The sequence below is a fragment of the Bacillus sp. DHT2 genome, assembly GCF_026241455.1.
Classification (GTDB): domain Bacteria; phylum Bacillota; class Bacilli; order Bacillales; family Bacillaceae_G; genus Bacillus_A; species Bacillus_A pseudomycoides.
The window spans coordinates 230,686-276,538 of record NZ_JAPHWH010000006.1; the positions used below are offsets into that span (position 1 = coordinate 230,686).

The 45,853-nt window shown below is 35.1% G+C and carries 44 protein-coding genes and 7 pseudogenes; 42 read left to right on the top strand and 9 right to left on the bottom strand.

Going from position 1 to position 45,853, the window contains the following annotated elements; all coding sequences use genetic code 11:
- Positions 1-38 precede the first annotated feature (38 nt).
- The 15 genes from ORL93_RS16965 (at position 39) to alr (ending at position 14,043) form a co-directional block, all read left to right on the top strand.
- Complete coding sequence (locus ORL93_RS16965; protein WP_097795598.1) at positions 39-1,517, top strand: 4-hydroxyphenylacetate 3-hydroxylase family protein; 1,479 nt, start codon at positions 39-41, stop codon at positions 1,515-1,517.
- A gap of 146 nt (positions 1,518-1,663) precedes the next feature.
- The gene (locus tag ORL93_RS16970) at positions 1,664-2,410 is read left to right on the top strand and encodes an IclR family transcriptional regulator (protein WP_018781317.1); all 747 of its coding nucleotides are present in this window, start codon (positions 1,664-1,666) and stop codon (positions 2,408-2,410) included.
- A gap of 19 nt (positions 2,411-2,429) precedes the next feature.
- On the top strand, positions 2,430-2,978 hold the full coding sequence (locus tag ORL93_RS16975; RefSeq protein ID WP_097795599.1) for an FAD synthetase family protein: 549 nt from the start codon (positions 2,430-2,432) through the stop codon (positions 2,976-2,978).
- A 27-nt stretch (positions 2,979-3,005) separates the two neighbouring features.
- On the top strand, positions 3,006-3,545 hold the full coding sequence (gene nbaC, locus ORL93_RS16980) for a 3-hydroxyanthranilate 3,4-dioxygenase (RefSeq protein ID WP_006094629.1): 540 nt from the start codon (positions 3,006-3,008) through the stop codon (positions 3,543-3,545).
- Entirely contained in the window at positions 3,530-4,573 is a 1,044-nt protein-coding gene (locus ORL93_RS16985) for an amidohydrolase family protein (protein WP_097795600.1), read from the top strand. The genes nbaC and ORL93_RS16985 overlap by 16 nt, the downstream gene beginning before the upstream one ends.
- Complete coding sequence (locus ORL93_RS16990; RefSeq protein ID WP_097795601.1) at positions 4,545-5,003, top strand: RidA family protein; 459 nt, start codon at positions 4,545-4,547, stop codon at positions 5,001-5,003. The genes ORL93_RS16985 and ORL93_RS16990 overlap by 29 nt, the downstream gene beginning before the upstream one ends.
- Before the next feature lie 12 nt (positions 5,004-5,015).
- The gene (locus ORL93_RS16995) at positions 5,016-6,485 is read left to right on the top strand and encodes an aldehyde dehydrogenase (RefSeq protein ID WP_097786792.1); all 1,470 of its coding nucleotides are present in this window, start codon (positions 5,016-5,018) and stop codon (positions 6,483-6,485) included.
- Positions 6,486-6,688: 203 nt separating this feature from the next.
- The gene (locus ORL93_RS17000; RefSeq protein ID WP_003197188.1) at positions 6,689-7,468 is read left to right on the top strand and encodes a 2-keto-4-pentenoate hydratase; all 780 of its coding nucleotides are present in this window, start codon (positions 6,689-6,691) and stop codon (positions 7,466-7,468) included.
- Positions 7,469-7,500: 32 nt separating this feature from the next.
- Complete coding sequence (locus tag ORL93_RS17005; protein ID WP_018765494.1) at positions 7,501-8,400, top strand: acetaldehyde dehydrogenase (acetylating); 900 nt, start codon at positions 7,501-7,503, stop codon at positions 8,398-8,400.
- Positions 8,387-9,412: a 4-hydroxy-2-oxovalerate aldolase gene (gene dmpG, locus ORL93_RS17010; RefSeq protein WP_097795602.1), complete on the top strand. Its 1,026-nt coding sequence runs from the start codon at positions 8,387-8,389 to the stop codon at positions 9,410-9,412. The genes ORL93_RS17005 and dmpG overlap by 14 nt, the downstream gene beginning before the upstream one ends.
- A gap of 3 nt (positions 9,413-9,415) precedes the next feature.
- Complete coding sequence (locus ORL93_RS17015) at positions 9,416-10,204, top strand: 2-keto-4-pentenoate hydratase (protein WP_097795603.1); 789 nt, start codon at positions 9,416-9,418, stop codon at positions 10,202-10,204.
- Between the two features lie 15 nt (positions 10,205-10,219).
- Positions 10,220-10,420: a 4-oxalocrotonate tautomerase gene (locus tag ORL93_RS17020; RefSeq protein ID WP_006094637.1), complete on the top strand. Its 201-nt coding sequence runs from the start codon at positions 10,220-10,222 to the stop codon at positions 10,418-10,420.
- 238 nt (positions 10,421-10,658) lie between these two features.
- Positions 10,659-11,204, top strand: a complete 546-nt coding sequence (locus ORL93_RS17025; RefSeq protein ID WP_097795604.1) for a MarR family winged helix-turn-helix transcriptional regulator — start codon at positions 10,659-10,661, stop codon at positions 11,202-11,204.
- Positions 11,205-11,466: 262 nt separating this feature from the next.
- Positions 11,467-12,666, top strand: a complete 1,200-nt coding sequence (locus ORL93_RS17030) for an MFS transporter (RefSeq protein ID WP_097795605.1) — start codon at positions 11,467-11,469, stop codon at positions 12,664-12,666.
- A gap of 201 nt (positions 12,667-12,867) precedes the next feature.
- Entirely contained in the window at positions 12,868-14,043 is a 1,176-nt protein-coding gene (gene alr, locus ORL93_RS17035; protein WP_006094640.1) for an alanine racemase, read from the top strand.
- Positions 14,044-14,137: 94 nt separating this feature from the next.
- On the opposite strand, the gene ORL93_RS17040 is transcribed toward alr, so the two are convergent.
- Together ORL93_RS17040 and ORL93_RS17045 are read right to left on the bottom strand one after the other, a co-directional pair.
- The gene (locus ORL93_RS17040; RefSeq protein ID WP_265959285.1) at positions 14,138-15,007 is read right to left on the bottom strand and encodes a GNAT family N-acetyltransferase; all 870 of its coding nucleotides are present in this window, start codon (positions 15,005-15,007) and stop codon (positions 14,138-14,140) included.
- Positions 15,008-15,030: 23 nt separating this feature from the next.
- Positions 15,031-15,228, bottom strand: a complete 198-nt coding sequence (locus tag ORL93_RS17045; protein WP_097795607.1) for a hypothetical protein — start codon at positions 15,226-15,228, stop codon at positions 15,031-15,033.
- 177 nt (positions 15,229-15,405) lie between these two features.
- Here ORL93_RS17045 and ORL93_RS17050 point away from each other — a divergent pair, with 177 nt between their 5' ends.
- Entirely contained in the window at positions 15,406-16,263 is an 858-nt protein-coding gene (locus ORL93_RS17050; protein ID WP_003197206.1) for a YitT family protein, read from the top strand.
- A gap of 26 nt (positions 16,264-16,289) precedes the next feature.
- Here the strand turns inward: ORL93_RS17050 and pdxR are convergent, their stop codons facing one another.
- A complete protein-coding gene (gene pdxR, locus ORL93_RS17055; RefSeq protein ID WP_006094643.1) occupies positions 16,290-17,711 on the bottom strand; it encodes a MocR-like pyridoxine biosynthesis transcription factor PdxR in 1,422 nt (473 codons plus the stop codon).
- A 130-nt stretch (positions 17,712-17,841) separates the two neighbouring features.
- Between pdxR and ORL93_RS17060 the strand changes: the two genes are divergently transcribed.
- Positions 17,842-18,267, top strand: coding sequence for a GNAT family N-acetyltransferase (locus tag ORL93_RS17060; protein WP_006094644.1), 426 nt, complete (start codon positions 17,842-17,844; stop codon positions 18,265-18,267).
- A gap of 79 nt (positions 18,268-18,346) precedes the next feature.
- Here ORL93_RS17060 and ORL93_RS17065 read toward each other — a convergent pair whose 3' ends face one another.
- A complete protein-coding gene (locus ORL93_RS17065) occupies positions 18,347-19,387 on the bottom strand; it encodes an ABC transporter permease (RefSeq protein WP_018765500.1) in 1,041 nt (346 codons plus the stop codon).
- On the bottom strand, positions 19,384-20,286 hold the full coding sequence (locus tag ORL93_RS17070) for an ABC transporter permease subunit (RefSeq protein WP_006094646.1): 903 nt from the start codon (positions 20,284-20,286) through the stop codon (positions 19,384-19,386). The genes ORL93_RS17065 and ORL93_RS17070 overlap by 4 nt, the downstream gene beginning before the upstream one ends.
- Positions 20,287-20,425: 139 nt before the next feature.
- Here ORL93_RS17070 and ORL93_RS17075 point away from each other — a divergent pair, with 139 nt between their 5' ends.
- The 23 genes and pseudogenes from ORL93_RS17075 (at position 20,426) to ORL93_RS17180 (ending at position 42,111) form a co-directional block, all read left to right on the top strand.
- Positions 20,426-20,992 (top strand): GNAT family N-acetyltransferase, encoded by a 567-nt coding sequence (locus tag ORL93_RS17075; RefSeq protein WP_097795610.1) that lies wholly within the window; start codon positions 20,426-20,428, stop codon positions 20,990-20,992.
- Between the two features lie 51 nt (positions 20,993-21,043).
- Complete coding sequence (locus tag ORL93_RS17080; RefSeq protein WP_265959286.1) at positions 21,044-21,547, top strand: 2'-5' RNA ligase family protein; 504 nt, start codon at positions 21,044-21,046, stop codon at positions 21,545-21,547.
- The gene (locus tag ORL93_RS17085) at positions 21,544-22,029 is read left to right on the top strand and encodes a GNAT family N-acetyltransferase (RefSeq protein ID WP_018765504.1); all 486 of its coding nucleotides are present in this window, start codon (positions 21,544-21,546) and stop codon (positions 22,027-22,029) included. The genes ORL93_RS17080 and ORL93_RS17085 overlap by 4 nt, the downstream gene beginning before the upstream one ends.
- Positions 22,030-22,052: 23 nt before the next feature.
- Positions 22,053-22,433 (top strand): annotated as a pseudogene (locus ORL93_RS17090) (cupin).
- A gap of 4 nt (positions 22,434-22,437) precedes the next feature.
- Entirely contained in the window at positions 22,438-22,875 is a 438-nt protein-coding gene (locus ORL93_RS17095) for a GNAT family N-acetyltransferase (RefSeq protein ID WP_098160668.1), read from the top strand.
- A gap of 168 nt (positions 22,876-23,043) precedes the next feature.
- The gene (locus ORL93_RS17100) at positions 23,044-23,340 is read left to right on the top strand and encodes a WXG100 family type VII secretion target (protein ID WP_003197226.1); all 297 of its coding nucleotides are present in this window, start codon (positions 23,044-23,046) and stop codon (positions 23,338-23,340) included.
- A 154-nt stretch (positions 23,341-23,494) separates the two neighbouring features.
- Positions 23,495-27,148 (top strand): type VII secretion protein EsaA, encoded by a 3,654-nt coding sequence (esaA, locus tag ORL93_RS17105; protein WP_265959287.1) that lies wholly within the window; start codon positions 23,495-23,497, stop codon positions 27,146-27,148.
- Complete coding sequence (essA, locus tag ORL93_RS17110; RefSeq protein ID WP_018765509.1) at positions 27,120-27,623, top strand: type VII secretion protein EssA; 504 nt, start codon at positions 27,120-27,122, stop codon at positions 27,621-27,623. The genes esaA and essA overlap by 29 nt, the downstream gene beginning before the upstream one ends.
- 12 nt (positions 27,624-27,635) lie before the next feature.
- Complete coding sequence (locus ORL93_RS17115; protein WP_018765510.1) at positions 27,636-27,887, top strand: EsaB/YukD family protein; 252 nt, start codon at positions 27,636-27,638, stop codon at positions 27,885-27,887.
- Positions 27,888-27,977: 90 nt separating this feature from the next.
- Positions 27,978-29,177 (top strand): type VII secretion protein EssB, encoded by a 1,200-nt coding sequence (gene essB / locus ORL93_RS17120; protein WP_003197233.1) that lies wholly within the window; start codon positions 27,978-27,980, stop codon positions 29,175-29,177.
- Positions 29,178-29,481: 304 nt separating this feature from the next.
- A pseudogene (locus tag ORL93_RS31540) lies at positions 29,482-29,760 on the top strand (FtsK/SpoIIIE N-terminal domain-containing protein); the annotation flags it as partial.
- A pseudogene (gene essC, locus ORL93_RS17125) lies at positions 29,758-33,987 on the top strand (type VII secretion protein EssC); the annotation flags it as partial. The pseudogenes ORL93_RS31540 and essC, both read left to right, overlap by 3 nt.
- On the top strand, positions 33,984-34,808 hold the full coding sequence (locus ORL93_RS17130) for a DUF3952 domain-containing protein (protein WP_098161430.1): 825 nt from the start codon (positions 33,984-33,986) through the stop codon (positions 34,806-34,808). The pseudogene essC and the gene ORL93_RS17130, both read left to right, overlap by 4 nt.
- Positions 34,809-34,831: 23 nt before the next feature.
- Positions 34,832-36,301 carry a lipase family protein gene (locus tag ORL93_RS17135; protein ID WP_098161429.1) on the top strand — a complete coding sequence of 490 codons (1,470 nt, stop codon included), beginning with the start codon at positions 34,832-34,834 and terminating at the stop codon, positions 36,299-36,301.
- 72 nt (positions 36,302-36,373) lie between these two features.
- Positions 36,374-36,634, top strand: coding sequence for a hypothetical protein (locus tag ORL93_RS17140; protein WP_018783501.1), 261 nt, complete (start codon positions 36,374-36,376; stop codon positions 36,632-36,634).
- 1 nt (position 36,635) lies between these two features.
- Positions 36,636-36,986, top strand: coding sequence for a DUF4176 domain-containing protein (locus ORL93_RS17145; RefSeq protein WP_098161428.1), 351 nt, complete (start codon positions 36,636-36,638; stop codon positions 36,984-36,986).
- A 135-nt stretch (positions 36,987-37,121) separates the two neighbouring features.
- Positions 37,122-38,099: a hypothetical protein gene (locus ORL93_RS17150; protein WP_265959290.1), complete on the top strand. Its 978-nt coding sequence runs from the start codon at positions 37,122-37,124 to the stop codon at positions 38,097-38,099.
- A 220-nt stretch (positions 38,100-38,319) separates the two neighbouring features.
- Positions 38,320-38,501, top strand: a pseudogene (locus ORL93_RS17155) (hypothetical protein); the annotation flags it as partial.
- Complete coding sequence (locus tag ORL93_RS17160) at positions 38,498-39,304, top strand: DUF3952 domain-containing protein (RefSeq protein ID WP_265959292.1); 807 nt, start codon at positions 38,498-38,500, stop codon at positions 39,302-39,304. The pseudogene ORL93_RS17155 and the gene ORL93_RS17160, both read left to right, overlap by 4 nt.
- 29 nt (positions 39,305-39,333) lie before the next feature.
- Positions 39,334-39,579, top strand: coding sequence for a hypothetical protein (locus ORL93_RS17165; RefSeq protein WP_265959293.1), 246 nt, complete (start codon positions 39,334-39,336; stop codon positions 39,577-39,579).
- Positions 39,576-40,403 carry a DUF3952 domain-containing protein gene (locus ORL93_RS17170; protein ID WP_265959294.1) on the top strand — a complete coding sequence of 276 codons (828 nt, stop codon included), beginning with the start codon at positions 39,576-39,578 and terminating at the stop codon, positions 40,401-40,403. The genes ORL93_RS17165 and ORL93_RS17170 overlap by 4 nt, the downstream gene beginning before the upstream one ends.
- Positions 40,404-40,428: 25 nt before the next feature.
- Positions 40,429-41,228 (top strand): annotated as a pseudogene (locus ORL93_RS17175) (DUF3952 domain-containing protein).
- A gap of 427 nt (positions 41,229-41,655) precedes the next feature.
- Positions 41,656-42,111 (top strand): GNAT family N-acetyltransferase, encoded by a 456-nt coding sequence (locus ORL93_RS17180; protein WP_006097545.1) that lies wholly within the window; start codon positions 41,656-41,658, stop codon positions 42,109-42,111.
- Between the two features lie 408 nt (positions 42,112-42,519).
- Here ORL93_RS17180 and ORL93_RS17185 read toward each other — a convergent pair whose 3' ends face one another.
- Complete coding sequence (locus ORL93_RS17185) at positions 42,520-43,104, bottom strand: HAD-IA family hydrolase (RefSeq protein WP_006097544.1); 585 nt, start codon at positions 43,102-43,104, stop codon at positions 42,520-42,522.
- 311 nt (positions 43,105-43,415) lie between these two features.
- Here ORL93_RS17185 and ORL93_RS17190 point away from each other — a divergent pair, with 311 nt between their 5' ends.
- Positions 43,416-43,997, top strand: coding sequence for a DUF4256 domain-containing protein (locus tag ORL93_RS17190; RefSeq protein WP_018765517.1), 582 nt, complete (start codon positions 43,416-43,418; stop codon positions 43,995-43,997).
- A gap of 258 nt (positions 43,998-44,255) precedes the next feature.
- Positions 44,256-44,666, top strand: a pseudogene (locus ORL93_RS17195) (restriction endonuclease); the annotation flags it as partial.
- Positions 44,667-44,881: 215 nt separating this feature from the next.
- On the opposite strand, the pseudogene ORL93_RS31545 reads toward ORL93_RS17195, so the two are convergent.
- From ORL93_RS31545 to ORL93_RS17205, 3 genes and pseudogenes are all read right to left on the bottom strand, one after another.
- A pseudogene (locus ORL93_RS31545) lies at positions 44,882-44,971 on the bottom strand (ribbon-helix-helix domain-containing protein); the annotation flags it as partial.
- The gene (locus ORL93_RS17200; protein WP_003197259.1) at positions 44,965-45,135 is read right to left on the bottom strand and encodes a hypothetical protein; all 171 of its coding nucleotides are present in this window, start codon (positions 45,133-45,135) and stop codon (positions 44,965-44,967) included. The pseudogene ORL93_RS31545 and the gene ORL93_RS17200, both read right to left, overlap by 7 nt.
- A gap of 375 nt (positions 45,136-45,510) precedes the next feature.
- Positions 45,511-45,853 (bottom strand): transposase (locus tag ORL93_RS17205; protein WP_265959296.1); only part of this gene is annotated, 343 nt, incomplete at its 5' end.

Below are 45,853 nucleotides of genomic sequence, written 5' to 3' on the forward strand. Positions count from 1 at the left end.
ATAGTAAACTTCAAAATGTATATATTGGAGGGGTAAAAATGGCGATTCGAACAGGAGCTCAGTATATTGAAGGATTAAAGGCAAGAAATCCTGAAATTTGGATTGGTGGAAGAAGAATAACCGATGTTGTGAATGAAGATGTTTTTCGGGAACCGATTTTACAAATTGCTAAATTATATGATATGCAGCACGATCCAGAGTATCAGGACAAGATTACCCATATATGCGAAGAGACAGGAGAGCGGGTTTCGAATGCATTTTTAGTGCCAAAAAATTATGAGGACTTAAAAGCACGCCGCGAATTGTTTGAAGTATGGGCAAAGGCTACATTTGGTTTAATGGGCAGAACACCAGATTTTTTAAATGTTACAGTTACTTCAATGGCGAGCAATGCATGGTTTTTTGAAAAATTTGATTCCTCATGGGGGACTAATATAAAAAATTATTATAAACATATACGTGATCAAGATTTGTTTTTAACACATGCGATTATCAATCCACAAAATGATCGAAGTAAAGCCTCACATCAGCAAGAAGATGCAACGATGCATTTAGGTGTAGTGAACGAAACAGAAGAGGGAATGTATGTAAGCGGAGCTAAGATGTTAGCGACACTTGCACCAATTACAGATGAGGTAATCATTTATTCTTATCCAAGTTTTAAGCCGGGTGATGAACGTCATGCAATTTCTTTTGCAGTTCCTATTGATGCACCGGGTTTAAGGATCCTTTGTCGCGAGCCAATGCAAGATGGAAAACGATCCTTGTTTGATCATCCACTTGCATCAAGGTTTGAAGAAATGGATGCACTACTTGTATTTCATAATGTGTTTATTCCGTGGGATAAAGTGTTTATCTATCAAAGTGTAGAGGCTGGAAATCAGCTGTATCCAAAAACAGGAATTGGTCATCAACCAGCACATCAATCAGGAGTAAGAGGATTAGTGAAACTTTCTTTTGCAGCAGAAGTGGCTATAAAACTAGCAGATTCAATTGGAGTAGACGGCTTTTTAAATGTACAAAATCAGTTAGCAGAATTAATACAAGATGTAGAAACAATCCGTGCACTCTTGCAAGTAGCAGAATATGAGTATGAAACGAATGCATATGGTGAAGCTGTTCCTGCGAGACTACCGCTTGATACAATACGTAGCTTATTACCTAAAATGTATCCACGTGCTATTGAAATTATTCAAACCATTGGGGCTGGTGGCCTACTAATGTCGCCAACAGGTGCTGACTTTATGAATCCAGAGATTCAAGAGGATATGTATAAATATTATATCGGGCGTGAAGGAGTATCTTCTGAGGAACGCGTTCGATTATTTAAATTAGCTTGGGACTTATGCGGTGAAGCGTTTGGACAACGCCTATTACAATATGAGCGTTATTATTCTGGTGATCCAGTGAGAAAAATGGGCATGTTTTATAATGCGTACAAAAAACAACAATCGCTGTCACTTGTGGATAGTGCCTTGCGAACGGAATTATCTGGAAATTCATTAGGGTGGCAATAAAATGATCGCGCTTACATTTTAAAATAAAAAAGGAAGGAGTGGCAAATAGATAACAAGAATTTTACTGTTAGGATGTAAATCTTCTTACATGTTTTAGCTATATATGAACCGGAAATATGTAACTAGAATAGAGGAGGTAAGTTATTGTGATAGCATCTATCGGTAAAATTTGTAAAATTCTAAATTGTTTTACGAGTGGTGAGCCGGTGTTAGGAAATTCTGAAATTGCTGCAAAATTAAATATGAACCCGAGTACAGTTCACCATCTTGTCCGTACATTGTGTGAAGAAGGAATGTTAATTCGAGATGAGCAGAGAAAATATCGACTGGGATGGAAATTGTTGGAGTGGGGCAATCAAGTGATGTTTCAACAAGAGATTTATAGCGGGGCGATTCCAATCGTTGAAGAACTTGTAAGGAAATTTAATGGGACGGTGCATATCGGTATGTTTGACCGTGGAGATGTTGTATTTATTTTGAAAATTTCATCAAAGGATTCTGTTCAAATATCAACTCATGTCGGATCAAGAAAACCTGCATACTGCACAAGTACAGGAAAAGTTCTTCTTTCATTTAACCCTTCTTCTTTAGAGTATACTTCAGAAAATGGGCTGCTGCCTCGAGCACCAAATACAATTACTTGTATGAAGAGATTTCAAGAAGAGTTACAGACAATTCGTAAGCAAGGTTATTCCATAAGTGATAACGAAAATGAACATGGATTATATGGCATTGCGGCTCCTATTCGTTCTTACACCGGGAGAACCATTGCTGCTCTTAATATTGTTGGTCCGAAAACGTATATGCAAGGAAGCAATCGTCAAGTCATGATTCGAAGTGTGATGAATACTGCAAATTTAATTTCAAAGGAATTTGGTTATTTAGACATTTAATCATAACTGTAAAAGAGAGGTGAGAATCATTTATATACATGATTATAGTGTACCTGAATTGGAAAAATCGATTGTTTCTATTGGTGTTTTTGATGGTGTGCATAAAGGACATCAGACCGTTATTAGAAACGCGGTGGAGAAAGGGAAAGAGCTACAGATTCCAAATGTCGTGTATACATTTGATCCATCACCACGTTCTTATTTTCAGGGAGCACAAGTGCTAACGCCAATTAATGAGAAGTTAAATCGATTTCAGGAGCTCGGTGTTGAACATGTAATTGTTATTCGTTTTGATGAGTTGTATGTAACGAGAAGGGCTAGTTACTTTATTCAAGAATTACAAAGGTTATGCCCAATTGAAATTTATGTCGGAGAAGATTTTCGATTTGGAAAAAATCGCGAGGGTGATATAGAGCTACTGATGAAATACTTTGATGTTTCTATCGTCGAAGAGGTTTGCTGCGAAGAAGTTGAACGAATTTCATCAACGAGGATACGGAATCACTTATTTCAAGGAGAATTACAAAGGTCTCAATCCTTATTAGGATGGCCTCTTAAAACAATATAAGCGAATGAATTATAAGGAGGAAAAAACATGTCAAAAACATTACAATCTTTTAATTTACTAAAATGGATTGATGAAAATAAAGAGTTATTGAAACCACCGGTAAATAACAAGGTAATTTGGCAAGACTCAGAGTTTATTGCCATGATTTTAGGAGGGCCAAATAGAAGACGTGATTTTCATGTTGATCCTTCAGATGAATTCTTTTATCAAATAAAAGGCGAATGTTATGTGGAATGTATTACGGAAGAAGGGAAACGTGAAGTTGTTACAGTGAAAGAAGGAGATGTGTTTATGTTACCAGCCATGGTGCCACATTCACCGCACCGCGTTGCAAACACATATGGATTAGTAATTGAAAGGAAACGTAACCAAGGAGAACTTGAAGATTTTGTTTGGTTCTGTGATGAGTGTAATCATGAAATGCATCGCGTACGGGTTCAATTAACCGATATTGAAAAACAAGTGAAAGAAGCGATTCATAGTTTTAATTCAAATAAAGAAATTCGTGCGTGTAAAAACTGCGGACATATTATGCCAGAGGAAGTGGAGGAATGGAAGTGCGAATAGATTTTCATACACATATTATTCCTGAAACATTTCCGGATTTTGAGGAGAAGTTTGGTGGTGGACGTTGGCCGATATTAAATCGCACTTGTACATGTGGTGCTGCGATTATGGTTGGTGGGAAAAACTTTCGCGATGTGACAGATCAAGTATGGTGCCCGGAGAAAAGAATTGAAGATATGAACCGTGAAGGTGTTGATATACAAGTATTATCACCAATTCCTGTTACATTTTCCTATTGGGCAAAACCAGAAGAAGCTGAAGCAATGGCGCGTATTCAAAATGATTTTATTGCGGAAACCGTCTTGGCATATCCAGATCGTTTTGTTGGATTAGGAACAGTGCCAATGCAAGATGGAGAAACGGCAGTTCGTGAGATGGAGCGATGCATAACAGAATTAAACTTACATGGAATCGAAATTGGAACGAATGTAAATGGGAAAAATTTAGATGACCCTTCATTTATTGAGTTTTTCCGGATGGCTGAAAAATGGCAGGTTCCAATTTTTATTCATCCGTGGGAAACATTAGGGCGAGATAGAATGCCGCATCATAATTTTATGTATACAGTTGGGATGCCAAGTGAAACGGCTCTTGCCGCAGCTACACTTATATGGGGCGGGATAATGGAGAAGTTTCCTAGGTTAAAAATTTGCTTTGCTCATGGTGGAGGTTCTTTTCCATATATTTTGCCGCGATTAGATCAAGGGTGGCAAGTATGGCCACATCTGAGATTAACTACATATCCTCCGAGCCATTACGCAAAGAAATTTTACTTCGATTCTTTAAACTATGATCCTATCAACCTTAAATATATGATAGAGCGATTTGGACATGAAAAGATTTTTATGGGGTCGGATTATCCGTTTTTACTACGAGAAATTCAGCCAGGTAAAGTAATTGACGAGACACTTGATTTATCAGAGGAGCAAAAGGAAGCTATGCTTGGCGGAAATGCAGCGAGTTTCTTAAATATTGATATGAAAAAAAGAGGTGTAGTATATGCAGAAAACACAAACACCAGAGAGTAAATTAAATGAAATGGGACTCACACTACCAGCTATTCGTCCAGCGGTAGGTAATTATGTAAGTTGTGTAAGGGTCGGAAACTTATTGTTTACTGCTGGACAAGGTGTTGACCAGTACCATGGGAAATTAGGTAAAGATGTATCAATAGAAGATGGATATAAGGCAGCTAGGCAGTCTATGTTGAACTTATTAAGCGTTGTAAAGAATGAACTCGGTGATTTAAATAAGGTGAAACGAGTTGTGAAGTTACTTGGATTTGTAAATAGTACAGAAGATTTTATTGATCAGCCAAAAGTGATGAACGGTGCATCCGATTTATTAGTAGATGTTTTTGGTGAAAAGGGAAAGCATGCTCGTTCCGCTGTTGGAATGGCTCAACTACCGAATAATACAACAATTGAAATCGAGATGGTTTTAGAAATTGTAGAGTAGGAGGTAAAGAGTGTGAATAAAGAACTATTAGCTGAAAAAATGAAAGTAAAAGATGCGAAGTTATTTATTGATGGTCAATATGTCGATGCGATGTCCGGCGAAACGTTCGATACGTTCAATCCATCGACAAATAGAAAACTTGCCTCTGTTGCACAAGCAAATGAAGAGGATACTAAGCGAGCAATAGACGTAGCGGGGCGTACATTCACAAGTGGTATCTGGAGTAAAATGCCTGTGGAAGAGCGCTCAGCTATTTTATGCAAAATGTCCGATTTGATTATGCAAAAAGTAGATGAATTAGCGTATATAGAGACACTTGATGTCGGAAAGCCAATAAAAGAAAGTCGTGGTTTTGATATTCCGCGTTCTGCACATAATTTTCGTTTCTTTGCCGAGATGGCAAAGTATATAGTACATGAACATTATGATAAGCATAACTTTATGTCATATGCAAAATACGCACCAGCAGGAGTAACGAGCTTAATTATTCCTTGGAATTTGCCATTTATGCAGATGACGTGGAAGGCGTCAGCTGCACTAGCCGCTGGTAATACAGTAGTTGTGAAACCAGCATCTTACACGCCGCTAAGTGCAGTCATGCTTGGTGAAATTGCAAATGAGGCCGGGCTACCTCCAGGTGTACTGAATATTATTACAGGGCCAGGCAGTACGGTAGGAACGAAAATGACGACGCACCCGTCTGTAAGACGTATTTCATTTGTGGGGGAAAGTAATACAGGGAAAACAATTATGCGGAATGCTTCAGAAAACTTAATACCAGTTTCATTAGAATTAGGCGGAAAATCAGCAAACATTGTATTTGAAGATGCTGACTTAGATGAAGCGGTACAAGGATCGATTGAAGCAATTTATCGGAATCAAGGAGAAATTTGTTTAGCTGGTTCAAGATTACTTGTACAGGAAAGCGTATATGAACAGTTTCTAGAGAAATTTGTAAAAGCGGTGAAAAACATAAAAGTGGGAGACCCTCTTGATGAAGATACAGATATGGGAGCGCTTGTTTCGAAATCACATCTAGAAACAGTTGATCAGTACGTGGAAATAGGTCTTTCAGAAGGAGCAAAATTAGCCCACGGCGGAAAAAGAATCGAGAGTTTAGCACAAGGGAACTTTTATGAACCGACTATATTATATGATGTCGATAATCGTATGCGTGTAGCTCAAGAAGAGATTTTTGGTCCAGTTTTAGTTGTTATACCATTTAAAACAGAAGAAGATGCAATTCGTATTGCAAATGATTCTATTTATGGTTTAGCGGGAGTTGTTTGGACAAATGATCTTAGAAGAGCACAACGAGTTGTTTCGCAAATTGATTCGGGATTATTATGGATTAATTGTTGGTATGTGCGAGATTTACGTACCCCATTTGGTGGTTCTAAGGCAAGTGGTATTGGCCGAGAAGGTGGACGCCATAGTTTTGAATTTTATACAGAAGCAAAGACAGTTACGATGAAATTATAAAGTGAAACTTCCATCAGTGGGGGCTTCACCAATCGGGCTTTTACGGGCAGTTATCCCCCGCCTATCTTTTTTGCTTCTCTCTGAAACCTGAGGTGGGGGGTCTTACTGCCTGCGAATAGCTGGGTAAAATGAATGTTCCATCAGTGGAATGGTATTTCCACTGATGTGTTCTAAATATAGATTTTAAAAATGAGGTGAGATAAATGCAAGTGTTAATAAAGGAATTAGCAGATGAACTTATACAGGCAGAACAAACGTGTAGACCAATTTCGCCTTTCACGGAAAGGTATTCAAATCTATCAGTTTTAGATTCGTATAACATTCAGCTCGAAGTAGTGGGACGAAAGTTAAGACAAGGCCGCACAGTGATTGGGAAGAAAGTTGGACTTACGAGTAGTGCAATGCAGCAAATGCTTGGGGTAGATGAACCAGATTACGGACATTTACTAGATGATATGAAAGTAGAAAGTGGAAGTGTAATCTCGGTAGATTCGTTTGTATCTCCAAAAGTAGAAGCGGAAATTGGATTTGTTTTAGCTGAGGATTTAAGTGGACCTAATATTACATATGTAGATGTGCTAATGGCAACGAAATATATTGTACCTACACTTGAAATTATTGATAGTCGTATTGCAGATTGGAAGATTAAGCTTGTCGATACAGTAGCAGATAATGGTTCTTCTGCAAAAGTAGTTGTTGGTGAAAAGATGTCCAATGTATCTGAAGTAGATTTGCGTACGGCTGGAATGGCGCTCTATAAAAATAATAGTTTAATTGCTACTGGAGCAGGAGCAGCGGCATTAGGACATCCTGCACAAGCGGTTGCTTGGCTAGCGAATAAACTTAGTGAATTTCATATTTCATTGAAGGCAGGAGAATTAATTTTGCCAGGTGCATTATCGGGCGCTGTTTCAGTTCAATGTAATGATGTAATTCAAGCCGATTTCGGATCTCTTGGTTCGGTTTCTATTAAATTTGTATAGTTTTATAGTTGTGTGAAAAGGAGGGGATATATGTGGGGAAAGTGAAGGCGGCTATTATAGGATCCGGAAATATCGGTACGGATTTAATGTATAAATTAAGAAGAAGTGAAGTAATTGAAATGACTGCCATGATAGGGATAGATTCTGAATCAGATGGATTAAGGCGAGCGAAGGAAGAAGGATATGAGATTTTTGATAATGGTATACAAGCAATTATTGAGAATCCTAGCATAGCGGATATTATATTTGATGCAACTTCAGCCAAAGCTCATATTCGTCACGCGGAAGTCTTAAGAGAGTTAGGGAAGCTAGTGATTGACTTGACCCCTGCAGCATGTGGCCCATTTGTTTGTCCAGCTATACAAGATGCTACTCATGTAGAAATGCGAAATGTCAATATGATTACATGTGGTGGGCAGGCAACAATTCCAATTGTTCATGCAATCAATGAAGTAGCGGACGTTGCGTATGCGGAGATAGTTGCTACGATTTCTAGTTTAAGTGCAGGTCCAGGTACACGGGCAAATATTGATGAATTTACGATTACAACAAAGCGTGGGATTGAAGAGGTTGGGGGAGCAGACTGTGGGAAAGCACTTATTATATTAAATCCTGCGGATCCTCCTATTTTAATGAGAGATACAGTATATTGCGAAGTTAAGCATATGGATGAATTCATTATTGGGCAAGCAATTTGTAAGATGGTTGAAGTAGTTAGGTCATACGTTCCAGGATATTCTTTGAAACAGGAACCGATGTTTGATGGGAACCGTGTGACTGTATTTTTAGAGGTAGAAGGAGCTGGAGATTACTTTCCGCCGTATGCTGGTAATTTAGATATTATGACAGCAGCGGCATTAAAAATTGGTGAAGGATTTGCATCTCGAATAATTGGAGAGCAGAAGCGAGGTGTGATGAGTGAAAAGAAATAGTGATATGTCAATCAAAATAACTGAGGTTTGTTTGCGTGATGGAAGTCATGTAATGAGGCATCAATTTACAGAGGAACAAGTTCGGTCTGTAACTAGGTCGTTAGATGAGGCTGGTATGCATTATGTTGAGGTTAGTCATGGGGATGGATTAGGTGGTTCCACTTTGCAATATGGAAAATCGTTAGTAGATGAAATGAAACTCATTGAAGCGGCAGTGGAAGAATGTAGACAGTCAAAGGTAGCTGTGTTACTTATTCCTGGTATTGGCACTGTCCATGAATTAAAACAAGCAGAAAGCATTGGAGCAAGACTTGTTCGTGTAGCAACCCACGTAACGGAAGCGGATGTTTCCGCTCAACATATTCATTTTGCACGAGAATTGGGTATGGAAGTGTGTGGTTTTTTAATGATGGCACATTCGGCACCGATACAGAAATTGGTAGAACAAGCAAAACTTATGGAAAGTTATGGGGCACAAGCTGTCTATGTAACAGATTCAGCTGGAGCTTTATTGCCTCATGAAGTACGTGAACGTATCCAGGCATTACGTCAATCTCTAAATATCGAAATCGGCTTTCATGGCCACAATAACCTTTCTGTTGCAGTAGCGAATACGATTACTGCAATTGAAGAAGGAGCAACCCGAATTGATGGAAGCGCCCGCTGCCTTGGAGCTGGAGCTGGGAACGCGCAAACAGAGGTATTGTTAGCTGTATTGGATCGGATGGGATATACGCTAGATGTAGATTTGTATAAAATGATGGATTTGGCAGAGGATATTGTTGCACCGCTGTTACCAGGGCCACAAGAAATTCAAAAAGGTAGTCTTGTCATGGGATACGCTGGTGTATATTCAAGCTTTTTACTACATGCTGAGAGAGCTGCTCATAGATTTGGTGTAGATGCTCGTGATATTTTAATAGAACTTGGCAAGAGAAAAGTAGTTGGTGGGCAAGAAGATATGATTTTAGATGTAGCAGCTGAATTAGCAAAGATAAAAACGGGGGTGTAAAATATGGCTTTAGTTAAAGGAGCGGATTCAGAGATTATTGAATATTTACTTCAGGCGGAGAGGGAACGAAAAGAAGTAGTAAAGGTAACAGATCAGCATCCGGATTTAACGGTAGAAGATGCTTACATATTGCAAAAACAATTAGTTGAACAAAAGATGAAAGAAGGATCCAAACGAGTTGGTGTAAAGCTTGGGTTAACGAGTAAAGCGAAACAACAAATGATGGGGATTGAGGAAGCAATTTACGGTTATTTATTACATGATATGTTAGCGTTTGAATGGGAACCTGTGCAGTATGAAACGTTGATTCATCCAAAAGTAGAACCAGAGATTGCCTTTTTAATGGGAGATGATTTACAAGGTACTAGCGTTACAGCGGATGATGTATTAAAGGCAACGAAATATGTTACGCCAGCTTTGGAAATTATTGATAGTCGTTATTTGAATTTTAAATTTACATTGCCTGATGTAATTGCAGATAATTGTTCATCCTCAAAATTTCTATTAGGAAGCAAATGGATTAACGCTCAGGAAATAGACTTAGCTAATGTTGGAATGGTTATGTCGAAAAACGGTAAAACGGCGACAACTGGTACAGGGGCAGCTGTACTTGGACATCCGGTAACAGCAATTGCTTGGGCGGTAAATAAACTTGGATTACAAAATGAAGGGTTAAAAAAAGGTGATATTGTGCTAAGTGGGGCATTATCTGAAGCGGTTGCTTTCAAAACTGGAGACGCTATTATTGCGCAGTTTGAAGGATTGGGTAGTGTATCGATGTTTTGTGAATAAAGAGCAAAGCGAGAGATGGGTATGCCAATTGTACAAATTCAAGTTATTGAGGGTAGAAAACAGGAGCAGATTCAAAATCTCATTTCAAATGTTACAGATGCAGTTGCAAAAAGTTTGGATGTAGATGTTGAACGTGTACGTGTACTAGTAAATGAGATTCCGGGTTCGCATTGGGGTGTCGGAGGAAAGGCGAAAGGTAGTGTGGAAGAAAAATAGTGTTGTTGAGTAAAAGTAATTCTTATTTTTAATAAGAATTACTTTTTGTTTGTAGCGCGAAAGTAAGAGAGTTAGATGGTGATACGCTTCATCTAACTTGGATAAGGTGTCTAAATTATAGGGAATTTTTATAAGGATGTTCTTGCAATAAAATAGAAAAAATGAGTATAATGAAAAAGTAGTTAGTCAAACTAATTACTTTGGAGAAGGATATTGAAAAAAGGAGAGACTGGGAGCAATGACGTCAAAAAACGATTCTCATCCTTTAGGGATAGAACCTTATGCAAAGTTGATAAAAACGACAGTATCAGCAGACACGGACCCAATCGCAGCAAAACTTGGTTTACTGATGCTATGGACATCTGATGATGTTTTGGATGCAGTCGATCTGGATTTAGCGCCACTTGGAATTTCTGAAAGTAAATTAGATTTTTTATTGTTGTTTATTTTACGTGAAATTGAATCGAATGAGGAAGAAGCTAGTATGAGTCCTTCAGCTATTGCAAACCGCTTAGGAATTACACGCGCTTCAGTCACTGGATTATTAGATTGGATGGAAAAACGTGCATTAATTGTAAGGTACCACCATGCTGAAGATCGCAGAAGATTAAAGGTGAAGATTACTCCGAAAGGAAAAGAACTTGTTTTTCTTTCCTTACCAACTTTTTGGTCTTCGTGTGCATCATTGGTGGAAGATTTTAATCAAGAAGAACGTCAAATATTAGAGAAATTATTAAATAAGATGCAAATAAACATGCGATTGAAAGTGGGAGAAGGTAGGTAAATAAGTTGATTATAAAAATCAACTTATTTATTCGGCCATATAATTAGGTTACCTAACTATATGTGTGGCTAACAAAATGAGAGGAGGTGATGAAATAATTAAATCAATATTGTATTTTCGGTAAAGGAGTTGAAAAGGGTTAAGTTAAGTAGAGGGCGTAAAAAGCAATAATTTTTTATGATTTTATTTTAGGCACTTTTGAGGCGCGGAATGTAAACAGTATGAATTTAAATGACAACTTTACTAAAGAGGAGGATTCAAGTTGCAAATTTCAAAAGAAGTGAATTCTATAAAGAATTATGCGTTAATGACAGCTGTTTTATGCTGGTCGGGTATGGCAGTTATGTCAAGTCTTTATGTTACAATTCCATTGATTCCGCTATTCGCAGATTTTTTTCATGTTTCATTAACGCAATCTGCAATTACTGGTAGTATGTTTTCACTCGGTTTTGCGATTGGTTGTTTGCTATTTGGTGCGATATCTGATAAGTATGGTCGAAAGAATGTTATTCTGATTGGACTAATTGGGTTGGCGATTATTTCCTTATTATTGGGCTTAGTCAATAGCCTATCTTGGCTTGTTGTGCTACGCGGGTTACAAGGTATAACGGCAGCTACTTTTTCTCCAGTAGCGTTAGTTTACGTTGTAGAATCGTTTCCGGTAGAAAAGAAGGTTACAACCATAGGATTTGTTAGTACTGGTTTTTTAGTAGCGGGAATTGTAGGTCAAGTTATGAGTGCTGTAATTAGTCAGTATTTTGGATGGCATATGGTGTTTTTTCTTCTTAGTAGTGTATATATAGTTACTGCTTTATGGATTTATTATGCTCTTCCAAGAGGAAAATCGTCTCAATCATACGCGGATATATTAGGACCAGTGAAACAAATGGGTAAGGTCTTCACGCAAAAAAACTTAGTATTAAGCTATATGATTGCATTTGTCTTATTAATGGCTTTTGTAAATATGTATACTGTTTTAGGAAACTATTTAAGTTCTTCTAACTTTCAGTTATATGCAGAACAAATTCTCTACGTTCGCTTAGCTGGATTATTTGGAATGTTGCTTTCACCACTTGCAGGGCGTCTAACAATGAGATTTGGTGTTAAGCAGGTTCTTCAGGGAGGATTATTAATAGCCATTCTTAGTTTAAGTTCATTGGGGTTTATTTCTAGTCTTCCTTTTCTTATAATTATGAGTGTGTGTTTTGTTGTCGGAATTGCTTTATCTGTCCCGGCATTGGTCACTCTTGTCGGAGCGTTAGGTGGGAAATCAAGGGGAATAGCAGTTTCAATTTATACTTTCATTTTATTTTTAGGAACAAGTATAGGGCCTGTTATCTCTATTTATCTTATGGATATTGGTGGATATTCTCAGACTTTTGTTTTACTAGGCTTAATACTCTTCGTAGGATTGATTTCTTCTCTTTTCATTAACAATGAATCTATTTTTGATGAGGCTTAAAGTCGATTCATGCAGCTTGAACAAACATTGTAATTCTCCTCATCTCCGTATATAATAGTGTCTTAGGAGTATTATGCCATATTAAAAATTCCGAAAATTCTAGTAGTTTGACTAGGAAAATGAAAAGTATTATATTGTAAAAGGTCATAATTAAACGAGAAATAGAATGGAAAGCAATTATTGAGTTAGGAGTTTAGACCCATGAGTTCGAGATATGGAAGAGATACAATTGTTGAAGTTAACTTAGATGCTGTAAAACATAATGTAAGAGAATTTAAAAAACGTGTGAATGATAAAAATATTGCAATGATGGCAGCGGTAAAAGCAAATGGGTATGGACACGGGGCGGTTGAAGTTGCAAAAGCGGCAATTGAGGCAGGAGTGAATCAACTTGCTGTTGCTTTTGTAGATGAAGGAATCGAACTACGCGAAGCAGGAGTTACTGTGCCGATTTTAGTTTTAGGTTATACACCAGTGGATGTTGCTAAAGATGCTATTGGGTATGATATTATGATGACGGTATATAGAATAGAGGATCTAAAAGGTATCAATGAAATTGCTAAGCAACTTGAAAAGAAAGCGCATATTCAAGTGAAAATAGATACAGGAATGAGTCGCATTGGTTTACAAGAAGAAGAGGTTGCGCCATTTTTAGAAGAACTAAAAAATATGAAATATATAGAAATAGAAGGTATGTTTACACATTACTCTACAGCTGATGAAATTAATAAAACATATACAAATATGCAAACGAGTTTATTTGAGAAAGCTGTAAATACAGCGAAGGAAATGGATATTCATCTTCCGTATATCCATAGTTCAAACAGTGCTGGATCAATGGAGCTAAGCAATACATTTCAAAATATGGTTCGTGTTGGAATCGGGATTTATGGTATGTATCCTTCGAAAGAAGTAGATCATACAGTTGTTTCTTTACAGCCAGCACTATCATTGAAGTCGAAACTGGCTCATATTAAGCACGCGAAAAAAAATCGTGGTGTAAGTTATGGGAATACGTATGTAACAACAGGAGAAGAATGGATTGCGACTGTTCCAATTGGTTATGCAGATGGGTATAACCGTCAGCTGTCGAATAAGGGGCATGCGTTAATTAATGGAATTCGTGTACCAGTTCTTGGGCGCGTTTGTATGGACCAGTTAATGTTAGATGTTACAAAAGCAATGCCTGTACAAGTAGGAGATGAAGTTGTTTTCTACGGTAGACAAGGTGAGGAAGAAATTTCTGTAGAAGAAATCGCGGATACATTGGGTACAATTAACTATGAAGTGACTTGTATGCTAGATCGAAGAATTCCACGCGTATATAAAGAAAATGATGAAACGACTACTGTTGTGAATATATTAAGAAACAAATGAATTAGTAAAGGACTGAATCGCTAAGATTCAGTCCTTTACTAATTCATTTTAACCGAGAAGACCCCCTCCTCTAAACGAAGTGGAGGGGGGTAGTTCAATTTAGTAAATTATAATAATCATACCTTGTTGTAATCTCAAAACCACACTGTTTATAAAGTTTTAGAGCATTATCGTTTTTAGTTTCAACCTCTAATTCAATTTTCGTTCTTCCCTCAGTTAATAGCTGATGTACGATGTACTGCAAAATGCTTTTTCCATATCCTTTTCCTTGATAAGAAGGATGAACAGCAAATCCGGATAAGGAAGTAAATCCGTTTTGTTTATTTACTGTAATGGTCCCAATTGGCTGTTTATGGATGAGAGAAATATATACTTGGTGAGTAGGAGAAGACATTATTTTTTGTAACCAGGAGGATGTATTTGTCAATGAATCACCAAAAGCTTTACTAGATATTTCCAAAAGAGTAAGAAATGTCGCAGTCGATACAGGGATAAGCTCAATCGTATGTTTTTGTATAGTCGTTTGTTGTGTATCTAACTGAAACTCCATACCGTACTCGCTGTATAAGTATGGTAAGTTAGCTTGTTCGGCAAATTCTTTTCCAGATGTTGATGCCCCGTTTATGATGAGCAAGACTTCATCAACATCTTGTTGTTGTATTTCTTCCATGGCCGTTTGTAAAAGAGTAGTTCCTACTTTTTGTTTTCTGAAATGAGGGTGGACAAATCCTGTTAATTCAAGTTTTGTCGGTCTTTCAAATTCATACATGTTTAACACACCGATTAATTGTTCATTGTTATAAAAAAGAAAATCGTTTAGCCGGTTTTCTTTTCGATTCTTAAGAATATTGACATGCAAATCTGCTAGATAATCGATGCCATCGTTTCGCCTACAAATATGAGCTAAATCTATGATGTGCTGTATTTCAGGTATTGTTAATCGTTTCTTTTTTTGAATTTGCATAGTGTAATCTCCTTAAGAGTATTTTAGAAGAAGACGGGGTGTTGTAGCCACTCCTCTAAATCCACATTTCCTTGAACGGATAATAATCGATATAAATATCGGTACGGTGCCCTACATTGTTCTAAATTAGGAAGAGGCATAATTGTTTCGTCATGATCTTCATAACCTGGGTGTAATGTGTCTATAGATAGGATAGGGGAGGTAAATAGGCCTTGTAACATAAGAAAACTCCTTTTCTCTAAAAATTCAATAAAATAATTATATATCATCTAGAAATAGAATATATAAAAATTTCCAAATTAGTGTCGAATTTGTGTAAATAAAGCCATTTCTTTGAAAAAATAGAGAATTTTTGGTATGATAATACTAAGAAAATATATCTGTTTTGGGGGTAATCAATGAAAAAAATATTTGAATATGTTTTATTAACAATTGGATCGATTATTGTAGCTGGCTCATTGGAGCTGATTTTGGCACCAAATGGACTGGTAGATGGTGGGGTAACAGCCATTTCTATTATGGCGAATAAAGTTGCTGGATTACCGCTTTATGGTGTGTTTTTAGGACTTAACATTCCTATCTTATTATTTACTGCAAAAGTAATGGGGAAAAAATTCTTTATTCGTACGTCCTATGCCAACGTTGTAACAACTCTCGGATTAATTTATTTGAAGCCATTTCCAGCTATCACAACGTCTGAATTACTAATTGTATTGTATGGTGGAGTATTATTTGGAATTGGTGTTGGAATTGTTGTGAAGATGGGTGGTGCAATTGACGGGTCAGAAATGTTAGCGGTCTGGATGAACAAACATTTTAAAGTGCCGATTAGTACATTTTTACTTGCTGTAAATGCTGTTATTTTTGTATTTGTCGCTATTTTGTTTTCAATCGAGCAAGCAATGTTCTCACTTGCAATTTTCTATATTGTTACGAAGATGATTGATTTCATATTAGATGGCATTAATCAAGGCAAGAGTGTCATGATTATTTCGAGTAAGAATAAAGAAATTGGTGAACTTCTTATGAAGGAGTTACAACTTTCAGTTACGTATCTACATGGAGAAGGTGGTTTTTTAGGAGAGCACCAGAGAATTATCTACTGTATTACAAACCGTTTTATTTATCCAAAGATGAAAGATCTCGTTCTCTCTGTAGATTCAAGTGCCATCATTGAAGCTTCTTATTCAACGGAAACAACTGGCGTAAAACGCCCAGGTATCTCATCACGTTCAGGGCAAACATCAAATGATTAGGCATGTAAAAAAGCTGTTCCTTGCAATTATTTCTGCAGGGAACAGCTTTTTTTTGCAAACCAAGCTTCTTTTAATAATGTTACAACAGTTTCGATTGCATCAATCGGTATCCCTCCGAAACCTAATAATACATGAGCTTCTTCTTGCAAAATATTTACTGGATCGTATATGGATAGAGGGTAAAGCTTTACATGTTTTTCAGCAGCTGATTGAATGAGTTCTTGTTCATTCATGCCGTTATGAACATGTAGTACAATGTGAAGTCCAGATTGATCCCCAAGTATATTAATACCAGTGCCCATTTGATTCACAAGTGATTTGACTAGTTTATGATGTTTTTTCTTATATAATGTACGAACGCGGTTTAAGTGCCGATCCCAATCTCCTTTTTGGATGAAGTTAGCAAGAGCAAGCTGTTGTATTTTAGAAACAGTTTGTTTAAAAATGCCGCCTAAGTTTTTATAGACTTCCAAAAGATGATTAGGAAGAACGATATAGCCCATTCTTAAGGAAGGTAAAAACGATTTTGAAAAAGTTCCCATGTAAATAACACGTTCATTTGTATCAAGCCCTTGCAGTGAGGGAATAGGTTTTCCAACGTAGCGAAATTCCCCATCATAATCGTCTTCAATAATATAACCAGAGCGATCATTAGCCCAGTTTAATAACTCAAGCCGCCTTGATAAAGGCATAATCATGCCATATGGAAATTGATGAGAAGGCGTAACATAAGCAACATTCGCATCGCAATTATTGAGAGATGAAATGTTCATTCCTTGCTCATCTAATGGAACAGGATGAAAAGGAAGACTGCAGCTTTGAATAATAGCTTTTACGCGGTGAAACCCAGGATTTTCGATTGCGTATGATTTTTGCTGCCCAAGTAATTGAATAAGTAACCAAAGAAGGGGTTGTGTACCAGCACCAATAATAATTTGGTTAGGTGTGCAATGAACCCCGCGAGCATGATACAAATATTTTGCAATGTGAGTACGAAGTATATATTCTCCTTGTGGATCTTCTTTTGTAAATAATTCGTTTTCATATTGGAGTAAACATTCTTGTAGGGCTCTTTTCCAATTTGAGAGTGGAAAGGCTGTTTGATCGATGTTTCCTTGATTACAATCAAAAAAGAGCGGTTCTGTTTGTTTTTTTTCAAATTGGTAAAATGGAGCATGTTGTTTATATGGTATAACATCTACATCTACTTCCGTAACAAATATACCACGCTTCGGTTTACTGTCCACATAGCCTTCCGCGGATAACTGCTGATAAGCTGATTCGACTGTAATGCGGCTAACACCAAGTTGTAATGCTAAATTTCGGTGAGAAGGGAGACGTGTTCCGGCAGGGAGCGTTCCCTTTAAGATTTCTTGTTTCATGTAGTCATAAATTTGTATATAGATGGGTGTTTTACTTTCTAATTGTAGAGGAATGGTTAAATCCATTACATGCGCTCTCCTTTAAAACTGGCCTTATAAAAAAGGGATGAACTGCCACTTAAGGAAAGGGCAGTCTCTATTTATAATAATAATATAACATTTAGAAAATTTTATAAATAGTTAGGGGAGATTCGCGATGAATGTTAAGGAAATAAAATCAGAAGATCAATTAGATGCGGTATTATCCGTTTTACAACAATTACGAACTGCGCTTACAAAAGAGGAAGCACAATTTTTATTTCGTCAGATGAAAGAGGAACGCTATCAATTATTTTCTTTGTGTAATGACGCAGATGAGGTGGTAAGCCTTGCAGGGGTAGCGGTATGTACGAATTTCTATAATAAGAAACATGTTTTTGTATATGATCTTGTTACAGCGGGGGCCCATCGCTCAAAAGGCTATGGTAAAGCGTTATTATCATATATAGAAGAGTGGGGAGCAGAAAAGGGATGTAGTTCTGTTGTTTTGACATCAGCTTTTCCACGGGTTGACGCACATCGTTTTTATGAACGTGAAGGATATGATAAAGTTAGTTATTCATTTCATAAGAAATTGAAATAAAGAAGAGGATTACCTCTTCTTTGTTTTTGATATCGACTCCGTACTTCCTCTAATTTTTTACTTTAGTCTAATCACTTTTTTACAAATGTAACGAAGAACGTTTTCTTTCCTCTAAAGAAGCAAATGAAAAAGAATCCTTATTTTTTACATATATTTTTTGGTCTTGAACAGGTTGCACCATTACTGCTTGTGAACTTCTTGTTTTTAGGGCATCTTGTATTCCAATAGTCATGAGTTTAATGAAAAGTATAGTAATAAAGAATGTGATGAGTGTATAAAAGATAATCCATAATGAAAGATTCATTTCATAACGATTTAATCCAATAAGGCCTGCCCAATCATTTGAGAGTGAAACAGGTTTGAACTCACCTTGGTCCATTTCTTTCAGTTGTATCCCACCGATTATAATGTTAAGTAATGCTAGATGGATCATAAGTATGAGTGTTTGGACAATATGCTCCATAAATAAAACAAATGCTCGGTCTAATAATAAGACACGCAAGTGTTTCTTTATAATATGAAAACGGCTTGCCCCCATTAATTGTGAGCTCATTATATAATCTTGCTTCATAAACTCATCAACTTCTGATGAAATATATAAAGAAATTGTAGGTAGAGCAATAAAAATGAGTATGATAGCTTGATAAAGTGTAAATGGAATATTTGGACTTAGCCGATCCGCATTTGATGTAATTACAATATTAACCGGTGTGATGAGTATAAATGCGATAAATACAGTTGGGATATAATAAAATACTTCTGAACATGCCTGGAAAAATCTTTTACATTTTGCAGCGTATAAACTTAATAGGATACCTAAACATGTCCCAAATAAAATACGTAATAAACTAATTCCGACAGCAAATAAAATTGTAAATTTCGCTCCTTCTAAAATTTGTAAGAAAATAGATTCTCCAAAACGGTCAGAGCCAAAAGGTGGCATTAAAGATGGTGAAAAGGGTGCCTTGCCAAGTAATTCATTATTGTCATTGTAAAGCAATAGAGGTGCTTCTGGTATGCTATCTTTAAAGAACCAACTATAAATAAAGCTAGCTGTAAGTAGTACAAAAAGATAAATGAATCCGATTAAAAAGCGTTTTGATTTCCAAATAGACCTCATATAACTTCTCCTCTCATTTGTTTTTGCCACCTATTCATCATAAAAGAAGTGATTTGAAAAATAATATAAAACGGTAAGATAATCATGATAAGTATGATAAATGTAGCGGGAGGTGAAATAAACGCCTTCCTAAATAAAAATTGAATGATACCTTGCATATTAAAAATAAATTCTAAAATGAACAAATTAGAAAGTAAGAAAACGAAAATTGTTTTTAAATGGTGGAAGAAATGAATAGATATATTTTTGAATAAATGGATGCACAGTATATATCTTGATGAAAGGCCCTTTCCGTAAGCAACTTCTACATATTGTTTTCCATGTTCTTCTTTTATATATAAAATCATCATCCGAAACATTTGTAATGTAGGTAAAACCGCTAAAGATAAAATAGGAAGTAAATAAGCGCGATTTTCATTAAAAGAAATAATTGTGACAGGAGATTCCCCGAATTTCTGAAGTAACCAAATGAAAAACATTTGTAAGCAAATCATCATCATCATATCAGGGATAGCTTCTAATACAAAAATAAATCTGTTAATCCACTTTTTGATAGAATCCTTTGCTAAAAAATAGAAAAACGCCATGCTAGATGAAATAAAGAGTGCAAGAACGAAAGCTACAAACAAAACAGTAAATGAATATATGTAAGGTTCTAATACGGTTGGAAATAATGGTGTTTTTTTGAAATTACCGAACTTCGCTTCTGATGATAGAACTATAAGAGACTCGGGAGAGAAAACCTCTTTTAACATAGTAAAAATCTGTTTGAAAAATTGAATCGGTTGAAAGGTGAATCCCCCTTGAGTGATAAATAAATAAGGTAAATTTAATAATAGTAAGAGTGATAAAATAATCGATGAAAGTTTTATCATAAATTGAGATGTTTTGTGTAACATCAAATCCCTCCGTCATCTTTTTACAATATTATACAACAAAGTGAGATTTATTGTTTGATTTTTCAGAAGAATATATATTATTGTTATTATTAGTGATACATTAAATTCTAATATTCTACTTGATAGCATAGGAGGCAATATGGAACAGATATATTTACAAGGTAAAAAAGTGATAGTAAGAAAAATAGAAGAGAAAGATATAAATTCTTTATATTCACAAATATACAAAGAAGAAAACCCTGAATGGAAAAAGTGGGATGCGCCATACTTTCCATTTTCTATTCAGGAATACCCAGTGTATAAGGGAAGTTTGCAAGCTAAGCTAAAAGAGGAACCTTTGTCGCAACTTATTATTGAAGCCGATAACGAAATAATAGGGACAGTTGGTTTCTATTGGGAATATAAGGCGTCACGCTGGTTAGAAATAGGGATCACCATTTATGACCCAGCATATTGGAATGGCGGTTATGGTACAGAAGCTTTGCAACTATATAGAGATTTATTATTCGAAAATATGGAGATTGGTAGGGTTGGACTAACAACTTGGTCTGGAAATGAACGAATGATGAAAGTCGCAGAAAAAATTGGGATGAAGTTAGAAGGTAGAATGCGAAAATGTCGTTACTATAATGGGGCATATTATGATTCTATTCGAATGGGAATGATTCGTGAAGAGTGGGAAGCATTAAGAGAAGTGAAGGAGTAAAGTAAGAGGTATGCCGTTATTGCTACATTTGATGAGAGGTTTTCGGAGCGTGTGAAGGAGATATGGGAAGGGCTAACAGACGTTGTACATAACGAGGGTTTAGAACCTCATATTACATTAGTCGAGTATCATACTTTGGATTTGGAAACATATAGAAATGAATTTGAAAAGTTTACAGAGGGTGTGGAGCGTTTTCTAGTTGAATTCTCTTCTGTTGGCACCTTTCCTACAAATGGAACAATCTTTTTGGCACCAACAATAACAAGAAGATTACTAGAGTTGCATCAATCGTTTCATAATCATTTTACGGATTTTCATGATCAGCCACAGTCGTATTATGTACCTGAGAAGTGGGTACCACATTGTACAATTGCCAATCGTTTAGAGCGGGAGCAATTTGTTCGTGTAATGGATTTTGTATATAAAGGTTTTCGTGCACAAACGGCAGTTGTAGAAAGTTTAAAGTTAATTAAAGTGAACTATGAAAATCGGAATTCAGCTTCTTGTAGCATAGTAGCACAATACTTTTTGAAAAGAGTGGAGATATCGATATGACGTATGTAGTTAGAGAAATGAATGTAGAGGACATTACAGCTGTACAAGAAGTGGCAAAAATAGCTTGGCATGATACATATAAAGGAATCATTCCACAGGAAATTCAAGATGAATTTTTAAAGCAAGCATATTCAAATGAAATAATGAAACGACGTTTAGAACATTCATACTTACTCGTAGCAGAAGTAGAAGACCAAATTGTTGGATTTGCTAATTTTTCACCTGTAAAACATCAAAATGAAGCGGAATTAGGAGCCATTTATTTATTACCGGATCATCAAGGAAAAGGAATTGGGACAGCTTTATTGCAAAGAGGTATCGCGGTTTTAGACGGTGCTAAGAAGATTTATATTTGTGTAGAAGCGGAAAATGAAAAAGGAAAACAGTTTTATAAAGCAAAAGGTTTCGCCGCTTTAGAACAGTTTGAAGAAGACTTTGAGGGACACATGATGCAAACGGTAAGAATGGTGTTACATGTATAGTAAATGGTTTAGGAGGAGAAGAGATGAAGATATTCGATTTCGGTGAAATGGCAGGGAATCACATATCAGTGTTTCATTCTAACTTTATTATGTCAAAAATAGTAAAACATCAAGGAGAGGTACATATTGGTTGTATGCATTTACAACCAAAAGGAATAATCGGGTATCATGAAGCAGTTGTTTCTCAGCTTCTTCTAATTGTGCAAGGGTAAGGACTTGTTTGTGGCGCAGATAAAAAGAAAAAGAAAGTGCACCCGGGTCAAGCTGTTTTATGGGATAAAGGGGAATTCCATAAAACAACTACTGAAACTGGGCTTATGGCAATTGTAATTGAGTCAGAGAATCTAGAAAATAATATCCGAATGCCGATTGTAGAAAGAGAAGGCGAAGGAATAGGAGGATGAAAGGATGATTCAAAAGGCGAACGAAGAGGAAGTTCAGCAAATATTAAATTTTGCAGCACAATCACTTTTTGAAGGAACAAAAGAAACGTGTCAGTTAAGCCAAGAAAAGGCGATTGAGATTACACAGCCTCTATTAGATAAAGGAGCGTATTATTTAGTTGTAAAACAAGAGAATGTGCTAGCAGGATGGATTTTAATTGGAGAGAATACAGATTATTTTTCAGGAGAAAGACTGGGATTCATTTATGAATTATATATTTTTCCAGCGTATAGAGGAAAAGGGTTATCCCGAAAACTAATGAAAGCAGGAATCGATAGATTGCAAGAAAAGTATAAAGAAATACGTTTAAATGTATTCGCTGGGAATTTCGCCAAAGAGATGTATAAAGAATTTGGATTTGTTGAGAGGCAAGTAGTTATGACATTGAAGCTTAAACATTGAATTATATCTGAATATATAAATAAATAAAATTTATAAAATTTTTCCATGAAAGTGAAAAAAATCCCTTTTCAAATTTTTATTATTATTCTATAATTATCCAAGTAGAATTGAATTTTAGTAAATTCTATCAATTTAACCAATTCATTCATTATTAAGGGGGAAAATTTAATGGCTGGACAAATTCGTATGAGTCCTGAGGAGCTAAAATCAAAAGCTAAACTATACGGACGAAGCTCTGATGAAATTAAAGATATTCTTGGAAAATTACAAGGATTACAAAATGAATTACGTGGAGAATGGGAAGGCCGTGCTTTTGATGGTTTTGATCGACAATTCAACGATTTAAGACCAAAAGTAGAAAGCTTCTCACAATTATTACATGAGATTGATGTTCAACTTACCAAAACTGCAGAGGCTGTTGCTTCTCATGATGAAGAGTTATCACGTAATTTCGGCTTGAAATAAGAAACGTTGATATTCTCTACATAAAAAGAAGGTTTCAAAGTTAGCCATGCGACTTCTGTTGTATGGCTAACTTACTTTTAAGAAAAGAATGAATTTTAATTTTTATGTATAATAGGCTATTTTTAGATTTTTTTATTCGCAGGAGTGATAAGTATTGAAAAAAATTAAGTGGAGTATCTTGTTGTTTATCATTTTAGCACTTGTATTTGCAACAGGGACTTCCTATTTAGCTTTAAATAAAAAGTTAAAAAAAGAAGATGAAAAAAGCACTCCAAAAATGACGGTTGCTTTAGTAAACGAGGATCAAGGGACGGTATTTGAAGGGAATAAAATAGCATTTGGAGATCAGTTTATAAAAAATATTAATAAAGACAATAATCAACAATGGTATGTGGTCAGTCGTGGAGTTGCAGAAAATGGTTTGAAAAACAATAACTATAATATGATGATTGTAATTCCGAATGACTTTTCTAGAAAGGCTGTTTCAATTCATGCTGAAGCACCAGAGAAACTAACATTAAGTTATAAAGTAAATGCAACTGGAAATAAAGAATTAAAAACAGAAGCGGAAAAGACAGCCGCATCGATTTTAGAAGATTTTAATAGACGTATTATAGATGTATATTTTGCTAGCATAATTGGGAAATTACAAGCTGCGCAGGATAATATTGGGACAATCGTAGATAAAGAACAAGCCCACATGAAAGTATATAAAACAGATGTACATAATCCTTTGGCAAACTATACACAACAATTTAAAACAGTACAAGATTATACAGGTGTCTCTGTTAATAGCTTTAAAGGGTTTGAAGGGGTATTACAAAGATTTGGTCAAACAATCGATGAGGGTGCGAAATCGAATGCTACCTATTTAGGTGGTTTCGATAATCTTCAAAATTTGCAAACAGGCAATAATTTGTTAGCAAATAATTTTTCAAATCAGCTTAATCAATTTAACAGTGACCTTAGTACAAATGATGTGCTAAAGCAATTAAGTGCATTGGAATCGGCGAATAAAGTTATCGCAAGCCATTTCAATGACTCAGATAAACAATCTAATGCTTTAACTGACTCAACAGCAATTCAACAGTATTTAGCAGATGTCACAAATAAAATGAAAAGCTATGATGAAGAACTAGCAGATAAGCTCAAGAAGAATATTCAAGAAACAATTAATGAGAAATTAAAAGCAAAACTTTCGGGTAATAACACAAAAGAGATATATTTAAATACCTTAATACAACAACCAGACAATCAAATTAACGAACAGATTAAAAGTTTAATCAATAAGTTAGCAAGTATGGATGTTGAAGAAATTGATAGACTCACATTACCTGATGAGACAAAGACGCAGCTGAAAAATGTAGTTCAAGTTTCTAAGAAGTATGGGGAAGAGAATAGCTTCCATTATGAAGGCTCTAACGATATTCCATTAGAAAATACAATCAAGAATATTAAGAAAGGCCTAGCTACTGATGGAATTATTTTTGAAGATAAAGAAAAAGTTGCAAAAATGGATGGAGAGCAAATGTTTAATTTGCAACTTCCAGAGGGATTTGAACTGTATTCAAGTACGGAAGCATTAATGATTAACGGACAAGACTATACTGCAGACTATTTAAGTAATGGGAGTGTCAAGCTGCCTTCTCGAGAAGAAGGAGAATTATCTGTTGGTGTGCGTGTCAAATTGTCGGATGAAAACGCAAAGATTGATGTTTTTACACCAGTAACATGGAAATGGAATTTAACTCATACGCATGAAAAAACACCAACGGAAACGAAGCCAGTTGATCCTCCGACCGAGGGACAAGAAACAACTGGTGAAAATAATAAACAAAGTAATCAAGTTGTCAAACTGACAAATCGCACAAAAACGCCAGTACATTCAATTAAACAATTGACAGATAGTAAGACTGGTAGTGAAACAAAAGAACCAAATAAAGATGGAAACAAAAACCCAGGTGGTGGCACAACAGAGCCAGGTGGTGGTACAACAAACTCAGGCGGTGGCACAACAAACCCAGGCGGTGGCACAACAGAGCCAGGCGGTGGCACAACAGAGCCAGGCGGTGGCACAACAGAGCCAGGTGGCGGCACAACAAACCCAGGTGGTGGTACAACAGAGCCAGGCGGTGGCACAACAGAGCCAGGCGGTGGCACAACAGAGCCAGGCGGTGGCACAACAGAGCCAGGTGGCGGCACAACAAACCCAGGCGGTGGCACAACAAACCCAGGCGGTGGCACAACAAACCCAGGCGGTGGCACAACAGACCCAGGCGGTGGTACAACTAATCCGGGTGAGGGAGATAAAAAAGTTGAAACAATAGAACGTACTAATGATCATATTGTTCATCAAAAAATGGAAGTTTTATCTCCAGCATCATCTGAGGGGTTAATAAAAGACGCTGTGAACACAGTGAAAAATTATGAAGAATTATCAGGCTTATATGAACTGTATTATGGGCTTGATATGAAAACAGAAGATTTATCAGGAAAGTTAGAAAAACAAGCTTTAAAAGATCTTGCCACATCAAAATCTCTTTATTACATGTTAAATAAACAAAATGTGTTAGATATCATTACAGGTCTTGTTTCATCTGAAATTCAGGCGGAAGTAACATCTGAGATGAATCAAGTAAAACAAAAAATTAATGATTTGCAGCTCTTAGCTAAAAATGTTAACCAAAATTCAGACCGTTTGGCAGAAACATTAAAACAAACATCAGAACAAGCTAATGTAATGAATACGAATCTGACTGAGTATTTAAACGGTGCAATGAAGTGGCGTGAAGGTAGTCTAAAACTGATGGAGGAACAAAGAACAATAGTAAGTAGTCGTGAAGGAGAACAGACAGCTATATTAGCATTAGACACTGGATTGAAATCATTAGTGACACAGAGTCAATCGTTAGCTGAAAGTTCGAAAGGTACTTTGCTAGCTTCTGACGAGGTATATAAAACGTTTGATCAAATTAATAATCAAGCAAAAGAAATTCAAGACAGCGGTGTAACGATGGTGTCAAAAGCTGATACATTATTAAACGATTTAACTGATAAAGTATCGGATGATAAGTCATTCGCGAAAAACTTCAGTAAAGTATTAGCGAATAGCCGTGTTGGCGAACGTCAGAATGAACAGTTATACAAGTTTTTAGCGAATCCAGTTTTAAAACAAAATGACGGTGTTATTACAGCAGGCAATGCCTTTACACCATATTTAATTGTATTAGTATGTTTTATTGTTTCTTTATTTACGTCATACGCTATTGCGAATCAGGAAAGAAAGCGTCATCAACAAGATGATTTTGAAGGAAAATCATCAATTTTAGATATGAACTTACCAATCACGGCAATTACATTCGGAATAGCTATTGTTGAAGGAGTTATAATTGGTATCATCGCTGGGAAATTATTAGAATTCAGCGGAAATCAAAGGTTAATTTGGATTGCTTTTATAACAATTACAATGATGGCTTTTGTCTTCGTTTCAACATATCTATTACGCCAAGCAAAAATGATAGGCATGTTTATCTTATTAACATCATTAAGTCTGTATCTATTTTTAACAGAAGCTGTTGGAGTTAAGGTAACTAAGACATCATATCTTGGTAAGTTACGTGAATTTTCACCACTTCAATATATAGAAGATTTCTTAAATAATTTTATAAGTGGTAAAAATGATGGTCATGTCACTTTCGCAGTCCTTCTTGTAATAGCAATTGTTGGATTTATTATCAATCTATTTGTATGGCATAAAAGGTGGGAGGAAAAAATTGACGATGATGAAACAATGCATACAGCTGGCTAGATTATCATTTGTCTTTTTTCTTTTCTTGTTTGCTGCGCCCCTCATGGGTAGCGCAGCAGACAGTTACCTGAATGATAATGGTAAACTTGATTTCAAAGTAGATCGGCTACATGAAGATAACCAAGAAAGAAATGAAAAAGGACAGCAAGAGACAGAGCTCGATAAAGCAGCAATTCAATTATTTAATGAAGAAGTTGAAAAACAAATTAATGAAAAACAAAAGAAAGAAAAGAAAGAAATGAAAGAGTTGAATGACTCTTTATTTTTGAATACGAAAAAAATAGATAAAATGAAAGACACACAGAAGAGTTTGTTTTCAAAAAACTATAACGTGAGAGCAAGTTCTAGTGAAATGGATCATAGCCAAGCCAAAACAGAAGAGTCAATTAGTCCGACATTGATTGGATTAATTATTATTGGCGTTATATTCATTTTTATTGGATTTGGAATCATCATTCGGAAAATTTGGATGTAAGGAGAATCACAAATGGCTATACAGACACATATTAACGTCACTGTTGATTTTCATAAATGGAATGGAAATACATACGATTTACGAATCCCAAATCATCAGTCTGTTAAATATTTGCTTAAAAATTTAATTGAAACATTAAAAATTGAAAAATACGATACATCAAACTACGTAATTAAAGTTGTGAATAAATCGTTATTATTAACAGATGATGATAGATTGGTAGATCACCAAGTAACAGATGGAGATATATTACAAGTAATATAAATTACATAATCATGAACGCAGCATGTAACCTACTCAAGTGAATTCGTAAAATCAGAATAGGTTTATGGTGAAAAGGAGAAGAGGAAGAACATGACGGAGAAAACAATTCAGATTGATTCAATGGAGTATCGATTTGAAATAGAAGAAGATACTTGGAAATTAGAACTTGCTAAATCTCAAACGCAAGTAAAAGATACCCGTCAATTGGAGTTATTAACGGAAAAATCATCAATGTTTCTACCAGTAACAATAGAAGAGCATGATGATACATTTACTTTTACATATACGGTAGAAAAGAAATTATTGAAATGGGAAGATGTAAAGAAATTAGAAAGAAATGAGAAATTACGTTTAATCCGAAATCTATCTCATTTTCAAGAGTATTTGCATAGAAGAATAACTTTCTTTTTACACCCGGATAATTTAGTATTTGATGCAAATTTAATGCCTTTTATTATACATCGCGGAATTCGAGAGATTGCCCCGCCCAAACCACTAACAGAAAATCAATTTTTACTCCACTACAAATGTTTTATTATTGCTTTGTTTTCCAAAAAACATAGTTATGATGATCTATATGCTGGTTTATTGGAAAGCGCAAAAGAAACTACATTTGAACAGAATGTGGTCAACATGGAAAGCTTTGAGGAACTGAAACAGTTTATCGAAGTGAATTTTTTAAAGGAGCAAGCAAAAGCAGAAAAAACAATGCAACTTGTTCCGAAAAAGCAGTTTAAATTATTTAAATACTTAGCATTTTCATTTGCGGCAGCTACAGTTATCTTAGCAGCACCAGTCGTTTACTACACATTTATGAAAGTGCCGTATCAAAATACACTTCTAGAAGCTAATAAAAATTTCTTAGCAACGGATTACGATAAGGTAATTAGTAATTTGAATGAGGAAGAGTTTGAATCATTACCGCTAGCATCTAAATATGAGTTAGCGTATTCCTACTTGAAAGTAGAGAAATTATCTGATGAGCAAAAAGCAGCAATTATGAAAAATGTTACTTTAAAAAGTGATGAAAAGTATTTATTGTACTGGATTTACAACGGAAAAGGTAATTTTGATAAATCGTTAGATTTAGCGAAAAGTGTGGATGATCCACAATTAATCATGTATGGCTTAATTAAACAAATAGAAGCAGTGAAAAATAATCCGGATTTACCAGGAAAAGAGCGCGATGAAAAGCTAAAAACATTTGAACAACAATTGAATGAATATAAGAAAAAATATAGTGATTCATCCAATGAAAAAGATATATCTAATACAAAAAAAGCAAAGTAAAAGGATGAAGACTTTTGCTGAATCTATATGAAAATGGATATATAAACAACAAGAAAAGATAGGGAGTACGTATATATCCAATCTATATAAATACAAAATGAAAAACCGACATAAACCCTTTCTTTTTAGGTGGGAAAGAGCGTCCGTCCATGGAGCCCATGCTAAGTGAAAACAAAAAGAGAAAACGAGTGTAGGATACCTTTTATTTTTCATAGCAGCGACTTATATGTTGGAAAATCAAAATGGATATATATGTATGGAAACTCCTTACAGATAGAGCGAACAAAAGGAGAAGTGGAGAAGTATGGAGCAACTACTTGCACTAAGTTACGGCAATCGATTACATAAATGCCGCTTACATCCATCCGAACGTCCTACAGTGACGATTGGGAAAGAATGGTCAAATCATATTACTGACTTTGATTTAGATGAATCACTTTTGCTAAATTGGGATAGCGAATTAGAAGCTTGGAAGATAGGAGAGCAGGTCCTTTATTTTAATAAGGCGAATACAATTCAATTAAAGAATAACAAGGCTATGCGTATTTGGATTGCAACTGTAGAAGAAGTAATTGTATATGATACATCAACGAAATATTCGATAGCAATTAGTAAAAATGACTACGATGATATAACAGTTCATGATGCTACTACAGATTTTCTGTTCATTCGTGAAACATTAGATGAGCCGTTTAAAATTAACGTGTATGAGGGGAACGTCTTTCATAATTATTCTAAATTGGAAGGTACAGCGAATTTAGAAGCTGGAGATCACTTGTATTTTGATGGCGTAACAATTCAAATTGGAAGTGAAGATGTTCAAATATTCGCAGCAGAAAAACGGGTAGACTCGACATTACCTCGTTTACTAGAAGCGGACAGCTTTTATCATGATGAGTATCCAGATTATCATCGTTCACCACGGATTATTTATCGTGAGCCAGTTGAAAAAATGATAATTGCAAAACCATCATCAAAACCATCAAAACCAACAGAGCATCTAGCAAGGATTATTGTTCCATCTCTCGTAATGATTGTGGTAACTGTCATGTTATCCATATTTCAATCATACGGTTTATTTATTTTCGCATCGCTAGCAATGACAGTCGTGACTGTTATTGTTTCGATCACATCGTACATAAAAAACTTAAAGCAATACAAAATTGATATTGCCGAGCGAGATAAGAGTTATCGAGAATACTTAATGCAAAAAACAAAGGATTTACATGCTGAAAGTGAGAAACAGCGTCATGCACTTCATTATCATTATCCAGATGTTACCGAAATTAGAGAAATGGCGATAGAAGTGAACCCTCGTATATATGAAAAAACAATCATGCATCATGATTTCTTAACATACCGAGTGGGAAAAGGGAATGTAGATACTAGTTTTGAAATTGAATTTAATGAAGAGGAATTTAGCCAGTTTAAAGACGAGCTTATTGCCATGGCACGTGAGCTAAGACAGCAATATCTTTCTCAAGCCGATGTTCCGGTTGTAACAGATTTAATGAATGGACCAGTTGGATATATTGGGCAGCGTTCGTTAGTGCTCGAACAATTACAACTATTAGTGATGCAAACAGCTTTATTCCATAGTTATTATGACTTGCAGTTTATTACAGTCTTTCCTGAAGAGGAGAAGAAGAAGTGGGACTGGATGCGCTGGTTGCCTCATGCAAGTGTACGTGATATTAATGTACGTGGTTTTGTATATCATGATAGAAGCCGAGACCAAGTACTGAATAGTTTGTATCAAATATTGAAAGAACGAAAACTGAAAGTAGATGAAAAAAGCAATTCAAGTGAAAAAATACATTTTTCACCGCATTATGTTGTCCTTATAACGGATGAAAAACTCATCTTAGATCACGTTGTAATGGAATTCTTTAATGAAGATCCAAGTGATTTAGGTGTATCACTCGTATTCGTTCAAGATGTGATGCAAAGCTTACCGGAGCATGTGAAGACAGTTGTTGACATAAGAGACTCGAAAAAAGGAAATATCATCTTAGAACAAGGGGAACTTGTAAATCGTCAGTTCGCACCGGATCATTTTCCAGAAGGATTTAATTTAGAAGATGTAGCTAGAGCACTTGCACCATTGAATCACCTGCAAAACTTGAAAAATAGTATTCCAGAAAGTGTTACATTCTTAGAAATGTATGGCGTTGAAAAAATTGATGAATTAAATATTACAGGCCGCTGGGCAAAAAATGCTGCTCATAAATCATTAGCTGTACCGCTTGGTCTTCGCGGTAAAGAAGATCTTGTAAATTTAAACTTACATGAAAAAGCACACGGACCACACGGGTTAATCGCTGGTACTACAGGTTCTGGTAAGTCAGAGATTATTCAGTCGTATATTCTATCTCTTGCGGTCAATTTCCATCCTTATGAAGTTGCGTTTCTATTAATTGACTATAAGGGCGGAGGAATGGCGAACTTATTTAGAAATCTACCGCACTTACTAGGAACGATTACGAATTTAGATGGTGCGCAAAGTATGCGTGCACTCGCTTCGATTAAGGCAGAATTACAAAAACGCCAACGCTTATTTGGCGAGAATAATGTGAATCATATTAACCAATATCAAAAATTATACAAAGAAGGCGCTGTAACAGAGCCGATGCCGCATCTATTCTTAATTAGTGATGAGTTCGCGGAGTTGAAGGCAGAGCAGCCAGACTTTATGAAAGAATTAGTTTCAACAGCGCGTATCGGGCGTTCTCTTGGTATTCATTTAATACTGGCTACACAAAAACCAACCGGGGTTGTCGATGATCAAATTTGGAGTAACTCGAAATTTAAACTAGCGCTTAAAGTGCAAAATACATCAGACAGTAATGAAATATTAAAAACACCTGACGCAGCAGAAATTACACTGCCAGGACGCGCGTACTTACAGGTCGGAAATAATGAAATCTATGAACTATTCCAATCTGCATGGAGCGGTGCTGACTATGTAGAAGATAAGGATGATCAAGATCGTCTCGATACAACAATTTATGCAATCAACGACTTAGGTCAATATGAAATCTTAAGTGAAGACTTAAGTGGACTTGGAGATAACAAAGAAGTTGCGACGGTGCCGTCTGAACTTGATGCAGTTATCGATTATATTCATGATTATACAGAAGAAAGACAAATTGAAGCGCTCGCAAGACCGTGGTTACCACCGCTTCCAGAAAAAATATTCCTGCAAGACTTACATCCAGTGCACTTTAAAGAAGCATGGAATGAAGCGAAGAAACCATTACAAGCAATAGTTGGTTTACTAGACCAACCTGAATTACAATCACAAACACCATTAACATTAGACATAAGTAAAGATGGACATGTAGCCGTCTTCTCAAGTCCAGGTTACGGTAAATCGACGTTCTTACAATCAGTCATTATGGATGTAGCGCGTCAAAATAGCCCGGAGCATTTGCATGTGTATTTAGTAGACCTTGGTACGAATGGTCTCTTACCATTAAAGGGACTGCCACATGTTGCGGATACGATTACGATTGACGAAGCAGAAAAGTGCTTAAAACTAGTTGAAAGATTAACGCAAGAGATGAAACAACGTAAACGTATGTTAAGTGAATATGACGTTGCAAGCATAGAAATGTATGAAAAAGCTAGCGGTAAACAAATGCCGAATATCATCGTTACGATTGATAATTACGATGCGGTAAAAGAAGCTAGATTTTACGAAGACTTTGAAATGTTAATGATACAAATTGTTCGCGATGGCGCAAGCTTGGGTATTCACACACTAATCAGTGCAGGTCGACAAAATGCACTGCGTATTCAGCTATATAACAACATTAAATTGCAAACATGTCTATATATGATTGATCAAAGTGAAATCTCAGGCATTGTAGGTCGATCTGATGTAAAAGTGGAAGAAATGGCAGGACGAGCAATTATAAAACTAGATTCACCGACATTATTCCAGGCAGTGTTACCAACAAAAGCAGAAGATGAATTACAACAAATTCAATTATTGCAACAAGAAGCAAGTGAAATGGATCAAGAATGGGATGGAGAACGTCCGAAGGCAATTCCAATGATGCCAGAAATCATTGATCTTGTAACATATCGTAAAAACAAGGACGTTACCAAAGCATTACAAGCAGGAAAAGTTCCACTGGGACTTGACTTCACAAATGTAGAAGTCGTTGCGCATGATATTGCAGTTAATGATCATTTAATGGTTTACAGTGCAGATGATAGTATTAGAAAACAAGTCATATCAAGTATACTCTCCCAAATGAATAAAGACTATTTTGAGAGTATAACATTAGTAGATACAGCGGAGTATAGCTTCGTTCAGTATAAAGACAATGTGACTCATTACATCGTAGAAGAAAATGAAGTAAACGTTCACGTGAAATACTGGATGGAAATGATTCGTGAACGATCCCTTGAATTATCACAAGCAAGACAAGAAGGAAGAGAAATACCAGTGTTTACAAAACAACTTATCATTATGACAAACGTTGAAGAATTTAGCAGACTCGTTTACTTAGAAACAGACGACGCAACAACTTTAATGGATCTATCTCGTGCAGTTGGTATTTACTTCGTCCTAGCAGGACATCATGACTATATGGATCGAAACCGAGATGCCTTACCGATGAAAATGAGAAGTAAACTAACAGCGGGCATCATCGCAATGCCATTAAACGACCAAAGTGTTTTCAACATCAAGTATGTAAGTAACGAACCAGCTCTAGGAAAAGATGAAGTATACTATTATGTAAAAGGAAACATAATCAAATTGAAAATGCCAAGAGTAACGAACGAGGTGACTGTATGAAACTGAAAAAGAAAGCTAAGGTGATGATTGTTATGACGATAGTTGCGAGTTTATTTAGTGGGTGTGGTTTTGGAGAAACGAAAATAGACTATGAGAGATTTGTAAAAGCTTTGGATGAAGGGGATATGAAGACGGTTATGTCTGCGAGTGATGATGGGTATGCGAGTGTAGAAGAACAAATCATACACTCCATTATAGAAGAAAAAGAAGATGGAGAATATAGAAGAACAATATATCAAACTACTGATGGTATATACAATACGAATGATAAGAGTTTATATGGAACTACAACACAAGAAATAGCTGATAAAACAACTAATGATAAAAATAAGGAGAACAATAGTTATAAATCAGAAGAAAAATATAATACCTATATTATTTATAAAAATGATCAAGCGCAAAGTTTGAATCCAAGTTTAGACGTTTCTTCGATTAAGCTAGTTATAGATAATTTAGAAGGAATAGGGAAATTAAAGCCAGATAAAGATACAAAGGGGTTTGATGAACCGAACAGTATTGGTATTGGATTAACAGAAGTGCAATTTAAAGACATGATAAATGATAAATTAAAACTACAATATGATAAATTTCAAGATGCATCGATTGTTATAGATTTTAATTCTGCCAAAGACAGAAAAGAAAAAACGATGCGAATAAGTGAAATTACGATATCAATAACGTACGATAAAAAGAATGAGGAAGGCAAGATGTTGAAACATATTCAACAAATAGCAGTTAGATTTAATGGTAAAGAAGAAAACACTAAAAATGCTAAAAAAGAATATTTAAATTATAAAAAACAATATTACGATAACAAATAAAGTAAGGAGAGGTGTGGTGAAATATGTCGAACAAGTTGAAAATATCCTCTGATTTAGGGAAATTAGAGTTGGCTGGTGATGATATTTATAAATTTAATGCAAGAGAAAAGCCTTATAATAAACCTTATAATGAAAACAAAATTCAATTAGAGGATAAATTTAATGCTACACTCATAGACTTTGAAGACGATAAAATTACTGGATTCGGAGCTTATGCACTTAAAGATAATAATACAGGTGACATTACAATAGCATATGTAGGAACACAGCCAAAGCAAACATACTTTGGTATTGGAGCAATTGACTCTCCTGATGTGTGGGCAGATGCGTCAATTGGACTTAATAATTTGTTTAATACAGACTACCCCGTTAGGCAGTACGATATGGGGGTAGATTTTTATGAAAGAGTTAAGAGAAATCATGGACAAAATAATAATATAACGTTAACAGGACATTCGTTGGGTGGAGGCATAGCAAATACAGTTGCATTAAGAAATCAAAAGGATAATATTCCTGTATTAACTTTAAATCCTGCACCTGTATTAAATACGGATGTTGACAAATACGGTGACGGTTCCAATATGAAGAATAACCTCAGTATTGTAAATGAGAATGACCCTTTGTATGGAGGCATAAAAGTTGCAGATTTTGTTATCCCTGGAAGGGTGTATATGATGCTGAATGGGGAAGGACATTCTTTTGTTGAGAACGGTGAATATTATGATGAAAATAAAGATTTACGTTTAAACAAGCTTAAAGCTGGGAATGATACGGGGCCGGATTGGACTCCCGCTTTTTTGGAGCTGTCAGGGTCGGCAGGAAATTTGTATAAGGGGCTTGCTGGGAAAAAAAATCTTAGTGCAAAGGAAGAAGCTATAGTAGATATAGTGGTAAATGGTACACCAGTTGGTGCATTACTACTTGTACTAATGACTGCAGGGGATTTTACTCAGATAGCTAATAAATTTGAAAGTATAAAATCAACAGCTGCAACAGAAGCTATCAAATTTAGTATAACAGCTACGATAAAAATTAAGAGCGCAGTAGATACCGCTGTAGATTGGATCGAAACAACTCTAGCTAAATGTAAAGAAAAGGTGTTAGAAGTATTAGAATCTGTATTTAATGCGGCTGTAGACTTTTTAGCAGGAAGTGTCGTTGTGTATTTAGCAGCAACTGAAATTTTAGAGATTGCCAAGGAAGTAGCGGGTTCTTATGTGCAGGATTTACTAGATATGTTTAAAGGGGATTTTCACATAGATACAAATGTTACTGCAATTGTAGCAGAGCATATTTTAACTCATCGACACTCATTGCTTCATCTCTTTATGAATGATGGTAGTAGAGGAATAAACCGTTCATTGTTAGGTGAAATCTCAAAAGATGTAAAAGAGCTCTCAAAAGATTTGAAACAATTGAATGAAGATGTTTCAGAAGCAATCTTTTCTATGATTGCAAAAGATGAGGAGTTAGGAGCAGTAACATATTATTAATATTTTTTCTAACTAAATATATTTCTTTTCAATACGCGGACTTTGGAAGAGAAAGAAGAAAGGGGAATTGGTATGGATTTACATATGATAATGAATAAGGTTCATAGTACATTTCCAAATAATGGTGGTAGGGATCAGATTATAAACGTGGTGATGCAACTTGAAAAAGCAGCATCAGCTTTAACGAGTGATATTCGAAGCTTAGAGAGTAGTATCGACAGCAATTTGCAAGGGAAAACACGTGATGCTTTTATTGATCGGATTCGTCAACTTGAAAAAAAGAGACAAAAAATCGAAGAGAAAATCGTAGTATTAAAAGGGACGGTTAACTAACATGAAAGATTATATGGAAAAGGTATTACCTTTAGGAAGCGTAGTAAGGTTAAGTCTTGAGGAAGAGAAAGATGAAGATTATGTAATCACTACAAGAGGTGTATTGCTGGATGATGATACTTTCTACGATTATGGAGGAGTACTACATCCAGTCGGTTTAACAGGAGAAACATATAAACTATTTAATCATTCTGACATTGTTGAAGTGAAATTTGAAGGATATCGAAATAAAATTGAAAGTCAATTTGCGGCTAAATTTAAAATATGGCGGAATGAGTTTGTTGAAAAAGTAATAGAGAAAAATAAAAGAGAGCAACAAAATCAAGCGGTAGAAATACAAGAGCAACAATAAAGTAAAAGGGAAATAAGCTTTCCTCTTCCTATATGGAAAGAGGAAAGCTTATTTTGATTGTGGGAAAAGGTGGCTTTGAATATACTACACAACCAGGAATCATTTCTTACGTAAGGAAGGGGTATTAGGGGTTATATGAAAAGAATGAAAAATGTAATATTGTTAGTGTTATGTTTCTTATTTTTGAGTGGCTGTATTAATAATAATGAAGAACAGGTTAAAAAATATATAAAAGAAAAACATGGAATCGATGTTGTTGTAACAGATTGGGGCGCTATGCATGAAGGGAATATGGGACATACATACCATACTGTTCAAGCAAAAAACAACAAAAATATTCAATTTAGAGTAGAGGTAGATGGCTTCTTATATTCAAAAATAAAAGGTGATGAATACCAATACGGAAAAAACACATATGAGGAATATAAGAAATTTAAACCAATTTTAAAAGAAATTAAAAAATTGGGCTACGAGGAATTTGAAAAAGAAAATGTTTTTCAGTATATAGTTGATTATCATGAAGACAAACCAACTGATGATTTGTTATTAACTTTAAAAACGAGTAACAAGATTGATTATAGTCAATTTGAATCAGCAGAATTAGATCGTTTATATGCTCTATTCCAACTCATTCAGAAGAGTAATAAAAAGATAACAGAACTTGAAATTAAAGATCATAATGGTGAATATATAGGTCTCCCTTTTGAAAACGTACAAAAAGTTATAACGAAGGAAGAACTGCTATTAACTATGAAAAACACTGTAAGAAGTTATTGGACATATTTGATTCAAACTCAAACAAAAGTAGGTGACAGATTGAAAAAAATTCAAAACGACGATTTTGCAATTGAAGGTATTACTTGTCCACATCCGAAAGCCGGGGAGTGTCCGAAGTATAAGGTGACTTTAGTTTTTAAGGACAGTAAGATGCAATATAACAACAAGCCTCCTGTAATTGAGGATCTGACAAAGGTGGTCACTATCCTTAAAGAAGAACTATATAATGAAAAATTTGACATATTTTTAACCAACAAGGATGGAACAAGATATTCACTCTGGCTATCATCAGAAACAATCAAAAATAGTAATAGCATCGAAGAACTTATAAAATAACGGTCGCCTTAGGAATAAATCTAAAGCACTTTTTACGTTTATTATTTGGTGTGAAAGCATGATATCAGTTCGTAAAATGAATCATTTGTATTAAGAGTGTAAGAGCATGTTTTAATCGTTTTTTTCAAAATATGCTCTTTCTTTATATGCATTTGCTAAGATCAGTAACAATAAGCTAAGTAGGTATATTATTATTATGTAGATGTTGGCAGACTTCAATTTGAAAATGAGAAGTAAACTAACAGCGGATATCATCACTATACCAGTAAACGACCAAAGTGTTTTCAATATTAAATACACAAGTAACAAAACATCTTTAGGAAAAGACGAAATGTATGACTACCAAAAGGAAACATTACAAAACTTAAAATACCAAGAGTAACGAATGAGGTGACAGTATGAAAAAGAAAGCTAAGGTGCTGATGCTTATGACGATCGTTGGGAGTTTACTTAGTGGGTGTAGCTTTTTTGAAACGAAAATTAAATATGAACCATTTGTAAAAGCTTTGGATGAAGGGGATATGACGAAGGTTATGTCTGCTAGTGATGATGGGTATGCGAGTGTGACACAAAGAGGTATATATAGTACGTACGAGGAAAAAGAAGATGGAAAGCACGTTAAAACAATCCGTCAGACTACGGAAGGTGTATATAATACGAAAGATAAAAGTTTATATGGAGACACAACACAAACAATTGCTACTGATATAGAGAATAAAAAGGAAAAAGGGACAAACGAAAATTATAAAAAAGAAACTGTTTATAGTACAAATATTATGTATAAAAATGGGCAGGTACAAAGTGATTCCAATGTTGATGTTTCTTACGTTAACTTAATCGTGGATCGTGTAAAAGGAATAGGGAAATTGAAGATGAAGCCAGGCGATGATATCAAAAAGTTTGATCAGCCTAATACAGTTGGATATAGCTTAACTGAATCAGAATTTCAGAGTATTATTAATGACAAGCTAAAAATACAATATGATGAATATCGTGGGGCGACAATTGTGCTTCACCTTGGTTCTGCAAATGGTCCTAGGCAGATATTGGAAGTAAGTATTGATGTAGACTACAAGAAAAAGAACGATGAGGGGAATTTAGTAAGATATGCGTTACAGATACACACATACTTTAATAGAAAACAAGATAACAATCAAGACGCCAAAAAAGAATATGTAGATTATAAAGCACAGTACAAAAAATAATAAATAATTAAGAAATGAGATAACTTAATATGAAGAATAATGTCGGACAGAAACTGGATGTAGTCTCTGCTTGGGGGGAATTGGAGCTGGCTGGCAAGGAAATCTATGATTTCAAAGTGGGTATCATCACTATGCCATTAAACGATCAAAGTGTTTTCAATGTGAAATACGTAAGTAACGAAGCATCTTTAGGGAAAGACGAAGTGTATTACTACCAAAAAGGAAGCATTATGAAACTCAAAATGCCAAGAGTAACGAACGAGGTGACGGTATGAAAAAGAAAGCTAAGGTGCTGATGCTTATGACGGTCGTTGGGAGTTTACTTAGTGGGTGTAGCTTTTTTGAAACGAAAATTAAATATGAACCATTTGTAAAGGCCTTGGATGATGGAGATATGACGAAGGTTATGTCTGCTAGTGATGATGGGTATGCGCATTTAGAAGAACGAGTGATACATAGTACACTTGAAGAAAAAGAAGATGGCATATATAAAAAAAATGTATATCAAACCACTGATGGAGTATATAACACGAAAGAAAAAAACTTATATGGTAGTACAGCGCAAACAGTAACTACAAAAATTGATACAAGAAAAGAAAAGGATAAAATTAAAAACTATAACAAAGAAAAAGTATATAGTACAAATATTAAGTATGAAAACGGCCAAGTACAAAGTACAAATCTAAGCTTAGAAGTTTCTCAAGTGAAGCTTCTTATGGATCGTCTTCATGGAGTAGGAAAACTAAAGATGAAACCGGGTGATGATAAAAGAGGGTTTGATGAGCCTAATTTAGTAGGATATGAATTAACTGAAGCGGAATTCCAACAAATGATAAATGATAAATTGAAGCTACAATATGACGAATATGGTGGTGCGTCAATTGTACTTAATTTCGATGCTGCAAAAGATTCGAAAGAAAAACCAATGGAGTTATCAGAGTTGAGTGTCTCTGTAAACTATAAGAAAAAGAATGAAGAGGGGAAAGTGGTTACGAGTATTTTACAAATTAATACATATTTTGCCGGGAGAAAATACAATAATCAAGACGCGTTAAAAGATTATGAAAAGTATAAAAAGCAGTATGAAAATAATGGATAAGCGTGAATATTACATGGGGGATAAAATGAGAAAGTTAATGAAATTAACAATTAAGATGTTGACCTTAATTTTAATATTAGGTGGATGCAGTGTTGGGGAAAACAAAATAGAGTATGAAAGATTGGTAAAAGCTTTGGATGAAGGGGATATGACGAAGGTTATGTCTGCGAGTGATGATGGGTATGCGAGTGTGACACAAAGAGGTATATATAGTACGTACGAGCAAAAAGAAGATGGGAGGCACATTAAAAGAATCTATCAAACTACGGAAGGTGTATATAATACGAAAGATAAAAGTTTATATGGAGGTACAACACAAGAAATCACTACTGATATAGATAATAGAAAGAAAGTACAAATGGAAATTATAAAGAAGAAACCATTTATAGTACAAATATTATGTATAAAAATGGGCAGGTACAAAGTGATTCCAATGTTGATGTTTCTTACGTTAACTTAATTGTGGATCGTTTAAAAGGAATAGGAAAATTAAAAATGAAGCCAGGTGATGACACAAAAAAATTTGATCAGCCTAAAACAGTTGGATATAGCTTAACTGAATCAGAGTTTCAAAGTATTATTAATGACAAGCTAAAAATACAATATGATGAATATGATGGGGCGACAATTGTGCTTCATCTTGACGCTGCAAACGGTCCAATGCAGATATTGCAAGTAAGTATTGTTATGAATTATAAGAAGAATGATGAAGGAAAGTTAGTAAAATATACATTGCAGACACACACATATTTTAATAGTAAAAAAGATAATGAGCAAGATGCTAAAAAAGAATATGTAGATTACAAAGCACAGTACAAAAAATAATAAATAATTGTATGCGTAAATCTTTTGGATATCACTACTACCAACGAAAAAAAGACGTGTACTATTTGATGAAATTGTTTGGCCATACATCACAAGGGTAAACGTTACGATACATTGGAATTGAAGCGGATGAAATTCGGAAAACGATGGAAGATTTTACACTATAAGAACTAGGGGAATGCTAACTGATTTGATACCCACTGAAAGGAAAGATTATACGTGAAATACGTTGAATTTGAAACCCTAAAAAATTACGAATCGCCAACAGTTTATTTTTGTGAGCATGATATAAAACATAGTTGCCTGGTTGCTATGTAACGGTATTGCTATAATAGTAACTTCTTTAACAATCTAATGATAAGTATTAAATTCCCTACACCGCTATACTTATGCTTAAATAAATATATATTATTGGAGATGTTGAAGTATGAGAATTATTAATAAACATATCACTCTCGATGAAATAGAGATAATAAGAAACTCATTAGATAAATTGCATGAATACCATAACAGTAAATCAAAATTTTTTTCTGGTGATTATCCAAGAATTACATTTGAGGAACGTATTGAAGAATATAAAAAAAATTCAAAGTATGGAGAATACAGAATTGAATTATTGATTGAGTCAGAAACAGACAATATATTAGGATTTTGTATAGCATATAGTAAAAAAGTAAGCGGGAAGATCGAGGTTCTATTTGTTGATGAAAAATATCGAAGAAACGGATTGGGTTTGAAATTAATGAATAGTGCAGTGGAATGGTTTAAAGAAAAACAAATATATGAAATTGAATTAACAGTAGTGTACGGGAATGAAGCTGTATCGTTTTATCAGAAGTTGGGATTCTATCCACGTTCAATTATTATGACAACTAAATCATAACGATATTATGAGAATATTTTTTTGTTCAACTAAAGGGCACTCTAATGAAATAAAGATTACAGGAATGATCAAATTTCTTTATAAAAGAATGATTCAATCGAATATATTAAGAGCTTGTTTTGATCATTCTTTTTTCAAAACAAGCTTTTTCTATTTACGCTTTTATCAATTTTTATAGGGTTTATTTAATCAAAACTTATTTCAAGTCTACAATAACGAAAAGGCAGGGACATATTTTACATATTAAATATGTCCCTGCCTTTGATTTTATTGACTTTAGCCTCTACAACCTAAATATAAAAATGACTAATATGTGAAGTGTCTTTATTTTTTGGCTGTGTTAAATAATTATGCTGATAATTATAAAAATAAGAAAATCAAAATTCGGTCCATTTACAGTAGTTATTACTAACTGAACACCCGTTTCGCTAATGGAATATCCGTATTAAAAAATTTCGAGTAGTCTTGTAAATGATAATCAGCAACATCACCTTGACTTTGAAACATGCACGTTGCAATTCCTAATTCTTTTGCAGGTAATAAATCTAACTCCCGGTCTCCAATAACTAGATCGATTCCGTGTTTTGTATGTAAATGAATGTATGCTAATGGATTAGGTTTACGAGGGAAACCATCATCAATTGTAACCATATCCACAAAGTATTTATCCCATCCATAGTATTTTAAGATGGCTAAAACTCCGTCCCTATGCTTGTGTGTCATAATTACATTTTTATTTGCAAATTTTAAGATTTCTTCTACACCATCAAATGGTTTCATATCTTTTGGAGATAATGTTTTCTTTAATCTTTTTATCTCTTCTTCTTGATCCCTGGAAATGTTATAGTAATCAATTGCATGCGAATACGAAATTTTTAGCTTTTCATAAATTTCCTGTTTATCTACTGCTTCTCCCAGTACCAAAGAGAGTATGTTTGTATACGCAGGATACGTATCAAACAAAGTTCCATCAAAATCCCATAAAATGTTCAATTAGACCACCCTTTTATAATTATATCAATATAAATTCGTCAAACTAGCGTAAACTCCTCCTTTAGATTATCTAAAGGAGTGTATTTATAGTGAAAAGGAAAAGAACATCTGAAATTGAGAGAACGATTAAGGAACTGTTGAGTGACAATAAGTTGTTCCGTTAAAGGGCCAGATTGTAGAGAAATGGATTTACTAAATCATATAATTTATTGTAAACTGAATTCACACGATTATTTAAACGATTTATTATAAAACAAATATTTATATATACTTAAACCATTATGAGTAAAAACAATAAGGGGGGAACTAACATGACAAAGGGAAATAAAATCAACAATAAAGAGGAGTTGTCACTAGAACAACGTGAAGAATTACTCAGAGCATTGAAAGCCCGTTTTGAGAAAAACATGAACCGCCATAAAGGTCTTGAATGGGCTAAAGTCCAAGCAAAGCTGGATGCTAATACTGAAAAACTGTGGTCGCTCAATGAAATGGAAAGAACTGGCGGCGAACCGGATGTTGTTGGTCATGATAAAGAGAAGGACGAATACATTTTTTATGATTGTTCAGCGGAAAGTCCTAAAGGTCGCAGAAGTGTTTGTTACGATCGTGAAGGGTTAGAGTCAAGAAAAAAACATAAACCAGAAAATAACGCTATTGATATGGCAACTGCCATGGGCATTGAACTATTAACGGAAGAACAATATCGGACGTTGCAGAATCTTGAAAATTTCGATATGAAAACGTCGAGTTGGGTGCAAACACCCTCTGATATTAGAGAACTCGGCGGTGCCCTTTTTTGCGATTGTCGCTTCGGGCACGTCTTCGTGTATCACAATGGAGCTGAATCCTACTATGCCGCCAGGGGTTTTCGTGGCTCGCTAAGGGTCTAAATTTTGCACAGACAGCTAAAATTGAATTTGAGAACGGATCTCACCTAAGGAAAAGTTTTCATTTCATTCTTCAACTATCGGGCGCGATTGTGGAGCAACATAGATAGGAAATGATCAAACTTTTTTATAAAAGAATGAACCAACTGAAAATAGTAAGAGCGTGTTTTGAACAATCTTTTTTTCAAAACACGCTCTTTTCTATGAACATTTATCAAGGTTATTAGTATCAATTTGATCAAACTTTATTTTAAAGCAACAGCCGATCTCGGATTAAAAGGGAACAATCGTATTGTAATTCAAGCGAAAATATATGGTGTGAAAAATCGAGTTGGTATTCGTGCTGTACAGGAGATTTATGCAGCAAAAGCCTATTACAAGGCTCATGAGGCGTGGGTTGTCACGAACAGCGTATATACAAAGCAGGCGAAAGGATTAGGTGAAGCATGTCATGTAAAACTAATAGATCGTATAGAGCTTCAAAAATTGATTAACAAAGTAAATCCAGAGTATTCGGCTGAAGATGTGTATCGTGGTGTAGATCCTGCAGAAAGGAAATGCCCGTCATGTAAAAATCATTTAGTGGTACGAAATTCAAATAAAACTGGAAACAAGTTCTTTGGATGTTCTCAATATCCTACATGTACACATAAAGAACCAATTAATAAGTGAGCTGTGATGAAAATCCAGCTCTTTTGTTATTTTCATGAATATATTTTTAAAAGCCCTATTCTTATTTGAAAATGACTTCTCAGATTTGTTTGTACTACGTTTTTGACGGATTGGTAATGCAATAGGTCTTAAATAATGGATGATTGGATTTTTGGGGAGATAATAGGTTTAAATTTGATATGCAGGTTTTTAAGTGAAATAAAAAAGGGCAGTCGCTAATTGCGACCTAGCCCTTTCTCTACGATCTGTCGAATTGCTTCATTTCGATTTTTCAGCTTATTTTCACGCCAAAAACTCTCTATTCGTCTTTATTTAGAGTTGCAGTTTCGTTTTCTGATGAATCTATTTTTATTCCGTTAGATAGCTTTTGAGCTGAATCTTGCATTTGCTCTTGGGACTTACTAGGAGTATTCAGAGCATCTGACGGCATGTTGTTGACTTGAAGACTTACTAAATCTTTTTTATCCATGGTATATAGCTCCTTCTTTAATTTAAATTTAGATGTAATGTAATTATTAAGTAATTACTTGGATATTTTACATCTTTAGATCGATTTATATACAAGAGATATATTGAGAAATCACGTAACTATAGTGGGTCTTGTGAGTTTTTGGAACATTATGTTTTTCATGTATGGAGAAAGCCTGTTACAATGAGAAAATGACATAGGGTATGAAATAGAGAGCTATAGAATATATAAGACCTGTGGTGTGATGTCAAGTAATGATTCTAGTAATTTAAACACTTAATTTGTTATTTCAGCTTAAAAAAGGCAATACGAAACTAGACCATTAACAATTTGTAAATTAATGGAATATAGAAGGAGGAAGAATGTCAGTAGACATCATCTATCAACGCTCCTTCCGGGCGTGTAAATTTGGTTGTTGCGTAGTAGCGCATCCACCAAACGAACAAATTTTCTTGCGGTTAATGCGAGGGCTCGTTTGTGCTTATGCTTAGGTACTTCGGCAGATTTTTTCGCATAATAGTCACGATATTCAGGGACATGACGCCTTACAGAGTTGGCGGCTTCAACTAAGTAATAACGTAGATACTGATTCCCTGATCGTGTTAATGACGTGTTTTCTGCAGTAAAGCGACCAGACTGATATTTCTTCCAGAATAGACCTGCGTATTTGGCGATTCGTGTTTCATCGGTAAAGCGTTCAATTTGACCAATTTCAGCC

Excerpts from the sequence above, each read along its gene's own strand:
- ORL93_RS17100 (WP_003197226.1), top strand. The coding sequence starts at position 23,044 with ATGGCTGGACAAATTCGTATGAGTCCTGAGGAGCTAAAATCAAAAGCT.
- ORL93_RS17050 (WP_003197206.1), top strand. The coding sequence starts at position 15,406 with ATGAAAAAAATATTTGAATATGTTTTATTAACAATTGGATCGATTATT.
- ORL93_RS17170 (WP_265959294.1), top strand. The coding sequence starts at position 39,576 with ATGAAAAAGAAAGCTAAGGTGCTGATGCTTATGACGGTCGTTGGGAGT.
- ORL93_RS17085 (WP_018765504.1), top strand. The coding sequence starts at position 21,544 with ATGACGTATGTAGTTAGAGAAATGAATGTAGAGGACATTACAGCTGTA.
- ORL93_RS17000 (WP_003197188.1), top strand. The coding sequence starts at position 6,689 with ATGCAAGTGTTAATAAAGGAATTAGCAGATGAACTTATACAGGCAGAA.
- ORL93_RS17070 (WP_006094646.1), bottom strand. The coding sequence starts at position 20,286 with ATGTTACACAAAACATCTCAATTTATGATAAAACTTTCATCGATTATT.
- ORL93_RS17075 (WP_097795610.1), top strand. The coding sequence starts at position 20,426 with ATGGAACAGATATATTTACAAGGTAAAAAAGTGATAGTAAGAAAAATA.
- ORL93_RS16985 (WP_097795600.1), top strand. The coding sequence starts at position 3,530 with ATGGAAGTGCGAATAGATTTTCATACACATATTATTCCTGAAACATTT.
- nbaC (WP_006094629.1), top strand. The coding sequence starts at position 3,006 with ATGTCAAAAACATTACAATCTTTTAATTTACTAAAATGGATTGATGAA.
- essB (WP_003197233.1), top strand. The coding sequence starts at position 27,978 with ATGACGGAGAAAACAATTCAGATTGATTCAATGGAGTATCGATTTGAA.
- ORL93_RS17095 (WP_098160668.1), top strand. The coding sequence starts at position 22,438 with ATGATTCAAAAGGCGAACGAAGAGGAAGTTCAGCAAATATTAAATTTT.
- ORL93_RS17040 (WP_265959285.1), bottom strand. The coding sequence starts at position 15,007 with ATGCAAATTCAAAAAAAGAAACGATTAACAATACCTGAAATACAGCAC.
- ORL93_RS17130 (WP_098161430.1), top strand. The coding sequence starts at position 33,984 with ATGAAACTGAAAAAGAAAGCTAAGGTGATGATTGTTATGACGATAGTT.
- ORL93_RS17045 (WP_097795607.1), bottom strand. The coding sequence starts at position 15,228 with ATGTTACAAGGCCTATTTACCTCCCCTATCCTATCTATAGACACATTA.
- ORL93_RS17200 (WP_003197259.1), bottom strand. The coding sequence starts at position 45,135 with ATGGATAAAAAAGATTTAGTAAGTCTTCAAGTCAACAACATGCCGTCA.
- ORL93_RS17180 (WP_006097545.1), top strand. The coding sequence starts at position 41,656 with ATGAGAATTATTAATAAACATATCACTCTCGATGAAATAGAGATAATA.
- pdxR (WP_006094643.1), bottom strand. The coding sequence starts at position 17,711 with ATGGATTTAACCATTCCTCTACAATTAGAAAGTAAAACACCCATCTAT.
- essA (WP_018765509.1), top strand. The coding sequence starts at position 27,120 with ATGATGAAACAATGCATACAGCTGGCTAGATTATCATTTGTCTTTTTT.
- ORL93_RS17060 (WP_006094644.1), top strand. The coding sequence starts at position 17,842 with ATGAATGTTAAGGAAATAAAATCAGAAGATCAATTAGATGCGGTATTA.
- alr (WP_006094640.1), top strand. The coding sequence starts at position 12,868 with ATGAGTTCGAGATATGGAAGAGATACAATTGTTGAAGTTAACTTAGAT.
- ORL93_RS17160 (WP_265959292.1), top strand. The coding sequence starts at position 38,498 with ATGAAAAAGAAAGCTAAGGTGCTGATGCTTATGACGATCGTTGGGAGT.
- ORL93_RS17145 (WP_098161428.1), top strand. The coding sequence starts at position 36,636 with ATGAAAGATTATATGGAAAAGGTATTACCTTTAGGAAGCGTAGTAAGG.
- ORL93_RS16965 (WP_097795598.1), top strand. The coding sequence starts at position 39 with ATGGCGATTCGAACAGGAGCTCAGTATATTGAAGGATTAAAGGCAAGA.
- ORL93_RS17165 (WP_265959293.1), top strand. The coding sequence starts at position 39,334 with ATGAAGAATAATGTCGGACAGAAACTGGATGTAGTCTCTGCTTGGGGG.
- ORL93_RS17150 (WP_265959290.1), top strand. The coding sequence starts at position 37,122 with ATGAAAAGAATGAAAAATGTAATATTGTTAGTGTTATGTTTCTTATTT.
- ORL93_RS17140 (WP_018783501.1), top strand. The coding sequence starts at position 36,374 with ATGGATTTACATATGATAATGAATAAGGTTCATAGTACATTTCCAAAT.
- ORL93_RS17135 (WP_098161429.1), top strand. The coding sequence starts at position 34,832 with ATGTCGAACAAGTTGAAAATATCCTCTGATTTAGGGAAATTAGAGTTG.
- ORL93_RS17190 (WP_018765517.1), top strand. The coding sequence starts at position 43,416 with ATGACAAAGGGAAATAAAATCAACAATAAAGAGGAGTTGTCACTAGAA.
- ORL93_RS17015 (WP_097795603.1), top strand. The coding sequence starts at position 9,416 with ATGGCTTTAGTTAAAGGAGCGGATTCAGAGATTATTGAATATTTACTT.
- ORL93_RS17025 (WP_097795604.1), top strand. The coding sequence starts at position 10,659 with ATGACGTCAAAAAACGATTCTCATCCTTTAGGGATAGAACCTTATGCA.
- ORL93_RS16990 (WP_097795601.1), top strand. The coding sequence starts at position 4,545 with ATGCAGAAAACACAAACACCAGAGAGTAAATTAAATGAAATGGGACTC.
- ORL93_RS17065 (WP_018765500.1), bottom strand. The coding sequence starts at position 19,387 with ATGAGGTCTATTTGGAAATCAAAACGCTTTTTAATCGGATTCATTTAT.
- ORL93_RS17115 (WP_018765510.1), top strand. The coding sequence starts at position 27,636 with ATGGCTATACAGACACATATTAACGTCACTGTTGATTTTCATAAATGG.
- ORL93_RS17020 (WP_006094637.1), top strand. The coding sequence starts at position 10,220 with ATGGGTATGCCAATTGTACAAATTCAAGTTATTGAGGGTAGAAAACAG.